Source organism: Streptomyces albofaciens JCM 4342, from assembly GCF_008634025.1.
Classification (GTDB): domain Bacteria; phylum Actinomycetota; class Actinomycetes; order Streptomycetales; family Streptomycetaceae; genus Streptomyces; species Streptomyces albofaciens.
This window is the reverse complement of the sequence record NZ_PDCM01000001.1, coordinates 456254-513924: the sequence shown is the minus strand read 5'-3', so window position 1 is coordinate 513924 and position 57671 is coordinate 456254. Positions and strand designations below refer to the sequence as shown.

Here is a 57671-nt window from a genome sequence, read left to right as displayed (position 1 = left end):
GTTCGAGCCAGAGCGTCGGAGCCCGCAGTGTGCGGGCACCGAGTGCGGTGCAGGACGGGGACGGGCTCCTGTGGCGCCTGCGGGGGACGGTCCCGATGAGTACGGAGGTGGCTACGGATCGGTGCCGTCCGGCACACCCCGGAGTGCTCCAGGAGCCCCAGGGTGCTCCGAGGTGATGGTGGCCCGGTCCCCAGGACACGCGCCGGTCCGGCACCGGGGCGCAGGCCGGTCCAGCGGTGGTCCAACGGTGATTCAGTTGTGAACCTGCTGACGGGATTCGGCGTCGGCGCACGGTGCCGCCTCTTGCGACGGCTGGGACGACCGCGCTCCGTTATCGGACTGTAATAGACTCCGCGGCCGGATACCAAGCGTTCGGGCGAATCCGAGGTCATTTTGTGGTGGCTTTGGCCCAGACTTACGCCTCACCAAGGCCCAAACCAGGGCAACTTGAAAAACGATCTTCAAACCTGAGATGCGTGATTGTGCGGCAGTCGTTATGCGCGAAGGCTCCCGGCGATGACGCTGCGTGCGGGCAGTAACGTCTGATCATGGTCGTCAACAGCGCGCGGGCACTGGCGGATCGATATGTGAACTTCGCCTGGTATGAGGCGCGCGGGCAGTCCGACGCCCATGAGGAGCTGGCCGCGCGGATCGGCCACGACCCCGAGTTCTGCGCCCACCTCGCGCGCTGCCTGCCCGCCGGCGAGAAGCAGCGGCCCGGCCTCCTGCTCGCCGCCGTCCGCTACCTCGACGGCCCGTACGCGGAGCACGGCCCGCGCGGCGACGCGGCGTACCGCGGCTGGCGCGAGTGGACCCTGCGCCACTGGGACGAGGTGAGCGCCGTCATCACGCGGCGCCGGACCCGGACCAACGAGCCGGCCCGCTGCGCGACCCTGCTCCCCCTTTTCGCCCGCCTCCCGCAGCCGCTCGCCCTCCTGGAGGTCGGCGCGTCGGCGGGCCTGTGCCTCTACCCGGACCGCTATCGCTACCGCTACGACGAGCGGCCGGAGTTCGGCCCGCCGGACAGCGCGGCGGTCCTCCCCTGCCGTACGGGCGCGGGCACCCCCGTACCCGACCGCGTCCCGGACATCGCCTGGCGCGCGGGCATCGACCTCAGCCCACTCGACCCGGCCGACCCCGACGACGTCCGCTGGCGGGAGGCCCTCGTCTGGCCGGACGCCACCGACGAGCGCGTACGGCGCCAGCGGGCCGCCGGAGAAGCGGTACGGTCCGCACCGCGCCCCCGTATGATGCGCGGCGACCTGATCGACGCGCTGCCCGCGCTGGCGGCCGAGGCGCCGCTCGGGGCGACGCTCGTCGTCTTCCACACCTCCGTGATGGCGTGCCTCCCTCCGGAGCGCCGCGAGGAGTTCGCCCGGCTCGTACCGTCCGTACTACGGGAGCGCAGCCGCCTGGGGCACGGCCCCGGGCACTGGGTCTCCAACGAGCACCACTCCGTCCTCCCGTGGATCACCACGCCCCGGCTCGCGCACCCCCTGCCGACGCCGACGACGGAACGGCTGCTGACCCTGGCCCTCGACGGGCGGCCGGTCGCCCTGACCGGCCGGTACGGTCAGAGCGTGCAATGGCTGTGATCCCGTTACGGCAGCCGCTGCGGCCACAAAACCACGCCGGTACACGGACGAACGCGAACCCTCACCCCCGCACCGGCCGCTGCACCGCCAGCAGCGCCATATCGTCCGCCGTCTCCCCGCCCGTGTGCGCGGCCACGTCCTCCACCAGCGCGTCCAGCAGCGCCTCCGGCCCGTGCCCGGACCAGACCCGGCCGCCCAGCCGCGCCGCCGGGTCGTAGAAGACGCCGTCGCGGTCGCGGGCCTCGGTCACGCCGTCCGTGAAGAGCAGCAGGATCGAGCCCGCCGGGAACGCCGTCTCGTCCGCCCGGTCCGGCCAGCCGGCCACCTCGCTCATGCCGAGCGGCAGCGCGGGCGACTTGGGCGTCAGCTCGCACAGCCCGCCGTCGGGCGCGAACAGCAGCGGTGCCGGGTGGCCGCGGTTGAGGACTCGTAGGGCGGCGTGTTCGTCCGAGGGCAGTTCCGCCAGTACGGCCGTGGTGAACCCCTCGAACTGGTCGAGGCCCTCCCGCCGACTGCCCTCGCGTTGCAGCGCGCGCTCCAGGCGCCCCGCCACCGCCTCCAGAGTGGCCTCCTGTTCGGCGGCTTCCCGGAAGGCCCCGATGACGATCACCGCGGCCTCCACGGCCTCCAGACCCTTGCCCCGTACGTCGCCGACGATCAGCCGTACGCCGTGCGGGGTGTCCTGGACCGCGTACAGGTCGCCGCCGATCCGGGCGTCCGCCTGCGCCGCCACGTAGCGCGCGGCGACCGCCAGCCCGCCGATCCGTTCGGCGGGTGTCGGCAGTACGGCCCGCTGGGCGGCCTCCGCGACGTCCCGTACGGAGGCCAGCCGGGCGTCGCTCATCCGTACGACCCGGTTGATGCCGAGCGCCAGGATGGCCACCACCAAAACGGTCAGGCCCTCGGTGAAGGACTGGTTCGTGTCCCGGCCCCCGTGGTACGTCACGACCCAGATCTCGGCGGCGACGGCCGCCGCCGCGGTCACGGCCGTGCTGCGCAGCGAGTACAGGGGCGCCGCCACCAGGGGCGCGGCGGAGAAGAACGGCGCGGCCGTATAGCGCTCGGGCGTGCCGCTGTCGAAGATCAACCCCGCCACCAGCAGGATCAGCGGCAGCCAGCAGACGATCCGCTGCCCGAACGGCGACATGCCGGAACGGCGCCGCCGCCGTTCCCGCTCGCCCGAACGGCCCCTGCCGCCTCGACGCACCCGCACCGGCCTGCCTCCCACTCCCGCGCGCACGTCCGCCCGTACGAACACCGTCGCCGTCCCAAGGCTTTCGGCTGCCGCGCCGGGCGGCGAATCAGATTGGGCCGTACGGGTCATACGGGCCGGGTCGCGGGGTCGGCGTCCCTCGGAGCGAGGGGGTTTCCGGCGCGCAGGGGCTTTCGGAGCACGGCGGTTTCCGAAGCGCGGCGGTTTTCGGCGCGCAGGTGCTTCCGGAGTACGGCGGTTTCCGGAGCGCGGCGGTTTTCGGCGCGCAGGTGCTTCCGGAGTACGGCGGTTTCCGGAGCACGACGGCTCCCGGGACACGACAGCGCCCCCGTCCGGCAGGTCCGGCGGGGGCGTCGTACGGCGGACCGGAGGGCTCGCCTCCGGTCCGTAGCTGGTGGGCCATCAGGGGCTCGAACCCTGAACCAATGGATTAAAAGTCCACTGCTCTGCCAATTGAGCTAATGGCCCGCACCGAGCAGCATAGCCCGCGTACCCGCCACAGCCCGAAGGCATTAGCCATCGGAGGGCCGGAGCGGATGCGTCCGCTTCGGGGCGGACGGGGCGGGCGGGCCCGGTGTGCGGCGTGGCGTACGGACAACAGGCGGGACGCGGGCCGCAGTTGAGACGCGGGGCCCGCGCCGGCTCCCGTGACGATGTACGGAAGTTCGGTGCGGGCCCCGCGGTGTCAGAGGTTTGTGTCAGCCGTTGCGCTTCCAGCGCGGCTTGTCCTCACGGCGGCCGAAGGAGCCGGCGCCGTGGCCGCGGTGGTCGTCGCGGCGGCCGTACGGACGGTCGCCGCCGCCCGAGCGGTAGCCGCCGCCCGAGGGGCGGTCGTCGCGGCGGTCGCGGTTGTACGGACGGTCGCCGCCACCGGAGCGGTAGCCGCCGCCCGAGCGGCCGCCGGAGCGGTCGTCACGGTTGAAGGAACGGTTCGGGCGGTCACCGCGGTCCCGGTTGAAACCACCGCGGTCGTCGCGGCGGTCACGGCCGAAGCCGCCGCCGGAGCGGTCGTCCCGGCGGTCCCGGCCGCCGAAGCCACCACGGTCGCCTCGGTCGCCGCGGTCGTCCCGGCGGAAGCCGCCACGGTCGCCGCGGTCACCGCGGTCGTCGCGACGGTCACGGTTGAAGCCACCGGAACGGTCGTCCCGGCGGAAACCGCCGCCCGAGCGGTCGTCCCGGCGGTCCCGGCCGCCGAAGCCGCCACGGTCACCGCGGTCGTCGCGACGGTCACGGTTGAAGCCACCGGAGCGGTCGTCGCGGCGGAAGCCGCCACGGTCGCCGCGGTCGCCACGGTCGTCGCGACGGTCGTTGTCCCGGCGGTCCCGGCGCTCGTAGTTGCCCCGCTCGTCACGGTACGTGGAGCGGCGCGGCGCCTCCTCGGCCTCGGGCTCGGCCTGGGCCGGCACGACGGCCGCCGCGGCCTCCTCCACCGCCGCCTCGGCGGCGGCCAGCGCCTCCGCCGGGTCCTCGCCCCGCTCCCGAGCGGCGCGCGCGGTCAGCCGGTTGGCCTCCTCGCGCAGCTCCGCCGCCCGGCGCTGGACGCGCTCCAGCTCGCGCGACAGCTCCTGGGCCTCGCGCTCGGCCTGCTTGGCGGAGTTGGTCGCGGAGTCGGCCTGCACCTCGGTGAGCGAGCGCGCGCCGGTGATGCGGGCCACGTCCTCGTCGAAGGCGCCTGCGCCGCCGACGATGTGGCGCGAGGCGTCCACGCCCGCGTCCTCCATGAGGCGGAAGATCTGGCGGCGCTGGTGCGGCAGGGCCAGCGAGACGACCGTGCCGGACTGGCCGGCGCGGGCGGTACGGCCGGAACGGTGCAGGTAGTCCTTGTGGTCGCCGGCCGGGTCCACGTTCAGGACCAGGTCGATGCCGTCCACGTGGATACCGCGGGCGGCGACGTCGGTGGCGACGAGGACGTTGACGTAGCCGTCCTTGAAGTCGGCCAGCGTGCGGGTCCGGGCGCCCTGCGTCATGCCGCCGTGCAGCGCGTCGGCGCGCACCCCGGCGTCGCAGAGCTGCTCGGCGACGCGGTCGGCGCCGAGCTGGGTGCGCACGAAGATGATGGTGCGGCCCTTGCGGGCGGCGATGGCGGCGGTGACCGGCGCCTTGTCCTTCGGCTTCACGACCAGCACGTGGTGGGTCATGGTGGTGACCGCGCCCTGGGCCGCGTCGACCTCGTGGGTCGCCGGGTCGGTCAGGTAGCGCTTGACCAGGGTGCCGATCTCGTTCTCCATCGTGGCGGAGAACAGCATGCGCTGGCCGCCGGACGGGATCAGGTCGAGCAGCTCGGTGACCTCGGGCAGGAAGCCCAGGTCGGCCATCTGGTCGGCCTCGTCCAGGACGGCGACCTCGACGTCGTCCAGCGAGCAGGCGCCGCGGTTGATGATGTCGCGCAGCCGGCCCGGGGTGGCGACGAGGACGTCGACGCCGCGCTCCAGGGCGTAGATCTGGTTGCCCATGGACGTTCCGCCGCAGACGACCTTGAGCTTGAGGCCCAGGACGTCGCCGTACGGCTGGAGCGCGTCGCTGACCTGCATGGCCAGCTCACGGGTGGGGGTGAGGATGACGCCGCGCGGGCGCTTCTTCGCGGTGTGGCCGCCGGCCAGGCGGGTCAGCAGCGGCAGACCGAAGGAGAGGGTCTTGCCGGAGCCGGTGCGGCCGCGGCCGAGGATGTCGCGTCCGGCGATGGCGTCCGGGATGGTCGCGGCCTGGATGGGGAACGGGGTGGTGACGCCGTTCTGGGCCAGCTTGCGGACGATCTTCTCGTCGAGACCGAGGTCGGCGAAGGTGATCTGCGGGGCGGCGTCCTCGGAGGACTCGGACGACTCGGACGACTCGGAGGCGTCGGCCTCGGGGGCCTCGGCCTGGGCGGACTCCGAGGCTTCGGGGGCCTCGGTCCGGACGGCCGCCTCGGCCGCCTCGGTCACCGTCTCGGCGACGGCCTGGTCCTGCGGCTGGTCCTGCTGGACCTGCTGGAGGGCCTGCTCGTCGACCGTGGGCAGGACGGACTGATCAGTGGAAACAGACATGCGAAATGCGAAACCTTCCGGAGTCTCGGCACAGGCACGCGCCCAAACTCCGTGAGACTTCGAAAACGACCGCCTCAATGCGGTCAGCCACGGCAAGGGAGAGAACGCGCCACACGGCGCTGCTTCACGCGCCGGGCAAATGGGATCAAACGATCTACCACCATACTCACCCCGGAGCCCGAAAGGCAAATGCCCTCCGAACCACCGTTCGCCACCCGCGCCCCCGGCCCCTCACTCACCCCCGTGCGCCCGGCTTGCCCACCGGTCCCGCGCCGCTCCCGCCACTCTCCGTGAGCCCCGGTTACGGCCTCGCGCTCGTATGCGATCCAGCCCCGTCCGTACGCCGCCGCCTCGCCCCGCCCCGTCAGCCCGAGCTCTCCGGCTGCGAGGGGCCGGGTGGTCCGGACGTCGGGGCCGGCGCGGGGGAACTCGGCTCCGGGTCCGGGCTCGCGCTCGGTGTCGGCTTCACGGTCGGAGTCGTACGGGGCGGCTGGGAGGGCGTCGAGGGACGGCTGCCGCCGGGCCGTGCCGGTGGTGCTCCCGCGGGGCGGGAACGCGACGGGCCCGCCTGCGAAGGCCCGGGGACGTCACCCGACGCGGGCTCGGGCTGCGGCTCCGCCGAGCGCTGTGACGGCGTGCGCTCCTGCGCGGGCGCCCCCGCGTGCCCCTCCGTGCCGTGCTTGCCGTCCGTGCGCCCCGTGATACGCCGGGGGCTGTCCGTACGGCTGTCCACCGCACCGCCGTCCGGCGCGGGTCCGCCGTCATGCCGGGCGGCCGAACCCGAGGGCTTGGGCGGTTCCGCGTCGCGCACGCTCATGCAGCCGCTCAGCGACGCGGCCAGGGCGGAAGCGGCGGCCACGGCGGCGGCGAGCCGGGTCAAGGCCGGGCCGGTAAGGGGGGAAGCGATCGGGCGCACGGATGGGACCTCCGGATCCGGGGGCGCGGAGACTGCGGAGATGAACGCCCTGCCCAACTCCCGCCGACGGCCCGAGGACACGCGCCGTACGCACCGGATCCGGCGCGTTTTCCCCTGATCACCGCCCTGGGCGGCGCCTGTGGCACCCCGAACGCCACGAAAGCCACGAACCGCCGTTCAGCCGGCCCGGCCGACCGCCACGGGACCGGCCCGCCACCGGCCGTCCGCCCCCGCACCCGCCCCGGCGCGCCCCCTCACCCGTACCCCAACGCGTGCAGCCGCTCGTCATCGATCCCGAAGTGGTGTGCGATCTCGTGGACGACGGTCACCTCCGTCTCCGCCACCACGTCCTCGCGCGTCTCGCACATCCGCAGGGTCGGGTTGCGGTAGACGGTGATCCGGTCGGGCAGCACGCCCGCGTACCACTCGCCGCGGTCGGTCAGCGGTGTGCCCTCGTACAGCCCCAGGAGATCGGGGTCCTCGGCCGGTGGTTCGTCCTCGACGAACACCGCCACGTTGTCCATCAGCCGTGTCAGCTCCGGTGGGATCCGGTCCAGCGCCTCGGCGACCAGTTCCTCGAACTCCTCGCGCGTCATCTCCAGCACACTCCCCATTGTCCGCCACACCACCGCACGGCAGCGGTGCCGCGCGGCGCCCCGGGGAGGGCCCGCGCCGGGGGCCGCTTTCCGGGCATGACGGGCGCGCCACCCGGGAATACGCGCCCAATGGCCCGCGTCGCGCCGCCCGGGGGCTCCTCCCCGGGCTCCTCCGGCTCCTCCGTGTTCCGGCTGCTCCGTGCCTCGCTCGCCCGGGTACGGGGCTTCCCCGCCGCCGTCCTCCGCGACTACCGCTCCCATCACTCCGCTCCCACCAGCGCCCTCACCCACACCCCCCACCCGTACGCCCGCGCCCTCGGGCTGATCGCCGTCACCCTGCTCGGCGCCTGGCTGGGGCTGCTGATCGTCGGCAGCATCCACGCGCCGGTCGGGCCGGTGGACACGAACATGACACTGCGCCCGTCGTTCACCGGCGGCACGAAGATCAACGTCTCGCCGCTGGGCGCCCTGGAACTGCGCAGCCACTACGCGCCGATCCGGCTCGATGTCGACGTCGACCGGCTGGATCCCGTACGGTCCCAGGCCCTGGTCGACCACCCGGAACGGTTCGCCGGGCTCCAGGAGCAGGTGACCCGCGACGTCATCAGCGGCACCGGCACCCTGGCCTTCCGCTCCTGCGTCGCGGTCGTCTCCGGCGCCACCGCGCTGGGCCTGGCGGTCTACCGCAGGCCGCGCCGCGCGCTGGCGGCCGGCGGGCTGGCGCTCGCCCTGCTGGCCTCGTCCGGCGCCGCCGCGTACGCCACCTGGAACCCCAAGTCCGTCCTGGAGCCGAAGTTCTCCGGGCTGTTGACCTCGGCGCCCTCGGTGGTCGGCAACGCCCGCAACATCGTCAGCGAATTCGACGTGTACCAGAAGGAATTGGCGCGCCTGGTGACGAACGTGACCAAGCTGTACGAGGCGACCTCCACGCTGCCCGCGTACGCCCCCGACCCCACCACCATCCGGGTGCTGCACGTCTCCGACATCCATCTGAACCCGGCGGCCTGGCAGATCATCAAGTCGCTGGTGAAGCAGTACAAGATCGACGTGATCATCGACACCGGCGACACCATGGACCACGGCTCGGCCGCCGAGAACGCGTTCCTGGACTCGGTCGCCACGCTCGGCGCGCCGTACGTCTGGGTGCGCGGCAACCACGACTCCGCCACCACGCAGAAGTACCTGGGGACCCGCAAGAACGCCACGGTCCTCGACGACGGCCGGGCCGTCAGCGTGGGCGGGCTGCGCATCGCGGGCGTCGGCGACCCGCAGTTCACACCGGACCGCTCGGTCGTCGCGGAAGGCGACTTCGCCGAGCGCACGGCGGGCGGCAGGCTGGCCGACTCGCTCCGTACGCAGCGGCTGGCCGGCACCCCTGTGGACATCGCGCTGGCGCACAACCCGGTCGCGGCGGCCGAAGCGGACGGCCTGGCCCCGCTGGCCCTGGCCGGCCACATCCACCACCGGGAGAACAGCGTGCTCCCCCGGGGCACCCGGCTGATGATCGAGGGCTCCACGGGTGGCGGCGGGCTGCGTGCGGTGCAGGGCAAGAAGCCCGCGCCCGTACAGGCGTCCGTCCTCTACCTGGACCGCCGGACCCGGCACCTCCAGGCGTGGGACGAGATCACGCTCGGCGGGCTCGGCCTGTCGAAGGCCGAGGTCAGCCGCCATCTGCCGCAGGAGAACCGGCCGGGCGCCTCGCCGTCGCCGAGCCCCGGGTCCTCCGGCACCCGCTCCCCGGGCGCCTCGGCCACCCCGTCCGGCACACCGTCCCCCGGCTCCTCTTAGGCCACCCGGCCCGGTCGGGACACAGCTCACGGACCGGTGGGGGTACGGCCCCACGGGTCGGCCGGACCACCCGTCCGGCCGACCCGCCGCGGCCCCCGCCACCGGGTTCGAACAAACCGTTTTGGCGAACGGTCCCTGCATCCCATATGCTTCTCACGTCCCCGACGGCGCCCCACAAGGCACCAAGGCGGGCCATCAGCCCTCATCGTCTAGTGGCCCAGGACGCCGCCCTTTCAAGGCGGTAGCACGGGTTCGAATCCCGTTGGGGGCACGCATTACCGTGTGCGAGACTTGTTCTCGCACAGTGCAAGGTCCTGTGGAGCAGTTTGGAGTGCTCGCCACCCTGTCAAGGTGGAGGCCGCGGGTTCAAATCCCGTCAGGACCGCTGTGGCTGGGTAGCTCAGTTGGTACGAGCGATCGCCTGAAAAGCGATAGGTCGCCGGTTCGACCCCGGCCCCAGCCACCAGCAGTGGGACAAGGCCCCGATCTTCGGATCGGGGCCTTTTTCCTGCCCCGGGCCGGGTCACCGGGCCGGGGCACCGGGGCGGCCGCCGCGGTCGCGGCCACCCCGTGTCCGTACCGGCGCCCTGTACCCGCGCCGGCAATCCGTACCCGTATCAGCATTCCGTACCTGTACCGGCGGTCTCGCGCCCGTACCGGCACCCCGTACCCGTACCGGCGCCGCCCGTCAGGCCCCCGGCGCGCCCGCCCGGTGCACGCCCGAAGCCAGGGCCCCCACCTCGCGCCCGCCCGGGTGCCGGTGCCGCCAGGTCCAGAAGACCGCGCACGAGACCAGCGCCCAGCCCGCCAGCACCAGGAACGGGAAGGCGTGCTGCGAGGCGCCGAAGTAGACGGCCGTGTGCTGCGCGTTGACCGAGGCGCCCGGCGGCAGCCAGCGGCCGATGTGCCCGAGGACGGACGGCAGCAGCGGCCAGGAGACCGCGCCGCCCGAGGACGGGTTGCCCAGCAGCACCATCAGGCCCCACGTCGGGATCATCGCCCAGCGCCCGATCAGCGTGTTGAACATCGTGAAGACCATGCCGGACGTGAACATCGTCAGCGCCAGGATCAGCCAGGACTCCACGAAGGGCAGGTCGAGCGCGCCCAGCAGCCAGTCCACGACCGCGGCGATCGCGAAGGCGCCCAGCAGCGCGTACAGCGCGGTGAACGCGATCCGCTCCAGCGGATTGAGTCCGCGCGCGTGCACGCTCAGCTGGATCGCGCCGACGAACCCGATGATCACCGCGGCGAGCGAGATGTAGAAGAGGGCGAGCCCGCGCGGGTCGCCCTCCTGCAGCGGCTTGAGGTCCTTGACCTCGACCGGCACGCCGACCTCCTTGCCCACTTCGGGCCCCGCCTGTTCGAGCACCTGCGCCACCTGGGCTCCCGCCGCCCCGGCCACGTCCAGTTCCACGCTCCGCTCCCGCACCCGCAGGATCGCGAAGACCTCCTGCTCCTCGATGCCCTTCTCGGCCGCGGCGTACGAGTCGTACTCGTGCAGTTGGAGGGAAGCGTTCAGGGCCTTCTCCATGCCGCCGGCGAACGCCTTGCCGTGCGGGGTGTCCGGCGGGCCGACCACGGCGGTCGGGATGTGCCGCGGGGTCGGGTTGGCCATGGTGTACGTGTACGAGCCCGCGAAGAGGCCGGCGGCGACGGCGAGGATGAAGACCAGCACGGTGGCGGGCAGGAACGGCGACCTCTTGAACGCGGCCCATCTCTCGGCCTTGGTGGGAGGCCGTCCGTGGGCACCGTGCGGTTGGGGGAGGTCACCGTGCTGATCATCCATAAGGCCACGCTAAAACACCTATCCCGGACATTCCCCTGGTGGTCGGCCCACTGTGTGGGCCCCGGGAGGGGGCCGGGCATACGGGTGCCGAGGCGCCGGACGTACGGCCGCCCGCCTGGAGCGCGCCCCCGGGCGCCCGACGCGCGCCTGCCGCCGCCCTCCCCCGCGTCCGTCCCACCGGCAATTCGTTCGCCACCGTATTCGCGGAGGTGAGATCCTGGGACGCGTATGTCCAGTCAGCCTGCCTCCGCCCGGCCCGACGGTGCCGCCCCCACCCTGTCCGCTCTCCTGGAGCGGCTGCCCGAGCTGATGCTGCGCGACCAGCAGCGGCTGGGGCGCCGGCTCGACGGCGCGCGCCGGATCCGCAAGCCCGAGGCCCGCGCGGCCGTGCTCGCCGAGATCGCCGACGGGATCGAGGAGGCGGAGCTGCGCGTCGAGCAGCGCCGCGCCGCGGTGCCCGCGATCACGTATCCGGAGCAGCTGCCGGTCAGCCAGAAGAAGGACGAGATCCTCGAAGCGATCCGCGGTCACCAGGTCGTGATCGTCGCGGGCGAGACCGGCTCCGGCAAGACCACCCAGATCCCCAAGATCTGTCTGGAGCTGGGCCGCGGGGTGCGGGGCCTGATCGGGCACACCCAGCCGCGCCGGATCGCCGCCCGCACGGTCGCCGAGCGGGTCGCCGAGGAACTGAGGACGCCGCTGGGCGAGGCGGTCGGCTGGAAGGTCCGCTTCACCGACCAGGTCGGCTCCGACACCCTCGTGAAGCTGATGACCGACGGCATCCTGCTCGCGGAGATCCAGACCGACCGCGAGCTGCGCCAGTACGACACGATCATCATCGACGAGGCCCACGAGCGCAGCCTCAACATCGACTTCATCCTCGGCTATCTGGCGCAGCTGCTGCCCCGGCGGCCGGACCTGAAGGTCGTCATCACCTCCGCGACCATCGACCCGGAGCGCTTCGCCCGGCACTTCGGCTCCTTCGCGGCCGTGCCGGCGCAGGGCGGGCGGAAGCCGGACGAGCGGGCGCAGGGCGGGAAGGCCCAGGAGGACGCCCCGGACGCCGCCCCCAGCGCGCCGATCATCGAGGTCTCCGGCCGTACGTACCCGGTCGAGGTCCGCTACCGCCCGCTCCTGGAGGAGGGCGGCACCGACAGCGACCGCGACCAGATCACCGCGATCTGCGACGCGGTGGACGAGCTGCGGGCCGAGGGACCCGGCGACATCCTGGTCTTCCTCTCCGGCGAGCGCGAGATCCGCGACACCGCCGACGCGCTCAACAAGAAGAGCCTGCCGCAGACCGAGGTGCTGCCGCTGTACGCGCGCCTGTCGCACGCCGAGCAGCACCGCGTCTTCCAGCGCCACACCGGCCGCAGGATCGTTCTCGCGACCAACGTCGCGGAGACCTCGCTGACCGTGCCGGGCATCCGGTACGTCATCGACCCCGGCATGGCCCGGATCTCCCGCTACAGCTACCGCACCAAGGTCCAGCGGCTGCCGATCGAGCCGATCTCGCAGGCGAGCGCCAATCAGCGCAAGGGCCGCTGCGGCCGGACCAGCGACGGCATCTGCATCCGGCTGTATTCGGAGGACGACTTCCTCACCCGCCCGGAGTTCACCGACGCGGAGATCCTGCGGACGAACCTGGCCTCCGTCATCCTCCAGATGACCGCGGCCGGCCTCGGCGACATCGAGAAGTTCCCGTTCATCGACCCGCCGGACCGCCGCAACATCAAGGACGGCGTCGACCTGCTGCACGAGCTGGGCGCGCTCGACCCGAAGCAGAAGGACCCCAAGAAGCGGCTCACCCAGCTGGGGCGCAAGCTCTCCCAGCTGCCGGTGGACCCGCGGCTGGCCCGGATGGTGCTGGAGGCCGACCGCAACGGGTGCGTACGCGAAGTCATGGTGATCGCGGCGGCGCTGTCCATCCAGGACCCGCGCGAGCGGCCCGCGGACAAACAGCAGCAGGCCGACCAGCAGCACGCCCGCTTCAAGGACGAGACCAGCGACTTCCTGGCCTACCTGAACCTGTGGCGGTACGTCCGCGAACAGCAGAAGGCGCTGTCGTCCTCGGCGTTCCGCCGGATGTGCCGCAACGAGTACCTGAATTATCTGCGCATACGCGAGTGGCAGGACATCTACTCGCAGCTGCGTACGGTCGCCAAGACGATGGGCGTCCACCTCAGCGAGCAGGACGCGGCGCCCGACCCCATTCACACCTCTCTTCTGTCCGGTTTGCTTTCGCACATCGGATTGAAGGACACGGACGCCAAGAACGAATACCTCGGCGCCCGCAGCGCGAAATTCGCGGTCTTCCCCGGCTCGGCGCTCTTCAAGAAGCCGCCGCGCTGGATCATGTCGGCGGAGCTGGTCGAAACGTCCCGCCTGTGGGCGCGGGTGAACGCGAGGATCGAGCCCGAGTGGATCGAGCCGCTGGCCCAGCACCTGGTGAAGCGGACGTACAGCGAGCCGCACTGGGAACAGAAGATGGCCGCGGTGATGGCGTACGAGCGGGTCACGCTGTACGGCGTACCGATCGTCGCCCAGCGCAAGGTGAACTACGGGCGGATCGACCCGGAGACCTCCCGGGACCTGTTCATCCGCAACGCCCTGGTCGAGGGCGACTGGCGCACCCACCACCGGTTCTTCCACGACAACCGCAAGCTGCTCGGCGAGGTCGAGGAGCTGGAGCACCGGGCGCGCCGGCGCGACATCCTCGTGGACGACGAGACGCTCTTCGACTTCTACGACCAGCGGCTGCCCGAACACGTCGTATCGGGTGCGCACTTCGACGCGTGGTGGAAGAAGAAGCGTCACGAGGAACCGGAGCTGCTCAACTTCGAGCACTCCATGCTCATCAACGAGTCCGCCGAAGCCGTCACCAAGGACGACTACCCGGACTCCTGGCGGCAGGGGAAGCTCAAGTTCCGCGTCACGTACCAGTTCGAGCCGGGCGCGGACGCGGACGGCGTGACCGTGCACATCCCCCTCCAGGTGCTCAACCAGGTCTCTTCCGAAGGCTTCGACTGGCAGATCCCGGGCCTGCGTGAGCAGTTGGTGACCGAACTGATCCGTTCGCTGCCCAAACCGATCCGCCGCAACTACGTGCCGGCGCCGAACTTCGCCGCCCGCTTCCTGGATTCGGCGGTGCCCCTCCAGGGCTCGCTGACCACCGCCCTGGCGGCCGGGCTCCAGCGGATGGTCGGCGTGCCGGTCGACCCGGCCGACTTCGACCTGGCCAAGATCCCCGACCATCTGAAGATCACGTTCCGGGTGGTGGACGAGCGGCGCCGCAAGCTGGCCGAGGCCAAGGACCTCGAAGCACTGCGGCTGAAGCTCAAGCCGAAGACGCAGGCAGCCCTCACCAAGGCGTTCGCGCAGGCCGCCGAGCGGCCCGCCGGGGAGGGCAAGGGCGCCGGGGCCGGGACGCCCGCCGCCCTTGAGCAGCGCACCGGCCTGACGTCCTGGACGCTCGGCACGCTGCCGCGCACCTTCGAGACCCGGCGCGGCGGGCAGCCCCTGAAGGCGTACCCGGCGCTGGTGGACGAGGGTACGAGCGTGGCCGTACGCCTCTTCGACACCGAGGCGGAGCAGCAGGCCGCGATGTGGGCCGGCACCCGTCGTCTGATTTTGCTGAATATTCCGAGCAACCCAGCCAAGTTCGCGCAGGGAAAGCTCACCAACCAACAGAAGCTCGCACTGTCGGCCAACCCCCATGGCTCCATACAGGCCCTTTTCGAGGACTGTGTGACGGCCGCCACGGACCGGCTGATCGCCGCCCACGGCGGTCCGGCCTGGGACGAGGAGTCCTTCCGCAAGCTCTTCGACGCGGTGCGCGCCGACCTGGTGGACGCGACGATGCGGACGGTCCAGCAGACCCGGGAGGTGCTGGCGGCCTGGCAGGCGTGTGAGCGCCGTCTCAAAGCCACCACCTTCCCCTCGCTGCTCCCTTCCCTCACCGACATCAAGGAGCAGCTGGCCGCCCTGATCAAGCCCGGATTCGTGACCGCGCACGGCACGAAGCGGCTGCCGGATCTCATGCGCTACCTGGTCGCCGTCGACCGCCGGCTCCAGCAGCTCCCGAACAACGCCGAGCGGGACCGCTCCCGTATGGCGAAGGTCAAGGAGATGCAGGACGAGTACGCCTGGCTGCTGGAGCAGTTCCCGCCGGGGCGGCCGGTGCCCGCCGAGGCCCGGGAGATCCGCTGGATGATCGAGGAGCTGCGGGTGAGCTACTTCGCGCACGCGCTCGGCACCGCCTACCCGGTCTCCGACAAGCGGATCGTGAAGGCCGTGGACGCGGCGGTGCCCAAGTCCTGACCGGTCCCGGGGCCCCTTCCGGGCGGGCCGCCGGGGCCGAGTTCGACCGCACCCCCTGACCTGCTGTAGAGTCTTGCTTCGCAGCACCGCGCAAGCGGAAGCCGCACCAAGGTCCTGTGGAGCAGTTTGGAGTGCTCGCCACCCTGTCAAGGTGGAGGCCGCGGGTTCAAATCCCGTCAGGACCGCAGCAGAACGGCCCGCATCCCCTGGGATGCGGGCCGTTTGCGTTGCCCCCGGGCCGGGGAGTGTGGACGGAAGTGCCGTCTTCTCATCGACGGGGGCGCCTTCTCCTCGCGGCCCGAAGGCCGGGGGCGTACAGGCCGGGACCTTTCCGCGTATTGACTGCGGCGCGCACCGCCGGTAGTCACGATGCAGAGTGCGGGGCCGGGAGGAGTGTGCGATGTCGACAGCCGCCAGGCACGAGATCAGAGCGCTGCTGCGGGCCCATCTGTCGGCCGCCACGGGCTATCGCCATCTGACCCGCCACTGCCCCGTGTGCGCCCGCCTCCTGCGGCTCGCCATGGAGCCTCGTGGCGGCGCCGCCGGTACCACTGCCGCCGACTCCGCCGCCCGGCCGCCCGCGAGGCCCGCCACGGGCCCCTCCACGGCCCCTGAGGGCTCACCGCGCACGGACCCGGCGTCCCCCGGGACGAAGGCGTCGGCGCTCCGCGCGCCGCTGGCCGCGCCCGCCGGGGACGAAAGTCCCTCCGCCAGGTGACCAACGGCGCCTTTCCCACCGGCCCCCCGGTGGGAGGCTGTTGAAGAGAGGCCCGCGCACCGGCCTTTTATCGCAGTGGCGTTGACACCACAAGCGTCCGGCCCTGTGACGGGTGTCACCGGACGACTTTCGGGAACCGGGAAGCTTACGGCCGCCCTACACCCGGTCAATTTAATATGTGCAATTGCACCGCCCGCCCGGCAGTCCGCGGACTGGACCGGAGTACGGCGGGGCCCGTTCCCGGCGGCCCCCGCGGGCGGTGCCCAGCCGGCCGGGCCGGCCACGGGCGGGGTCCGGCGCGCGCAAAGAAAATCGCGCTGGACCCGGCGGAGTCCAGCGCGATCGATGACGTACCCAGATGGTGCGGGTGTGGCGCCTGTTGGGGCAGACGCCGCGTCATATGGAGCTTTGTGGTGCTAGATGGTGCTGAGCGGAGCCGGTTGCGGCTCCATGGGCCGGGATCGGGTTGGGGGGCCCGAAAACAGCCCGGTCATGCGGTTGTTCAGGATTCGCTGCGCTGCTGCGGAATGCCCGCCAGCAGTGCGCGAACCTCGGCCTCGCGGTAGCGCCGGTGTCCTCCGAGCGTGCGGATGGACGTGAGCTTGCCTGCCTTGGCCCAGCGGGTCACCGTCTTCGGGTCCACGCGGAACATCGTGGCGACCTCGGCGGGGGTAAGCAGCGGCTCGGCGTCAGGGGTGCGAGCGGTCATGAGCGGCCTCCTCGGGAGAACCGAACCATCACGGTTCTTTCCTCTAAATTCTGCACCTTGACCCGCGTTGCCCGAAATGGCGGACGCGGGCCGAGTCGGTTATAGGACGAACGGCTTGTCCTCGGCACTACAACTACACCATCTGTCCAGCCACGTCGGCCAAACCGATGGAATTGCCCTCTCAGGTGTTCAACCTCGGCGGAAGCCGATGGACCATGCCATAGCGGACAGTCACCCCACCGTGACGATCAGTCACACGGCGACCACCCGCCATCAGACCCACCAAGGAGCGCAATAGCGAACTATCCGCCCTTACTAGGGCGGAAGGAACCCTTGTCGGGCTCCTTGTCCTATTTTGGCACGAGGGTATGGCTTGGCCGCAAGGCCCGAAGTCAGTGCTTTAGGTCACGCTTGAGGTAATCGTCCGGATCGGGACCTACGTCCCACACCTTCGTCTCAGTAGTGTGCACGAACCTCGCCGGCCGGTGATCAGTTTGTCGTTCCGGAGGAACGGCGAGGGCCGACCGGAGCCCGTACGGACCGCGCCGGGACACCCTACGAACCGCATCGCAAGACCGTACGCAGCACAGCGGCCCCGCGCACCCCTCCCGCACCCGCCGTCTCAGCTGGCGAACTGCCGCTCGCGCACCTCACGCCACCGGTCCGACAACTTCTCGTACGCCTCGCCGGCCCGGTCGCTGTCGCCCTCGCGCAGCGCCGCCAGCCCCTCCGCCACCTCGGCGGCCGACCGGTCCTCGGCGAGCTGCCCCTCGGGCACCGCGTGCACCAGCCCCCCGTAGTCCAGCTCCACCAGCGCCCGCGGGTGGAACTCCTCCAGCCAGCGGCCCACGTCCACCAGGCCGTCGATCAGCGGGCCCTCCTCCAGGGAGTCGCGCAGCGTCCGCAGCCCCCGGGCCACCCGGCGCCGCGCCTGCACCATGGGCGTGCGGTAGCGCAGCACCGGGCCCTGCTCACTCTTGGTGTACTCCCGCTCGTCGTCGCCGAACAGCGCGAACCAGCGCACCGGTACGTGCCAGGTGGCGGTACGGATCCACGGCCGGGCGTCCGGATTGCGCTCCAGCCACTCCTCGTAGTCCGCGGCCGCCTGGCGCCGTACCACCGGCGGCAGCGCCGCGTCCAGCACCGGCGCCGGCAGCAGTTCGGACAGCTCCTCCAGGGCCTGCCAGCCGCGCAGCCGCGTCCGCCAGGGACAGACGCACGTCACGCCGTCCACGGCCGTGATGAAAGCGTCGCGGCTTTCATGAACCGGCACCGGAACGGGCGGAGTGGGCAGCAAATCGGCCAGAGACCGCCGAAGTTCGTCCTGAACCGTAGGGGTCTCGGCGCGCCGGGCGTAGCGCGCCCAGTAGGAGCGCTCCGGTTCTGGGAACGCTGCCAGCGGCTCGTAGACCCGTAGATATGCCGCGTACGGGACCATCACCGACGACGCCAGGGCCACGCCCGCTCCTTCGATTCCTTCACGATGCCGCCCACCGAAACAACAGCAAAGAATGGCAAAGAGGTGCAAAGTGCCGGGAGTTGGCTCACGCCGCCCGGCCCGAGGTACGGCAAATCGTCCCACGCCCGTCCCCCAGGAGAGGGTGATCCTCCGCACTGCACCGATCAGCTCCCCCTCCAGGTCTTACTCTCTTCCCGACCGGCCCTCCCGCCCTCCCCCTGCCACAAGCACTACGGAGCCACCGGAGGGCGTCCACCGCGACTATGGGAGTCACCACCGTGACCGACGTACGTCCCTCCCCCGAGCACCCGGTGCAGGGGGGAGCCTCAGCCGTCAGCGCCGACGGCGGCGTCCTGCACACCCTGTTCCGTTCCGAGCAGGGTGGCCACGAGCAAGTCGTCCTGTGCCAGGACCGCGCCAGCGGTCTGCGGGCCGTCATCGCCATCCACGACACCGCCCTGGGCCCGGCCCTCGGCGGCACCCGCTTCCACGCGTACGCCTCCGAGGACGAGGCCGTGCTGGACGCCCTGAACCTCTCCCGCGGCATGTCGTACAAGAACGCCCTCGCCGGTCTCGACCACGGCGGCGGCAAGGCCGTGATCATCGGCGACCCTGAGCTGATCAAGACTGAGGAACTCCTGCTCGCCTACGGCCGGTTCGTGGCGTCCCTCGGGGGCCGCTACGTGACCGCGTGCGACGTCGGCACCTACGTCGCGGACATGGACGTCGTCGCCCGTACGAACAAGTGGACCACCGGCCGCTCCCCCGAGAACGGCGGCGCCGGCGACTCCTCGGTCCTGACCGCCTTCGGTGTCTTCCAGGGAATGCGCGCCTCCGCGCAGCACCTGTGGGGCGACCCGACGCTGCGCGGCCGCAAAGTCGGCGTCGCGGGCGTCGGCAAGGTGGGCCACCACCTCGTCGAACACCTCCTCCAGGACGGCGCGGAGGTCGTGATCACCGATGTGCGCGCCGAGTCGATCGAGCGCGTCCGCTCCCGGCACCCGCAGGTCACCGTGGCCGCGGACACCGGTGCGCTGATCCGTACGGAGGGCCTGGACCTGTACGCGCCGTGCGCCCTCGGCGGCGCCCTGAACGACGAGACGGTGCCCGTGCTGACCGCGAAGGTGGTGTGCGGCGCGGCCAACAACCAGCTGGCGCACCCGGGCGTCGAGAAGGACCTCGCCGACCGTGGCATCCTCTACGCGCCGGACTACGTGGTGAACGCCGGCGGCGTGATCCAGGTCGCCGATGAGCTGCACGGTTTCGATTTCGACCGGTGCAAGACCAAGGCGGCAAAGATCTTCGACACCACGCTGGCGATATTCGCTCGTGCGAAGGAGGACGGCATTCCGCCGGCCGCCGCGGCGGACCGGCTGGCCGAGCAGCGCATGGCGGACGCCCGCCGGTCCTGACCCCGGCACCGGGCCGGCGGACGGCAGCGCCCGTCGGCCCGGACCGACGAGTTCAGGCCATTTTTTCGGCCGGTCGAGTGAGCGATGACGACCGATTCTGACCGCCAATGCCCACCAATGCTCGGGTCCGACCGAAGCCAATCGCGATCCGATCATGCTGTCGGGCGGTCCCGGGACGGCTCCCATGCCCCCGCGAACGCTGCACCGGTCACGGACCGTGCCGGGCAGCGTCACGGAGGGTGGAGGAAGCGGAGCCGGGGCGTTCGCGTAACGATCTCTGAGCGCTGCGTAAGGGATCACGGGTGGTGAAGGAGACATCCCTCACCACCCGTCGGCGGGTCGCCGGAGCGAACAGGTTAAAATCGCAGCTGACCAGCGGGGACGGGGCGTCCCGCCGGTCGTGCCGAGCGGTCGGTGGTGCGGGCGACGTACCGTATGGCCGCGGAAGCAGGTACCGTTAAAGCCCTACGGGCCGGTCTCTCCGTCGAGAGTCCGCTCTGAATCATGAACGCGTGTCAAGACTCTGGGGCCGTCGAGCCCCGTCGTTGAGGGGGTCGAGCCATGGGGCGCGGCCGGGCCAAGGCCAAGCAGACGAAGGTCGCCCGCCAGCTGAAGTACAACAGCGGTGGGACTGATCTCTCACGCCTGGCCGAAGAGCTGGGTGCATCGCCGCAACAGCCGGCACAGCAGCAGCCGCCGAACGGCGAGCCGTTCGAGGATGACGAGGACGACGACCCGTACGCGCGGTACGCCGACCTTTACAACCGAGACGACGATGACGAGGACGAGGGCAACTCGTCCCAGCAGCGTCGTCGCGCCTGACGTACGACGTCTCCTGAGTCGTGCGTGCACGGTGTGCACAGCATTTCCACGGACCCGGTCCGGGGCGGTGACCTCGGACCGGGTTCTGTGCTGCCCTGACGGCCGGCTCAGGCAGGGTGGTCACCGGTCAGGGTCACGGCGTCGGTGTGCGCGCCGCGCTCGACGATCTCACCGCTGACCCAGGCGTCCACACCGCGGTCCGCGAGGGTGGTCAGCGCCACGTCCACCGACTCCTGCGGCACGACGGCGATCATGCCGACGCCCATGTTCAGGGTCTTCTCCAGCTCCAGCCGCTCCACCTCGCCGGCCTTGCCGACCAGGTCGAAGACCGCGCCCGGCGTCCAGGTGGACCGGTCGACCGTGGCGTGCAGGTGGTCCGGGATGACGCGGGCCAGGTTGTTGGCCAGGCCGCCGCCGGTGATGTGCGAGAAGGCGTGCACCTCGGTGGTGCGGGTCAGCGCCAGGCAGTCCAGCGAGTAGATCTTCGTGGGCTCCAGCAGCTCCTCGCCGACGGTGCGGCCGAGCTCCTCGACCCGCTGGTCCAGGGACATCCCGGCCCGGTCGAACAGCACGTGGCGAACGAGTGAGTACCCGTTCGAGTGAAGCCCGGAGGACGCCATCGCGAGGACGACGTCACCCGTACGGATACGATCCGCGCCCAGCACCCGGTCCGCCTCGACGACGCCCGTACCGGCACCCGCCACATCGAAGTCGTCCGCCCCGAGCAGCCCCGGGTGCTCTGCGGTCTCCCCGCCGACCAGCGCGCAGCCGGCCAGGACGCAGCCCTCGGCGATGCCCTTGACGATCGCCGCGACCCGCTCCGGGTAGACCTTGCCGACGCAGATGTAGTCGGTCATGAACAGCGGCTCGGCACCGCAGACGACCAGGTCGTCGACGACCATGCCGACCAGGTCGTGGCCGATGGTGTCGTAGACGCCCATCCGGCGGGCGATGTCGACCTTGGTGCCGACGCCGTCGGTGGCCGAGGCGAGCAGCGGCCGCTCGTACCTCTTGAGGGCGGAGGCGTCGAAGAGGCCGGCGAACCCGCCGAGGCCGCCGACGACCTCGGGCCGGGTGGCCTTCTTGACCCACTGCTTCATCAGGTCGACGGCGCGGTCGCCCGCTTCGATGTCCACGCCCGCTGCTGCGTAGCTGGCGCTGGTGCCCGCGTGCGGGGCACGCTCAAAAGACTCGGCAGACATGGCGTTGAGATCTTTCCTGTCGGTGGGTACGAGCTCTACGGGCGGCGCAGCGCGTCGGCGCCGCCGACCCCGGCCGTCAGCGTCTCGACGCCGTCCAGGTCCGGCTTGGACTGGCCCGCGGTCTCCGACTCCAGGAGGTGCTTGCCCAGCAGCTCCGGGTCGGGCAGCTCGATCGGGTACTGGCCGTCGAAGCAGGCGCGGCACAGGTTCGGCTTGGCGATCGTCGTCGACTCGATCATGCCGTCGATCGAGATGTACGCCAGGGAGTCGGCGCCCAGCGAGGTGCCGATCTCGTCCACGGTCAGCCCGTTGGCGATCAGCTCGGCGCGGGTGGCGAAGTCGATGCCGTAGAAGCACGGCCACTTGATCGGCGGCGAGGAGATCCGGATGTGGACCTCGGCGGCACCGGCCTCGCGGAGCATGCGGACCAGGGCGCGCTGGGTGTTGCCGCGGACGATCGAGTCGTCGACGACCACCAGGCGCTTGCCGCGGATGACTTCCTTGAGCGGGTTGAGCTTGAGGCGGATGCCGAGCTGGCGGATGGTCTGCGAGGGCTGGATGAAGGTCCGGCCGACGTAGGAGTTCTTGACCAGGCCGACGCCGTACGGGATGCCGCTGGCCTCCGCGTAGCCGACCGCGGCCGGGGTGCCGGACTCCGGCGTCGCTATGACGAGGTCGGCGTCGGCGGGGGCCTCGGCGGCCAGCTTGCGGCCCATCTCCACCCGGGAGAGGTACACGTTGCGGCCCGCGATGTCGGTGTCCGGGCGCGCCAGGTAGACGTACTCGAAGACACAGCCCTTGGGCTTGGCCTCGGCGAAGCGGGAGCTGCGCAGGCCGTTCTCGTCTATGGCGATCATCTCGCCGGGCTCGATCTCGCGGATGAAGCTGGCGCCGCAGATGTCCAGGGCGGCCGTCTCGGAGGCGACCACCCAGCCGCGCTCCAGGCGGCCGAGGACCAGCGGGCGGATGCCCTGCGGGTCGCGGGCCGCGTACAGCGTGTGCTCGTCCATGAAGCACAGCGAGAAGGCGCCCATGACCTTGGGCAGGACGCGCGGCGCGGCCTCCTCCACGGTCAGCGGCTTGCCGTCGTCGTCCACCTGGCCGGCCAGCAGGGCCGTGACCAGGTCGGTGTCGTTGGTCGCCGCCACCTGGGTCGCGCGGCCGTTCTCCCGGGGGAGCGCGGCGACCATCTCGGCCAGTTCGGCGGTGTTGACCAGGTTGCCGTTGTGCCCCAGGGCGATCGAGCCGTGCGCGGTGGCGCGGAAGGTCGGCTGGGCGTTCTCCCACACCGAGGCGCCGGTGGTGGAGTAGCGGGCGTGGCCCACGGCGATGTGGCCCTGGAGGGAGCCGAGGGAGGTTTCGTCGAAGACCTGGGAAACCAGGCCCATGTCCTTGAAGACCAGGATCTGGGAGCCGTTGCTCACTGCGATGCCCGCGGACTCCTGTCCGCGGTGTTGCAGGGCATACAGCCCGAAATAGGTGAGTTTGGCGACCTCTTCACCCGGAGCCCAGACACCGAAGACGCCGCATGCGTCCTGGGGGCCCTTCTCGCCGGGGAGCAGGTCGTGGCTGAGTCGTCCGTCACCACGTGGCACGACACCGAGTCTAGGGCAGGTCCGCGATTCATCCGAACCGGGGATCGAACCGGAGCGGGCGCCGGGAGCCCTGGTCCGGGCGGAGGATTGCCGGGCGTGAGCGTCCGCTCACGGGCCGGACCGCGCTTCGCGGAGGGCTCGTGGCCACGCTCTCCGTACCCGGGGCCCGGCCGTTTCGGGTCCGCCGCCAGCGTGCGCCACCTCCGCTCCGTCCGGTGCCGTATGTCCTTCCGCAAGGGCGCGAGGTGAGATGCGCCACTCGCGTTTGCGTGCATGACGTCCAGGTGAGCACTTCTGACGATTTCTGGACGTATCGGCCCGGCCTCGCAGCGCTCGCCCACCGCGCGGGAGGGCCGCCGACGGGCGCCGCGCCGCCCTCCCGGCCACCGGCCGCAATCAGCCCATAAGGGGCAAGTACGGTGCCAGGTCGGCCCGTTCGCCGCTGGCGCTCACCGCCGCTTCCCCGACCGCCGTCGGCCAGGTCGTACGGCCGGTGGCCAGGCGCAGCCAGGTGAGCGGGTCGGTTTCCACGACGTTCGGCGGTGTGCCCCTGGTGTGCCGGGGGCCCTCGACGCACTGGACGACGGCGAACGGCGGCACCCGGACCTCGACCGAGCCGCCCGGCGCCTTGGCCGCGAGGGCGTCGGCGAGCAGCCGGGTGGCGGTGGCCAGGGCCTGGCGGTCGTACGGGATCTCCAGACCGGTGGCGGCGGCCAGGTCGTCGGTGTGCACGACCAGTTCGACGCAGCGGACCACCAGGAAGTCGGCCAGCCGCATGGCGCCGATCCGGGCGGCCAGCAGCCGGTCGTCGGAGGCCATGGGGACGGCTTCGGCGTAGCGGGCCGCGGCGCGGTCCATGAGGTCCGCCGGTGCGGCCTCGGCCGCCGTCGCGCGGGCGATCTCGTCGACCTTCCCGGCCAGCGCGCGGGTCGCGGACGGCCAGGAGGCGAGGGTGACCTCCTGGGCGGGCGGCGCGGGCTTCGCCAGGGCTGCCGGGACCTGCTCGACGGCCATGGCCAGATGGGCGACCAGTTCGCGGACCGTCCAGTCGCCGAGGCGGGTGGGCAGCGCGAACTGCTCGGGGGTCAGCCGCTCCACGGCGACGCGTACATGACCGAACTGCGCGACGACCGCGGCGCGGGTCTTGGCGGAGTCGTAACTGCGGGCGCGGGACCGGCCGGAGGGCCTGCTGGCACTGGGCATGGCGTCGAGGCTACTCGGCGGAGCGCGCGGCGTAGTCCCCCAAACCGCGCCCCACCAGCTCGAAGGCGCGGTGCGCGGCGGCGACCGCGTCCGGATACACGGCGTCCGCGGACTCACCGGCCAGCAGCCTGCGGTGGTTCTCGTTGATGAGCGCGTTGCGGGCGGCCATCAACTGGCCCGCGGCGACCTGGGCGTCCACCCGGTCGCCGCCGGCCTCCTCCTCCAGCACCTCGGCGAGCTGCTGGAGGCCGTGCAGCCGGTTGGCGTACGCGCGAAGCAGCAGGGCGGGGGTCTCCACGATCAGCCGGCGGATGCTGAGCACCTCCGCCTGGTCGCACAGGCCGACGGACGGATCCCGCCGCTCCAGCATCTCGACGAACTGGCGGCAGACCGCCTCGACGGCGGACTCGCCCCGCCCGCGGTCGCGGACGGCCCGGGCCGCGTCCCCGGCGTGGTGCTCCATCGGCTTGAGGACCAGGTCCTCCTTGGAGCCGTAGTAGTTGAAGACGGTCATCTTGGAGACATCCGCGGCATCGGCGATCTGCTGCACGGAGACCTTCTCGAAGCCCCGCTCCAGGAACAGTTCGACGGCGGTCCGCCATACGCGCCGCTCGGTCTGCAGTTTCTTCCGCTCGCGCAGCCCCATCTCCTCGTCCATGGACCCTACTGTACCAGGGCAAAAAATAATACCGGGCTAAACATTGACTCGGTCCACGCTTCGCGGGCATGGTGCTGCCATGACCACTTCCACCACTTCTTCGCCAACTTCCTCGGGCGGCTCGGCTGCCGAGGGCGGTACGGCCCCAACTCGCGGGGCGGGCACGGCCGGTGCGGCCGGCAGAGCGGGACCGGCCGGTGCCGCGGGACGCGTGGCGGGAGCCGCGCCGGGCGGGCCGTCCTCCCCCGCCGTGCCCGGCGGTATGACACCGGCCCGGCTCCGCGTCGGCCTGGCCGTCTGCCTCGCGACGATGCTGCTCGCCGTCCTCGACACGAACATCGTCTCGGCCGCGACGGTCCCGATCGCCCGCGAGCTGGACCCGCTGCACGGCGTCGACCGCATCCCTTGGCTCATCAGCGCGTTCTCGCTGGCCGCCACCGCGGCGCTGCCCCTGTACGGAAAACTCTGCGACTCCCTGGGCGCCAAGAACGTCTTCCTCGGGGCCGTCGCCACCTTCCTGCTGGGCTCGGCGCTGTGCGGGGCCGCCCAGTCGATGGAGCAGCTCATCGCCTTCCGCGCGGTGCAGGGGCTGGGCGGCGGCGGGCTGATGAGCGTCACCATGGTCGTCATCGCCCAGCTCAAGGGGGCGGGCCGGAAGGGCGGGCGGAAGGGCGCCGGGGCAGGCGGGCTGGTCGCGGGGGCCGGCATGGCCCTGGGACCGGTGGTCGGCGGTCTGCTCGCCGACCACGCGGACTGGCGCTGGATCTTCTACGTCAACCTGCCGGTCGGCATCGCCGTGCTCATCACCTCCGCGCTCGTCCTCAGACTCCCGCACCACGGCGAGCGGCACCGCATCGACTTCCTCGGCGCGGCGCTGGCAGCGGCGTTCTCCACCGCACTGCTCCTGGTGACGGAGTGGGGCGGCCGGGACCACGGCTGGGGCTCACCGGTGATCCTCGGCCTGTCGGGCGGGGCCGTGGCGCTGCTCGCCCTGTTCCTGTGGCGGCAGGCCACCGCGGCCGAGCCGCTGCTCCCGCTGACGATGTTCCGCATCCCCGCCCTGCGTATCGGCTTCGCCGTACAGGGCCTGATCGGCGTGGCCATGATGGGCTCGCTGGTCTACGTGATGATCTATCTCCAGCTGGCCCGCGGCATCGCCCCCACCGCCGCGAGCCTCTTCATGATCCCGGTAGCGCTCGGCATAGCCGGCTCGGGCCTGCTGACGGGCAGGCTCGCCGCCCGCGGCCGGCCGGAGAAGGCGTCCGTGATCAGCGGTACGGCCTGCGCCGCCGTGGCCACCCTGCTGCTCTCGGCCAGTGACGCCGACACCGGGCTGTGGGCCGTACGGGCCGAACTCCTCCTGCTCGGCGCCGGGTTCGGCCAGACGCTGGGACAACTGATCGTGCTGGTGCAGCAGTCCGCGCCGCGCCACCAGCTCGGCGTGGCGACGACCGGCGTCCGCTTCTTCCAGACCCTCGGCAGCTCCCTGGGCACGGCCTTCTTCGGTACGGTGCTCGCCCGCGTCTACGCCGACCGCGGCCCCGGCGGCTCCACCAGCGCCATACCGACCCTGAAGGGCGAGGCCCACGCCCGGGCCGTGGACGCCTTCAGCGCGTCCACAGGAGTGGTCTTCCTCTGCTCGGCGGGGGTGCTGGCGCTGGCGCTGCTCCTGGCGCTGCGCATACGGGCTGAGGCGCCGGGGACTGACGCGCCGGGGGCAGATGCGCCGACAGGCGCCGAGCGGAAGCCCGTACGGCCGCCCGACGGCGCGGTGGCCCGCCCCCGGGAAGGGACGGACCACCACACGACCGGACCGGCCAGACCAGACCAGGCCCGACCGGAGCCGGCCGGACTCAGCCGAACAGCGCCGGGATCGCCGCCTCGTGAGCTTCCCTGAGGTCGCTCAGCGAGATGGTGAACTGGTCCTGGACGTCGAGTGCGTCGCCGTCGATGACGCCGATGCGGGTGGCCGGCAGGCCCCGCGCGCCGCACATGTCGGTGAACCGCAGCTCCTCGCTGCGCGGCACCGCGACGATGGCGCGGCCCGCCGACTCGGAGAACAGCAGGACGAAGGGGTCCTGCCCGTCCGGGACGACGATGCGGGCGCCCTTGCCGCCCTTGAGGCACGACTCGACCAGCGCCTGCACCAGACCGCCGTCGGACAGGTCGTGCGCGGCGTCGATCATGCCGTCGCGGGAGGCCGAGATCAGGATCTCGGCCAGCAGCTTCTCCCGCCCCAGGTCCACCTTCGGCGGCAGGCCGCCCAGGTGATCGTGGACGACCTGCGACCAGGCCGACCCGCCCAGCTCCTCCTCGGTGTCACCGAGGAGGTAGATGAGGTGGCCCTCGTCGGCGAACGCGACCGGGGTGCGGCGCCGCACGTCATCGATCACACCGAGGACCGCGACGACGGGAGTCGGGTGGATGGCGGCCTCGCCGGTCTGGTTGTACAGCGAGACGTTGCCGCCGGTGACCGGCGTGCCCAGCTCCAGGCACCCGTCGGCCAGGCCGCGGACGGCCTCGGCGAACTGCCACATCACCGCCGGGTCCTCCGGCGAGCCGAAGTTCAGGCAGTCGGAGACCGCCAGCGGCTTGGCACCGGTGGCCGCGACGTTGCGGTAGGACTCGGCCAGCGCCAGCTGCGCACCGTGGTACGGATCCAGCTTGGCGTACCGGCCGTTGCCGTCGGTGGCGATGGCCACGCCCAGGCCGGAGGCCGCGTCGATGCGGATCATGCCGGCGTCCTCCGGCTGCGCCAGCACCGTGTTGCCCTGCACGAAGTGGTCGTACTGGCTGGTGATCCAGGACTTGGACGCCTGGTTGGGCGAGCCGACCAGCTTGAGGACCTGCTCGCGCAGCTCCGCGCCGTTCGCCGGGCGCGCCAGCTTGTTCGCGTCGTCGGCCTGGAGCGCGTCCTGCCACGCGGGGCGGGCGTACGGCCGCTCGTAGACCGGGCCCTCGTGCGCGACCGTCTTCGGGTCGACGTCGACGATCTTCTCGCCGTGCCAGAAGATCTCCAGCCGGTCGCCGTCGGTGACCTCACCGATGACGGTGGCGGTGACGTCCCACTTCTCGCAGATCGCCAGGAACCGCTCGACCTTGTCCGGCTCCACGACGGCGCACATGCGCTCCTGCGACTCGCTCATGAGGATCTCCTCGGGCGAGAGCGTCGAGTCGCGCAGCGGTACGTCGTCCAGCTCCACGCGCATGCCGCCGGAGCCGTTGGACGCCAGCTCGCTGGTGGCGCAGGACAGGCCGGCCGCGCCGAGGTCCTGGATGCCGACGACCAGCTTCTCGGCGAACGCCTCCAGGGTGCACTCGATGAGCAGCTTCTCCTGGAAGGGGTCGCCGACCTGGACGGCGGGCCGCTTGCTCGGCTTTGCGTCGTCGAAGGTCTCCGAGGCCAGGATGGAGGCGCCGCCGATGCCGTCGCCGCCGGTCCGGGCCCCGTAGAGGATGACCTTGTTGCCCGCGCCGGAGGCCTTGGCCAGGTGGATGTCCTCGTGCCGCATCACGCCGATGGCACCGGCGTTGACCAGCGGGTTGCCCTGGTAGCAGGCGTCGAAGACGACCTCGCCGCCGATGTTGGGCAGGCCCAGGCAGTTGCCGTAGCCGCCGATGCCCGCGACCACGCCCGGCAGGACGCGCTTGGTGTCGGGGTGGTCGGCGGCGCCGAAGCGCAGCGGGTCCACCACCGCGACCGGGCGGGCGCCCATGGCGATGATGTCGCGCACGATCCCGCCGACGCCGGTGGCGGCGCCCTGGTACGGCTCGACGTAGGAGGGGTGGTTGTGCGACTCGACCTTGAAGGTGACCGCGAAGCCCTGGCCCACGTCCACGACACCGGCGTTCTCGCCGATGCCCACGAGCATCGCGTCGTTCTCGGGCACCTTCTGCCCGAACTGTCGCAGATGGACCTTGCTGCTCTTGTACGAGCAGTGCTCCGACCACATCACCGAGTACATCGCGAGTTCCGCACCGGTGGGACGGCGGCCCAGGATCTCGCGGACGCGCTCGTACTCGTCCTGCTTCAGGCCGAGTTCGGCCCACGGCTGGTCGGTGTCCGGCGTCTCGGCTGCGTGCTTGACCGTGTCGAGCGTCATGCGTTGACCAATTTCTTCAGGATCGAGGTGAAGAATCCGAGCCCGTCCGTCCGGCCGGTGCCGATCAGCGGCTCGACGGCGTGCTCGGGATGCGGCATGAGGCCGACGACGTTGCCCGCCTCGTTGGTGATGCCGGCGATGTCGCGCAGCGAGCCGTTGGGGTTGCCGTAGCCGTCGGCGGTGTCGCCCCCGGTCAGGTAGCGGAAGGCGACCCGGCCCTCGGCCTCCAGCATGTCGAGCGTGCGCTCGTCGGCGACGTACCGGCCGTCGATGTTCTTCAGCGGTACGGAGATCTCCTGGCCGGCCGTGTAGTCGGTGGTCCAGGCGGTGCCGGCGTTCTCCACCCGCAGCTTCTGGTCACGGCAGACGAAGTGGAGGCTCTCGTTGCGCAGCATGGCGCCGGGCAGCAGGTGGGTCTCGGTCAGGACCTGGAAGCCGTTGCAGATGCCCAGCACCGGCAGCCCGGCCCTGGCCTGTTCGATCACGGTCTCCATCACCGGCGAGAAGCGCGAGATGGCGCCCGCCCGCAGGTAGTCGCCGTAGGAGAAACCGCCGGGCAGCACCACGGCGTCGACCTGCTTCAGGTCCTTGTCACGGTGCCACAGCGGCACCGCCTCGGCCCCGGCGAGCCGGACGGCGCGCTGGGTGTCGCGGTCGTCGAGCGTGCCGGGGAAGGTGATGACCCCGATGCGAGTGTTACTGCGGCCCGAAGGGCCTCCGGCCGGGGTGGTGGCGGGCGACGGGTGGGTCATGATCCGGCCCGGTCTTCTACATGGACGGTGAAGTCTTCGATGACCGTGTTCGCGAGGAAGGTCTCGGCCATCTCGTGGATACGGGCGAGGGCGGCGTCGTCGACCGGGCCCTCCACCTCAAGTTCGAAACGCTTGCCCTGACGGACGTCGCGGATCCCCTCGAATCCCAGGCGTGGCAGTGCACGCTGCACCGCCTGGCCCTGCGGGTCGAGGATCTCCGGCTTGAGCATGACGTCGACTACGACGCGTGCCACTGGCACTCCCGATGGTGTGGTGCGTAAGGCGGTGCCCTCACAGTACCGTGTTCGAAAATCTACGCGCATAGATATCGTGACGGTGTGATCACGTTGCGGCATCGGCTCCGGTGAGCGGTGGGGAAAATCTCAGAAAAGACCCGGGGTCCGCATTGCGGAGGGACACGCTGAGGAAATTAAATGGGCTTCACCTTGCAATGCCTGTCGCTGTACAAATGAAAATGCATTGATCCCAATCAGCCGGATCTGCAGCATCCCCCCATGTCAGGACGGGATTGCTGCTCGAAAGGACCGATATCCGTGGCGCAGCGCGTAGTAGTCACGCTCTCCGATGACATCGAAGGCGGAGAAGCCGCAGAGACGGTCACCTTCGGTTTGGACGGTAAGTGGTACGAGATCGACCTCAATCCCGCCAATGCGAAGAAACTGCGCGGCGTCCTCGCCCCGTTCGTGGAGGCCGGCCGCAAGCGGTCGAAGTCCGGCAAGGCGTACCACCACACCTCCGTGACGCCGGACCCCGCCGCGGTGCGCGCCTGGGCCCGCTCCCACCAGATGGACGTGCCCCCGCGCGGCCGGATCCCGAAGAAGGTCTATGAGGCCTTCGACGCCGCCAACAGCTGACCCCCGGTCCGCCCGGCGCCCGGCCACGGGCCGACGGCCGGACGCCGGGCGGACGACGACGGGGCGGCGACCGGACGGCGGCGGAGTGGCGGCCGGACGGTGGTGGGGCGGCGTGGCGGCGGGCCGGTATCCACGGCCCGGCAGCCGAGTTGCGCGGCACCCCTGTTGATCAGCTAGAGTCTGGAGCACGCCGAGGGGCGAGGCCGAAAGGCCGAATCCCGAGGAGTCACGCGGGTGTAGCTCAGTAGTAGAGCGCCCTCTTTCCAAGAGGGAGGCGCAGTGTGCAATCCCTGTCACCCGCTCTGACAGCATCGACCGGATCTTCGGGCCCGGTGGATGGTGGTCATGCGGGTGTAGCTCAGTAGTAGAGCGCCCCCTTTCCAAGGGGGAGGCGCAGTGTGCGATCCCTGTCACCCGCTCTGACAGTACCGACCGGTCTTGTGGATCAGGTAGAGTAGCTGTCGCGCCGCCCGGTGAAAGCCGGTCGGATGCCTGCGGACGTAGCTCAGTTGGTAGAGCGCAACCTTGCCAAGGTTGAGGTCGCGAGTTCGAGCCTCGTCGTCCGCTCAGGGAAAAGACCCCGGTTATCGCGACCGGGGTCTTTCGCGTGCGTTCGCGCCACCTCCCGCCCCAAGGAGGGCCCCCTCCCCGCCCCCACCTGACATTTGTCATCTGGGCTGATGACAAGCCGCACTGCCCCGGGCCGGATCCGGGCGGGAGCCTTGACGCATGAACAACGGGAACTTCGGCGCGAACGTGATTGACGTCACGGGCCTGCGCAGGCGGTACGGGCCGTCCGAGGGCAGCCGCAAGAACAAGAAGGGCGGCGCGGGCTACGAGGCGGTGCGGGGCATAGATTTCTCCGTCGCCCGCGGCGAGCTGTTCGCCCTCCTCGGGACCAACGGGGCGGGCAAGACCTCCACCGTCGAGCTGCTCGAAGGACTGGCCGCGCCGACCGGCGGCAAGGTCCGCGTGCTGGGCCACGACCCGTATGCGGAGCGGGCCCGGATCCGGCCGCGGGTCGGCATGATGCTCCAGGAGGGCGGCTTCCCCTCGGACCTGACGGCGGCCGAGGCCGTACGGATGTGGGCGGGCACCACCAGCGGCGCCCGGCCGGTCGACGAGGCGCTGGAGATGGTCGGGCTGACCGGGCGCCGGGACGTCCGGATCAAGATGCTCTCCGGCGGTGAGCGGCGGCGGCTGGACCTGGCCATGGCGACGCTGGGGCGGCCCGAGGTGCTGTTCCTCGACGAGCCGACCACCGGCCTGGACACCGAAGCCCGCCACAGGACCTGGGAGTTGATACGGGAGCTGCGGGCGGAGGGCACGACCGTCGTGCTGACCACCCACTACCTGGAAGAGGCCGAGGGACTGGCCGACCGCCTCGCGATCATGCACCGGGGCCGGATAGCCACGACCGGAACCGTCGCGGAGGTGGTGGCCAGCCATCCCGCGCAGATCTCCTTCGAGCTGCCCGACGGCCTGCTGGCCGGCGATCTGCCGCCGTTCCCGGAACTGGGCGTCGACGGACACGAGACGGTGGGCCGCACGGTCCGGCTGTTCACCTCCGACCTGCAGCGGGCCGCGACCGGCGTGCTGCTGTGGGCACGGGACAAGGGCATCGCACTTCAAGGGCTGGACGCCCGCTCGGCGTCACTGGAGGAGGCGTTCCTCCGGATCGCCAAGGGTTTGGAGGACAAGTGAGCGCCACCGACATCGAGACGAGGCCCGCGGCGGCCGCCCGTACGGGCGCGCGCGACCGGCTGACGGCCCTGGCCCGTGCGGAACTGACCCTGCTGGGCCGTAACAAGACCACCTTGTTCATGGCCCTGCTGATGCCCCTGATCATGGCCTTCGCCATGCACCGGGCGGTCGCCGAGATGCCGCTGGAGAAGAGCGGCCTGTCGGTCGGCACGGCCCTGCTGCCGGGGACCATCGGCTTCGTGCTGATCTTCGCGGTGTACGGCACGGTCACCGGCGCGCTGGTCACGCGGCGCGAGGAACTGGTGCTCAAGCGGCTGCGCTGCGGCGAGCTGACGGACCGGGAGATCTTGGTGGGGACGGCCCTGCCGACGGTGCTCATCGGACTGGCGCAGTGCGTCCTGCTGGTGATCTGCGGCGGACTGGCCCTGAAGGTGGATCTGCCCCGGGCCCCGCACCTGTTGCTGCTGGGGGTGCTCCTCGGCATGGTGATCGTGGTCGCGATGGCCGCGGCCTCCACGGCCATCACCAAGAGCGCCGAGGCGGCCTCGCTGACCACGCTGCCGTTCGTCTTCGTCTCCATGGCCTGCTCCGGCATGGTCGCACCGCTGGAGATCTTCCCCGACCGGGTTGCCGCGGTCCTGGAACTGCTGCCCCTGTCGCCGGTGATGGGTCTGGTACGGGACGGCTGGCTCGGCGAGGGCGACCTCATCGATACGCTGAAGCGGCTGGTCATCGCGTTGGTCTGGGCCGGTATCGCGGTGTTTGCTGTACGTCGGTGGTTCCGCTGGGAGCCACGGCACTGACGGTGTACGGCACTGAGGACGACGGGGGTGTGGAACCGGTGTTCCACGAGCAGCTGCGCAGATTGCGGGGGCGGGGCAGGGTCGCGCAGGTGTTTCTGTGGGCACGGTGGACGCTGTATCTGATGCCGTGGCTGATGCTCATCGGCTGGCTGGTCGGGCCACTCGTCGCCACGACGTCCTCGGCACACGTTTCCGTGGTCCCGACGGTTCCGGTCATGGTGCTGGGGCTGGTGCAGTGCGGTGTCTACGTCCCCGGCGTGCGGCGCGGGCTCTCGCACTACGTGTACGGCACTCCCGCGCCGTGGCGGCTGATCGCCGCGTCGGCGGGCCTGGCGGCCGCGTCGGTGGCCTCGGTCACGGTCCTGGTCGCGACCGCGAAGCTGCCGGCGAACGCTCAGGTCTGGTCCACGCTGATGCTGTTCCCCAGCCTGCCGGTCAGCTGCCTGCTCTCCCTCGTGATCAAGAAGCGCTGGCAGGCGCTGGTGTACGTCGTCGTCACGGCGCTGACCATGACGGCGATGGGCCTCGCGGGCGTCCCGCTCGTGTTCTTGGCGGGACTGCCGATCACCCTCGCCTTCTCCGCTCTCTTCGCCGCGCTGTCGTGCCGCAGTTGGGGCTGGATCCTCGCCGCGATGCGGGAGCTGGACGAGGCCAAGGGCGCGCAGGCACGGCTCGCCGTCGCCGAGGAGCGGCTGCGGTTCGCGCGGGACATGCACGATGTCGTCGGCCGGAACCTCGCCGTGATCGCGCTCAAGAGCGAGCTGGCGGTGCGGCTGGCGCACAAGGGCCGGCCGGAGGCCGCCGACCAGATGGCGGAGGTGCAGCAGCTGGCCCAGGACTCCCAGCGGGAGGTGCGGGACGTGGTCCGCGCCTACCGGGAGGCGGACCTGGACGTGGAGCTGGCCGGGGCGCGGGCGGTGCTCCAGGCGGCCGGGGTGCAGTGCCTGATGGATCAGGAGGACAGTGCCGGGCTGCCGCAGCAGGTGCAGTCGGTCCTGGCCTGGGTCGTACGGGAAGGCACCACGAACGTGCTGCGCCACGCGAACGCGTCCACGTGCTGGCTGACGCTGCGGGTGACGTCCGACGGCGCGCCCGGCGGCGGCCGGACGCGCGGCGCGCAGCCGGTACGGGCGGCAGCCGGGGACCCGGCGGCCCGGCCCGCACCGGCGGTGGTCTTCACGATGGAGAACGACGGCGTCGTACCGGAAGCGGTCCGGCGGAGCGCCGGCAGCGGCATCGCCGGCCTGCGGGAACGCCTCGCCGCCCTGGACGGCACGTTGCTCGTCGGCCCCCGCCCCGACGGACGGTTCTGGCTACGGGCCCACGTCCCGCTGGAGGAGGATCAGGTGGTGGAGGGGGACGCGCCCGGGATCGCCGCGAGCGGACGGCCTGCTCGGGCGTAGGAGGCCGGACGGCCTGCTCGGGCCTAGGAGGCCGCGCAGGCCCTGTGGGGGCACCTGCCGGCGGCGGGTGATGCCGGGCGGGCCGCGACGGCCCGTATGGCGGCGGCCGGACGCCCGGCCGGCGGGACGAGAGCGACGTGGGAGAAGCGGAGATCATGGCGGAGGCGCAGCGGGCGGAGCAGCCGGGGCGGATGTCCGAACCGGTGTGGATGCCCCCATCGACGGCGGGGCCCGGTCAGCAGGCGGAGCCGACCGGGGCCGGGCCCGGCGGGCACCTTGAGGACGCAGCGCCGGGGGCCGACGGGCACCGCGAAGTCGCCGCACCGGGGGCCGGCGGGCACCGCGAGCAGAGCACGCCGGGGCTCGGCCGGCAATCCGAGCACGCCGCGTCAGCACCCGGCCACCGGCCGGCGGAGGCCCCGACGGCGGCTCCGCCGGAGTCCCCGGCCCCCCTGCGCGTCCTCCTCGCCGACGACGAGCACCTGATCCGGGGGGCGCTGGCCGCGCTCCTCGCCCTGGAAGACGATCTCCAGGTGGTGGCCGAGGCCGGGTCGGGGCCGGAGGCGCTGGCGATGGCGCTGGCCCACCGGCCCGACGTGGCCGTACTGGATCTTCAGATGCCGGGGGCGGACGGTGTGGCGGTGGCCACATCCCTGCGCAGTCGGCTGCCCGGCTGCCGGACCATGATCGTGACCAGTCACGGGCGGCCCGGCCATCTGAAGCGGGCCCTGGAGGCGGGGGTGCGGGGGTTCGTGCCGAAGACCGTCTCGGCACAGCGGCTGGCCGAGATCATCCGCTCGGTGCACGCCGGAAACCGTTACGTGGACCCGGAGTTGGCGGCCGACGCCATCAGCGCCGGGGACTCGCCGCTGACCGTACGGGAGGCGGAGGTACTGGAGTACGCGGAGAACGGCGCGCCCGTCGCGGAGATCGCGGAGCGGGCCGCGCTGTCGCCGGGGACGGTGCGCAACTACCTCTCCTCGGCCACCGCGAAGCTCTCCGCCGAGAACCGTCACGCGGCAGCGCGCATCGCCCGCGCGCGAGGTTGGCTATAGTGGAGCCCGCACCGCGCCGCTGAGCGCGGGGCAGGCGGACGTAGCTCAGTTGGTAGAGCGCAACCTTGCCAAGGTTGAGGTCGCGAGTTCGAGCCTCGTCGTCCGCTCAGGGAAAAGGCCCCGGTCCTCGTGACCGGGGCCTTCTTCGTGCGGGGCGCGGGAGGGGCCGGGCCCGCGCCCGTGGGGCCGGGACGCCCGGCCCCACACCGCTGCCGCCGGCCCCGCGGCGCCGCTACTCCCAGCTCGTCCCCGTGAGCCGCTCGTACGCCTCGATGTACTTGGCGCGCGTGCGGTCGACGGTTTCCCGGGGCAGGGGCGGGGGCGGCTGTTCGCTCTTCCGGTCCCAGCCGGAGGCCGGGGAGGTGAGCCAGTCGCGGACGTACTGCTTGTCGAAGGAGGGCTGGGCCCGGCCCGGCTCCCAGGTGTCCGCGGGCCAGAAGCGGGACGAGTCCGGGGTGAGGACCTCGTCCGCCAGCGTCAGCTGCCGCGCGCCGTCGAAGCCGAACTCGAACTTGGTGTCCGCCAGGACGATGCCGCGCTCGCGGGCGATGCCGCGGGCCCGCCCGTACACGGCGAGGGTGGCCTGCCGCAGCTGGGCGGCGGTCTCGGCGCCGATCTGGCGGGCGACCTCCTCGTACGCGACGTTCTCGTCGTGCTCGCCGACGGCGGCCTTGGTGGCGGGGGTGAAGATCGCGGCAGGCAGTTCCGAGCCGTCGGTCAGGCCCTCCGGCAGCGCCAGCCCGCAGACCGTACGGGTCTGCTGGTACTCGACGAGGCCGGAGCCCGTGAGATAGCCGCGGGCGACGCACTCCACCGGGATCATCGCCAGCGACTTGCAGACCGTCGTACGGCCTTCCCAGTCGGCCGGGGCGCCGGGCGGCAGCTCCGTGGACAGCACGTGGTTGGGGATGAGATCGGCCAGCTGGTCGAACCACCACAGCGAGAGCTGGGTGAGCACCCGCCCCTTGTCCGGGATCTCGGTGGGCAGCACCCAGTCGAAAGCCGAGATGCGGTCGCTCGCCACCATGACCAGGTCGCCGGCGGCGTTCTGGTAGAGGTCGCGCACCTTGCCGGTGTGGAGGTGGGTGAGCCCCGGGACCTCCACTGCCTCGGGCTTTTCTACGAAACCGGACACGCTGCCTCCGCGTAGGTTGATCCAGGCGTCGGTCCGATTCTCCCGTATGCGGGGACGGGACGGCGTCCCAGGGTCGCGGGAGGCCGCATGTGCGGGACCGGCGTCCGGTACGGCCCCCGGCCGGACACCACGGTCGGACTGGGCTTGATTCAGTCTGCCCCGGCCTGGCCCGGTCGGATCTGGTCGGATCCGCTCAGCCCCGGACGCGATGCGCCGCGCGGACGACCGCCCCAAGAGTGAGGACGGCCAGCAGCGCCGCGGCGGCGAGGATGACCTGCGGGGACCAGAGCGCGCCGAGCAGGGTGACGCCGTACGGGGCGAAGAAGCCCAGGTAGGCGAGGGTCCAGAAGCGGGCGGTGAGCCGGGCCAGCCGGTGCGGCGGCGCGAGCGCGGCGACCTCGGTCAGGCCGTACGCCACGCACAGCCCGTATCCGGCGCCGAGCAGCACCGCGGCCCCCAGGGCGACGGCGGGCTGTACGGCCGTGACGGCGACGGCGCCGGTCAGGAGACCGAGCGCGACGGCGGCCAGGCCGGTGACGGCGGTGGCCAGGCGGTGCCGGGCGGCGAGCCGGCGGGCGAGCGGCGCTACCAGCAGCCCGGCGCCGGGGGTCACGGCGGTGGCGACACCCGCGTACACCGTCTGCCAGCCGTCCAGGCGCGCGCCGACGAGCCCCGGAAGGGTCACGAAAGCGAGGGTCGGCGCGGCGAAGACCCAGGGGGCCACCGGGGCGACCAGGCGCCGGAAGGACGCTGCACCGGCCCCTTGCGCCGCGTGATCATGTACGACCGGGCGCGCCTCGTGGGCGGCCGGACGGTGCGCGGTCCCGGTCCGGACCGTCTCGGGCGCCCGGCCCGCGGCCACCGCCGCCACCGCCGACAGCACCAGGTGCGGCACATACGCCGTGATCATCGGGTACGGCGCCCACTGGGCGATCAGCGCGGCGGCCAGCCCGCCGGAGGCGAACCCGGCGGAGAGGAAGAGGCCGGAGCGGCGGGCCGCCGGGCCGGGGGCGGTGTCCGGGTCGTGCGGGGCGGACGACAGTTCCTTGATCCAGACGCTGCCCGCGGTGAGCAGGGCGCCCGCGCCGAGGCCGGTCAGGAAGCGGCCCGGCCACAGCAGCCAGGCGGCGGCCGGGCCCGCCATCAGGAGGCAGGTCGCCACGGCCGCCGTGGCGAGCGCGGTGAAGACCACGGGGCGCCGGCCGCGCCGGTCGGCCAGCGGGCCGCCCAGCAGCAGCCCCGGGATCAGTCCGAGCACGTACACCGCGAAGAGGGCGGTGGTGGTGGCCGTGGTCAGGCCCAGGTCGCCGCGGTAGGCGCCGAGCAGGGCGGAGAACTGGTTGGCGCTCCAGCCGGAGGCCGTCATCATCCAGCCCGCGCGCAGCCAGTGGCGGGGCCGGGCGGAACCACCGGCGGCGGGGCCGGGCGCACCGGGCGCGGTGCGCGGCGGTGCGGGGGCGGCCAGGGCGCCGGGTCCGTCCGCGCGGCGAGCGGCGGGGGCGGGGGCGGGGGCGGCGGCAGTGGTGCGGCGATCGGCGGACGACGTGCTCATGGAGGCCGTTGTACGAGGCCGGAGGGCGTCGGCGCCGCCTCCGTTCAGGAATCGTGAACGGCCCCCGGAACCGGACCCGCGTGCGATTTATCGTGGCACGTATGGACCTGCGACGGCTGTCTTCCTTCCTGGCGGTGGTCGAGGAAGCACATTTCGGGCGGGCCGCGTCCCGGCTCTTCCTGTCGCCGGCCGCGGTCACCCAGCACGTGCAGCAGCTGGAGCGCGAGCTCGGCGCCCGGCTGCTGGACCGCGGCAACGGCCCCGTACGGCCGACCGCCGCCGGGCAGCGGCTGGCCTCCCACGCCCGTACGCTGCTGGCCGCCGCGAACGCCGCCGTGGAGGACGTGACCGAGGCCGCGGAGCGCGCGTCGGCGGCCTCGTCCCGGGCGGCGCGCGGGCTGCGGGTCGGGGTGATGGGGCACGGTTCGGCCGAGGTGACACCGGCGGCCGTGAACGCCTTCCGCCGGGCCCGCCCGGAGGTCCCGCTGAAGCTGGTCCAGCTCACCTTCACGGAGCACTGCAGCGCGCTGCGCGAGGACCGGGTGGACGTCGCGTTCGTACGGCCCGCGATCCGGGGCGAGGGCATCGAGGTGGACATCCTGACCACCGAGCAGCGGATCGTCGCGGTCCCGGCGGCCTCGCCGCTCGCGGACGCCGCGGCGACGGGTGTACGGGTCGCGGACGTCATCGACCTGCCGTACCTGCGGCTGCCCCGGCACACGCCGCGGCCGTTCACCGACTACCTGTACTTCGACGCGGGCGAGCGCCGCGCCCCGGACTGCGCGCTGACCCCGCACGACGTGCTGACCAGCGTCGCGGCGGGCCGCGGCGCGGGCTCCGGGCTGAAGTCCTTCGCCCGCTACTACCCGTGGCCCGGGACGGTGTACGTGCCGGTGCTGGACGCGCCGTACGCGCACAGCGTGCTCGCGACGCGGACCGGCGACCCGAACCCGGAGGTACGGATCTTCCGGGCGCTGACGGTGGCGCTGGCGCGGGAACTCGGACCGATGGCGGGGCGCTAGCCCTCCCCCGGTGCCTCAGTCCCGCTTGCAGATGCGGTCGAGCAGGTTGGCCGTGGCGCGCTGGATGCGCTCGTCCACATGGCCGGGGCGGTCCAGGGCCGGGGACCAGGCGAAGGTGCCGGAGGCGAACACCAGGGCCCCGCTGAGGGCGCGGTAGAGCGAGGTCTCCTGATGGCGGCGGGCGCCCTCGCTGTCCTCGTACGGGGAGTGCGCCAGCAGGATGCGGTGGCTGTGCTCCGGCAGGGCCGTACGGGGGAAGTACCGGTCGGCCTCACCGGCGACCAGGCCGGGCAGCTCGTCGCCCTCGTGGGCGCCGGTGGCCTCCCACATCCAGTGGTCGGCGTTGCGGACGACCAGGGGCGCGGGCTCCGGCACCCGGCCGGCGTACTGGATGCCCATCAGCAGCTGCTCCGGGTCGCCGGCCTCGCGCCACAGGGCGGGCTTGCCGGGACCCTGGCGTTTGCGGCAGCTGAGCAGGGAGTCCGGGCCGGCGGGCGAGGGGGCCAGTTCGACCTGCCAGTACATGGTGTTGGCGGACAGGAAGACGAGCGAGGTGCCGCTGTCGCGGGCCAGCTCGGCGGTCCGGCGCATGGGCTGGGACCAGTACTCGTCGTGGCCGGGGAAGACCAGGCCGCGGTAGCGGGACGGGTCGACCAGACCGGCGTGCAGATCGCGGGCGTCGGCGTACGCGAGGTCGTAGCCGTAGCGCTCGGCCCAGCGGATGAAGTCGTAGGCGTGGCCCACGTGGAGCGGCAGGCCCGCGCCCGCGTACGGGCGGTCGAAGGAGACGGTGGTGGCGGCGTCGGGCTCGCCGAGCAGCGAACCGTCCGCGTCCCAGGCGTGGTACAGGCTGGCGCCGGTGCGCCCGTCCTCCGGGTAGAGGTTGTACGCCTGCCAGGTGATGTCGGGCAGGAGCAGCAGGAGGTCGGCGGGGTGGGTGTCGCGGACCGTGAAGGGGACGTGGCTGCGGTGGCCGTCGGCGGTGGTCAGGACGGCCACGTAGGCGCCCAGTTTCCAGTACGCGGGGACCTGGAGGCGCCAGGACAGCCACCAGTGGTGGCAGGAGACCGTGCGGTCGGCGGCGAGCGGCGCGGGCTGCACGATGCCGGCCAGCCGCGGACTCGTGGTGATCTTGGCGGCGCCGGTGCCCGCGTAGTGGCCGATGCGGTAGATGTCGATGCTGAAGGGCTGGGGCGGGTCGACCGAGACCCGGAAGTCGATGGCCTCGCCGGGGGCCACCGCGCCGGTGCTGACGAAGCCCTTGATCTGCTGGCGCACGTCGTCGGCGGTACGGGGGCCGGCACTGGAGCGGGGCGAGGGCAGGCGCTTCTCGCCGGGGGCGACCGCCGGGTCCACGTACCAGGGGACCACCTGACCGGAGTCGAAGTAGTTCTCGCTGCCGCGCAGCCAGGGCAGCGGGCCCTGGCCGAACGGATCCGTGACCGCGTGCGCAAGCGCTCCCGACTCCCAGCGCCGGATCTGCTCCGTCCCCACTTCGACTCCCCTCCCTGCGTCCCCCCGCCGACTGAGCAGGCCGCCGCGGCACTCAGATTTCGTGCTCGATTGAACGACCGGGGCCGCTTCCAGCACATCACATTACGCACTTGCTCCGTCACCCTTCGTCGTGAATTCGCGAGGGTTCCGGCCATGAACGACGCACGGGAGGGGAACGTTCAGCCCGGTCGTGCGGGTGATACGGAGCGGACGCACACAACAGGCGCACTCGGCTTCTTCATGCCCCCGAATGCGCCCCCGTACGCCCCGCGCGCGCCGTCGGCGCCCCTCATACGAGCCGGACCGGCTTCTCGGGCCGTACCCCGACCTCGCCGAGCCAGTCGACGAGCGGTCCGGCGTCACCGTCGTCGACGAGCCGGAGCACCGGGTGGCCCAGGTCCGAGCGGCGTACGCCGTCGACGAGCAGGATCGGGCCGTCCAGCCAGTCCAGGCCGGGGGCGGCTCCGGCGGTGTCCACGGCGGCGCAGCAGACCATCGCGGTCACATGGTCGGCGAGCAGTTCGCGGCCCGTGCGCGGGGGCTGCATCGGGAACAGCGGCAGCCCGTCCGCGAGCCCGTCGCCCCAGGCCACCCCGGCGTCCGGGCCGTCGGCCACCGGCTCGCGGGCGGCCTGGCGCGCCGCCTCCGCGCGCTCCTCGCGCGCCTGCTCGGCACCGAGCCGCGCGGCGACGAGATCGCCCGCCCGCTCGTCGGACACCAGGCGCTCGATGACCCGTACCAGCGTGGGCCCGGAGCTCTCCGGGCCGGGCGAGGGCTCACCGGCGACCGGCCCCTCCGGGACCGCCGGACCGTACGCGACGGCCGGGCCCTCCGGGTCCGCCGCACCGCCCGCCGTGACCAGCCCCTCCGCGGCCCCCGCAGCGCCCGGCCCCGCCGAGCCGCCGGGCTCCTCGCGCCCGGGGCCGCCGCCGCCCGCAATCGGCGGGAGAGCGTCCAGGACGCGGTGGAGTCGTGCCGCCTCCAAACGCCATTTGCGGTCCACGACCTCCTCCGGATACTGCTGCCAGCCGACCGGGGACCAGTCCGGCCCCGGCTCGGCCGGGCCGCCGTGGAAGAGGCGGGCGGCGAGGAGGGAGGCGGCGCGGTCCACGGCGCCGGGCTCCTCCAGGAGGTCGCACGCGGGGCGCTCGCCCAGGCGCGAGGTGAAACCTTCGGCCAGACGGTCGCGCCGGGACAGTTCGGTGAGCGCGGACACCACGCCGGCGTCCAGCCGGGAGGGCCAGCGGCCCAGGCGCCAGGCGGGCAGCGCGACCCGGGTCAGCAGCCGGTCCCAGCCCGCGTACGCCAGGCCGACCTGCTCCTGGGCGACGATCCGCAGGCCGTAGTCCACGTTCTGCGCGCGCTCGGAGGCGGCGGCGGCGACACAGCGCTCCATCTCCATGGCGTGCTCACGACAGGCCCGGAGCAGCAGGCGCGCGACCCAGCCGACGAACGCGGACGCCGGCGCGCCCAAGGGGTTCTTGGCGCGCGCGGAGACCGCCACCGCGGCGTCCAGGCCGCGGACGAAGCGGCGGGCCGCGGCTATGTCCGGATTGGCGGACGGGCCGGTCCCGGCCACGACGGGCGCCAGCAGCGCCCGCAGTTCGGCGACCCGCATCCACCACATGAACGGCGAGCCGATCACCAGGACCGGCGCCTGCACGGCGCGCGCGCCCCCACGCGCTCCGGCGCGCCCGCCGCCCGCCGCCTTGCCGCGCGGCGGACCGTGCGCGCGGTGCGTACGGTCCTCCAGCCAGCTGTCGCAGTCCGGCGTCAGGGCTATCGCGGACGGGGCGGGCACCTCCAGGCGGTCGGCCAGGTCCCGCACCAGGCGGTACAGGTCGGGGGCGGACTCCTCCGCTATGGGGACGGACGGGCTCAGCGCGGGCCGGGCCCGCACGACGACGGTCGTCACCAGCGCCGCCAGCAGCAGGACGACCAGCGCGAGGGCGGTGACCACCCAGCGCGCCGTGTCCCAGCCGGTGGAGCTCGTGACGGGATCGGCGCGGCCGATGCGGCCGGTCAGTCCGCCGACGAGCAGCACCACGGCCACCGCCGCGGGCACCAGGGCCACGCCCAGCGCCGCGCCGCGGATCCGCAGCACCGCGAGCGCGCGGGCGCGCGCCGCCTCTGCTCCTGCTTCCGGACCTGCCACCAGCCTGTACACCCCCTGCTGCCCTGATCAACGGGACGAAGAGAACACGGGACGACAAGAGCGGGGCAACGGTGCCGGGGTCGCGGACGGCTCCGACGGCGTTGCTCACTCTCCACCACTGTGGCACCGGCCACTGACACCGCAATGCCGGTGAGCCACTTGCCGGACGCCGCCGCGACGGCCGTGCCGACGGGCGGCACGGGCGCCACACGACGCATGCGGGGAACCCTAGTTGGGGCATCCCGCCCCGTCAGCCGGATGGCGGCGCGGTCACTCGATGGAATGGCTTTGGGTAAAGCCGGGAGCCCCATCCCGGCCAAAATCCTCCGGGGCGGCCGGGACCGGGGCGCAACGGGCGGGACGGGCGCGGCCACGGGCGCCCCGGGAACCGCCGGAGGGCGCCGGGTCACCGGGCCGGGACGCTCCGGCGCAGGCCAGGGACGCGCGGCGCACGCCCTCAGGGCACGGACCAACGGTGCGCGACGGGCGCCTTCGGGCCGGCCCCGGGACACATCGGACACGCGTCAGGGCCGCGCCACCCCCAGGCCAGCGCCTCTCAGCTCTCCCCCGCCGCCCGGGCCGCGATGTCCGTACGGTGGTGCGAGCCGTCCAGCGTGAGCCGGCCGACCGCACGGTAGGCGCGCTCCCGGGCCGCCTTCAGGTCACCGCCGACGGCCGTCACGGACAGCACCCGGCCGCCCGCGCTGACGACCTCGCCGGTGGCGGCGTCCCTCTTCGTCCCCGCGTGCAGGACGTACGCGCCGGGGGCGTCCTTCTCCGCGACCTCGGTCAGACCGCCGATCGGGTCGCCGGTACGCGGCGTACCCGGGTAGTTGTGCGCGGCGACGACGACCGTCACCGCCGCGTCGTCGCTCCAGCGCAGCGGCGGCAGCGACGCGAGCGTGCCCGTGGCGGCGGCGCGCAGCAGCGCGGACAGCGGCGTACGCAGGCGGGCCAGCACGACCTGGGTCTCCGGGTCGCCGAAGCGCGCGTTGAACTCGATGACGCGCACGCCGCGCGAGGTGATCGCCAGCCCCGCGTACAGCAGCCCGGAGAACGGCGTGCCACGGCGGCGCAGCTCGTCGACGGTCGGCTGGAGCACGGTCCGCATGACCTCGTCGACCAGCTTGGGGTCGGCCCACGGCAGCGGGCTGTACGCGCCCATGCCGCCGGTGTTCGGGCCCTGGTCGGCGTCGTGGGCGCGCTTGAAGTCCTGGGCGGGCTGGAGCGGCACGACGGTCTCGCCGTCGGTGACCGCGAACAGGGAGACCTCCGGGCCGTCGAGGAACTCCTCGATCACCACGCGGTCACAGGCCAGCGCGTGCGCGCGGGCCGCCTCGACGTCCTCGGTGACGACGACGCCCTTGCCGGCCGCCAGGCCGTCGTCCTTGACCACGTACGGGGCGCCGAACGCGTCCAGCGCCTCGTCGATCTCCTCGGGGGTGGTGCACAGGTAGCTGCGGGCGGTGGGCACCCCGGCGGCGGCCATCACGTCCTTGGCGAACGCCTTGGAGCCCTCCAGTTCGGCCGCCCGCGCGGACGGCCCGAAAACCGGGATGCCCTGCTCGCGGACGGCGTCGGCGACTCCGGCGACCAGGGGCGCTTCGGGGCCGACCACCACCAGGTCCGCTTCCAGGCGCCGCGCCAGGCCGGCCACGGCGGCGCCGTCGAGGGCGTCGACGGTGTGCAGCTCGGCCACCTCCGCGATGCCGGCGTTGCCGGGGGCGCAGTGCAGCGCGGTGACGTCGGGGTCGAGGGACAGTGAGCGGCACAGGGCGTGTTCGCGGGCGCCGCCGCCGATGACGAGGACCTTCACATGGGCAGCCTAGTCGCCGCGGGCGCGGGCCAGGTCCGGCGCCCCCGCGGCCCCGGTACGGGCCCGGACCGACGGCGCGGACAGGGGCGGCGGCCGGGCCGGGGCGGGCGGGGGACGAGACGGACGGAAGCCGTGGAAACCGGTCGAGGCCGGGCAGTGGCAACTCTTTCGAGTGAGAGGGGGCATGACCCTATACCTGACGCAGCACCACTTCCGGGCGGAAATAAAGCGATCTTGGGGGCGAGGCCAACCGTTCGGCGGTAGGAAGGAGGGTGCGCACCGGCCGTTTCGTACGTACCGCGCGCATCGCACGTATCTGCTTGAGGGAGTGCACGGGTGAGTCAGCCGGAGATGCAGCCCGAGGGGCCCCCTCGGGAGGAGCGCGGGCCGGGCGGCGACGGTCGCCGCGATCTGGGAGGCCGCGCCTTCCCGCTCGGGGACTGGGGCGAACCGGCTGAGCGCCTCGACGAGCTGTACCACTGGGTCGAGGCGGGCGCCCTCCAGGCCGCGTCCTGGTATCTGCGCGACCGGGTGGCCAAGCGGCGCGGCGCGCGGGCGCTGCGGCTGGGCGCCGCCGCCGGTGTCGCGGTCGGCGGCCTGCTGCCGCTGCTGGATCTCACCGGGGTGGCCCCCGGCGGCGCGAAGTGGGGGTACCTGGCACTGCTGGTGGCGGCGGTGTGCGTCGGCAGCGACCGGTTCTTCGGGGTGACGGCCGGCTGGATGCGGGACGTGGCGACCGCGCAGGCGGTGCAACGGCGCCTGGATACGCTCCAGTTCGACTGGGCGTCGGAGAACGTACGCGAGGTCCTCGGCCCGACCGAGGGCACCGCCGGCGAGGCGGCCGAGCGCTGTCTGGGCGTGCTGCGCCGCTTCAACGAGGACATCGCGGAGCTGGTGCGCGCCGAGACCGCCGACTGGATGTCGCAGTTCCGGCCGGGCCCGCTGCCGCCCGCCGCCCGCGCGACGGCGCAGTGGGGGCAGCGGCCGGACCCCGGCGGCCCACCGCCCGGCCGGATCACTCTCCCGCCGGGCACCCGCCCGAACATGCCACGGCAGCGGCCCCCCGAGCCGCCGCGCTGAGGGGCGCGCCCGGACGCGCACCCCTCGTACGCCCACACGCGCGTCCACCCGCGCCTCTCGCACGCCCGCTCGCGCGCCCGCTCGGCGCGGTCCCGCGCGCCCCGCCGGGCGCGTCCCCCGCCGCCCGCGACCACCGCCAGGCGCGTCCCCCGCCGAGCGCGTCTCCGTCAGGCGCGTCCGGCCGCCCTCAGCTGAAGACGATCATCGACCCCTGGCCCAGGCTGCGCGTGGCCGCCGCGTGCAGCCCCAGCCACACGTGCCGCTCCCGCGCGAACGGACTGTCGTCCAGGAGCGCCCCGCTCACCCGCTCCTCCAGGGAGGTGGGCCGGGACGGCGCTTCGGGCGCGGCCGGCGGATTGGCCGGATCGATACCGATGGACGGCGCGACGAGTTCGAGATCGCGCAGCAGGCCGTGGGCGGAGCCCAGCGGCCCCCCGCCCTCCAGGAGTTCTTCGGTGGCCAGCGGGTGCGGGAAGTCGACCGGCACGTACGCCCCGGCGTGGTCGTAGTGCCACACCAGGTGCGACTCCTGGGCCGTGGTCTCGAACATCTCCAGCAACTGCTCGTAGTCCCCGCCCAGTTCGTCCACCGGCGTCACTTCCAGCCCGCAGATCCGCAGCAGGTAGGCGCGCCGCAGGAAGTGCAGCGCGTCGTAGTCGAAGCCCGCGACCGGGGCGACGTCCCCGGACAGGCCGGGCATGTAGCTGAAGACGGGGACGGGCGGCAGTCCCGCTTCCGTGAGGGCCTTGTCGTAGGCGGCGATCTCTTCGGAGAAGGGGTTGTCGGGGCTGTGGCACAGCACATCGACAAGGGGGACCAGCCACAGGTCACATGCCACGTATGAGCTCGCTTCCGGTCGGGTGGGGGGCGGACGGACAGGGTAGTGCTAGCAGGCGCCGTCGACGAGGGCGAGGGAGTGCTCGTTGTATTCGCGCACCAACCGCTGCGCCTCGGCCAGATCGTGCCGGACGACGGCGCTGACCAGGTCCCGGTGGCCGTGCCACAGCCGGCCGCGCAGATCCGTGGCGCGGCGCAGCAGCGGCACCGCGAAGACCCAGCTCTGCACCCGTACCCGGTCCAGGAAGTCACTGATGTACGGGTTACCCACCAGGCTGCCCAGCTCACGCCAGAAGCGCAGGTCGTACCCGATCAGTACGTCCAAGTCACCCGCCCGGGCAGCCCGTTCCGCCTCTTCGGCGCGACGCCTGACGGACATCAGCACGGCGGGGGGCATGGTGCTCAGCGCGCGCTCGGCGCGGGTGCGGAAGATGCCCTCGACGATCAGGGTCCGGGCCTCGACCATGGCCCGGTAGTCGGTGGCCGTGAAGGCGTGCACCCTGAAGCCGCGGTGCTGCTCGACGTCCAGGAGGCCCTGGGCGCACAGGTCGAGCAGGGCTTCGCGCACGGGTGTGGCGGACACCCCGTACTGTTCGGCGATCTCCTTGACCGTGAACTGGTGTCCGCAGGGCAGCCGCCCGGCCAGCACCTCGTCGCGCAGCGCGTCGGCGATCTGCTGGCGCAGGGTGTTGCGCCGTATGACTCCGCTGCCTGGGCCGGCGGGCATCGTGTCCGTCTCCTTCGGCGGCCTCGTGGGCCGGCTGGTGCGTATGACCGCGTGCGAGGAGAGCGGCCCTGGCCTTCACGATAGGCGAGGGGGACGGGCGGGGCGACGGTGGCGCCTGTGTACGGGGCCGGTCGCGGCCCCGTACACAGGGCCCGGGTACGGGCTCCGGCTCAGGCGGTGTGCGCGTCCGCCACCGCCAGCGCCGCGTCCAGGGCGGCCAGGCCCTCCTTGACCTCGGCCTCGGTGACGGTGCAGGGCGGGACGACGTGGGTGCGGTTCATGTTCACGAAGGGCCACAGGCCGCCGCGCTTGCAGGCCGCCGCGAACTCCGCCATCGGGGCGTTGGCGGCGCCCGACGCGTTGTACGGGACCAGCGGCTCGCGCGTCTCCTTGTCCTTGACCAGCTCCAGCGCCCAGAAGACGCCCAGTCCGCGCACCTCGCCGACCGACGGGTGCCGCTCCGCGAGGGCGCGCAGCCCCGGGCCGATGACCTTCTCGCCGATCTCCGCGGCGTTCTCCACGATCTTCTCCTCGGCCATCGCGTTGATCGTGGCGACGGCGGAGGCGCAGGCCAGCGGGTGCCCGGAGTAGGTCAGACCGCCCGGGTAGGGGCGCTGGTCGAAGGTGGCGGCGATCTCGGCGGAGATGGCGACACCGCCCAGCGGTACATAGCCGGAGTTCACGCCCTTGGCGAAGGTCAGCAGGTCCGGCGTGACGCCGAAGTGGTCGGCGGCGAACCAGTGCCCCGTACGGCCGAAGCCCGCCATGACCTCGTCCAGGATGAGGACGATGCCGTACCGGTCGCAGATCTCCCGGACGCCGGCCAGGTAGCCGGGCGGGGGCACCATGATCCCGGCGGTGCCGGGGACGGTCTCCAGGATGATCGCGGCGATGGACTGCGGGCCCTCGAAGGCGATCGTGTCCTCCAGGTGCGCGAGGGCGCGCTCGCACTCCTGGGCCTCGTTCTCCGCGTGGAAGGGCGAGCGGTACGGGAACGGGCCCCAGAAATGCACGACACCGGCCGAGGCGGTGTCGGAGGGCCAGCGGCGCGGGTCGCCGGTCAGGTTGATCGCGGCGGCGGTGGCGCCGTGGTACGAGCGGTAGGCGGAGAGCACCTTGGCGCGGCCGGTGTGCAGCCGGGCCATGCGGACCGCGTTCTCCACGGCCTCCGCGCCGCCGTTGGTGAAGAAGATCTTGTCGAGGTCGCCCGGGGTGCGCTCGGCGATCAGCCGGGCGGCCTCGGCGCGCACGTCCACGGCGAAGCCCGGCGCGAGCGTGCACAGCTTTCCGGCCTGCTCCTGGATCGCGGCGACGACCTTCGGGTGCTGGTGGCCGATGTTGGTGTTGACCAGCTGGGACGAGAAGTCCAGGTAGCGGTTGCCCGCGTAGTCCCAGAAGTACGAGCCCTCGGCGCCGGCGACCGGCAGCGGGTCGATCAGGCCCTGCGCGGACCAGGAGTGGAAGACGTGCGCGCGGTCGGCGGCGTGCACCGCCGCGCCGGCTGCCGGGTCGGGTTGCGTCGTGGTCACGGTCACTACCTCGGATCGCTCGGGCCCGCCCGGGGACACGGTACGGCGGACGCCCTCAGCCTAGGGATCGGCGTGCCGCCGCAGGGACCGACACTGTGTATGGCGCTCACCACGGGCGCGGACAGTGTGTCGGTGGGGCTGTGGGAAGCTCCAGGGCGAGCCGTGGTTCAGGGCGGGCCCCGCGGTGGCTCGAAGCGGCCCCGGTGGCTCAGGACGAGGCCCCGGTGGCTCAGGACGAGGCCGCGGTGACTCAAGACGGGACCCCGGGTGGGTTGAGACGGGACCCCGGTGGCTCAAGAGGAGGACTCAGTCGTCGTCATCGTCTTCCGGAGCCGGTGCGGCCTGCGGGCGGCCGTCCGCCGCGCAGCGCAGCGTGTACGCGTGGTCGTTCCCGGCGTGGTCGTCGAGCGGCTCGAACTCGATCGCGGCGGTGGCGGCCGGTCCGCGCCGCACGTCGTCCGCGCGGTAGCCGGTGGCCGGGCTCCAGACCGTCAGGTAGATCCGGCCGTCCGCCCGGCACTCGGCGGTGGCGCTGCCGCCGGCCAGGCGGACCGTGCCGCCGGCCACGGGCCGGGCCGGAGAGCCGGGCGACGGGGAACCGGACGACGGACCGGTCGCGGCCGGGCCGGAGGGCTTACCGGAGGCGCCCGAAGGCGCGCCCGAGGGGGAACCTGAAGGCGTACCCGAGGAGGGCTCCGAAGTCGGTGCGGCGGCACGGGCCGCGGCCAGCTTGTCCCGTACGGCACCGTCGTCCAGCGGCACCGCCCGGTCGTTGCGCCCACCGGTGTCCGCGCTCGCCAGCGACCAGGCGCCGAGGGCGCCCGCCCCGGCCACCACACACACCCAGGCCGCCGTCACCGCCACACTGCGCCACGCCATCGCGCGTCCCTCCTGCCATCATGCCGCGCGCCCCGGAGGTCCCCACGGCCTGCGGCCATCGTCCCGGCCACCCTCCCGCACCCATTCCTAACGTCCGGTTAAGGCCCGGACAAACCCCTGGCCCGGTCGCCACAGACGCCCCGCATCGTCTCCCGCGGCGGCGCCGGGGCTGGTTACGGTGACGGGTATGTCCCACCTCCTCGTCGTCGAGGACGACCCCCAACTGCGTGGTGCGCTGCTGCGCGCCCTGCGCGACCGCGGCCACGCCGTGGCCACCGCGGCGACCGGCATGTCCGGCCTGGACGCCGCCGTGACCGACCGTCCGGACCTCGTCGTCCTGGACCTCGGACTGCCGGACGTGGACGGCGCACAGGTGCTGCGGATGCTGCGGGCGGTCAGCGACGTACCGGTGATCGTGGCCACCGCGCGCGACGAGGAGCCGGACATGGTCGCGGCCCTGGGGGACGGCGCCGACGACTACATCGTCAAGCCGTTCGGGGCCGCCCAGCTGGACGCGCGTATCAAGGCGGTGCTGCGCCGCCTCGGCACCGCCGAACCGGAACCCGCGCTGCGCGTCGGCGGCCTACGCGTGGACACGGCCGCGCGCGAGGTGTCCCTCGACGGCGCGCCGCTGGACCTCACGCCCCGGGAGTTCGACCTGCTGGCGTACCTGGCGCAGCGGGCCGGACAGGTGATCTCCCGGCGGGAACTGCTGGCGGAGGTGTGGCAGCAGCCGCTGGGCGGCGCGGACAAGACGGTGGACGTCCACCTGTCGTGGCTGCGCCGCAAGCTCGGCGAGACGGCACAGCACCCGCGCTACCTGCACACGATCCGCACGGTGGGGGTGAAGCTGGCGGCACCGGAACCGGAGGACGGGCCGGAACCGGAGGACAGGCCGGAACCGGAGGAGACGACGGGCACGGCGGACGGAGCAGGTACGGCGGACGGAGCAGGTACGGCGGACGAACCGAACCTGCCGGGTGCACCGGGCGTCCCAGGCCCGGCCGGGCCGTAACCATGCGCCGCAGCCTGCTCCTCCTGACGGCCGCGACCACCGCGCTCGTGCTCGCGGCCCTGCTGGTGCCGCTGGCGCTGCTCACCCGTAGCCACGCCGCCGACCGGGCCACCGCCGACGCCACCTCGCGCGCCCACTCGCTGGCCACCGGCGTCGGCCAGGCGCTGGCCGGTGCGCAGGGCGGTGCCCGTGGCGGAGACCGGAGCGGTGTCCAAGGCGCCGGTCCCGGCGAGACCTCGGACGCACGCCGGGTCGCCGCGGGCATCGTCGACTCCGCCAACGGCCCGGGCCTGCCCCGTACGTCCGTCGTGCTCGCCGACGGTGCCGTGCTGGGGCCCGCCACGCCCGTCACCGACGCGGTCCGGCTGGCCCGCTACGGCCGGGCCTTCACGTACGAGCCGCCGGGCGGGGGCCGGACCGTACTGGTGCCGGTCCAGGGCGTGGCGGGCGGCACCGCGGTCGCCCTCGTCGCCCTCACGGAGAGCCAGCTCCACGCGGGCACGCTGGCCTCCTCACTGGAGATCGCCGGGATCGGCGCCGCGCTGGTGCTGCTCGGGCTGCTGGTCGCCGACCGGCTCGGCGCCCGCCTGGTCGGCTCCGCCCGCCGCCTGTCCCAGGTCGCCGACCGGCTGGCCGCGGGCGACCTGACGGCCCGCGCCGAGCCCTCCGGGCCGCCCGAGCTCCGTGCGGTGGCGCGCGAGGTGAACCACCTCGCCGACCGCATCGACGCCTTCCTGACCGCCGAACGGGAGAACGCGGCCGACCTCGCGCACCGGCTGCGCACCCCCGTCGCCGCGCTGCGCCTGGACGCCGAGGGGCTGCGCGACCCGGCGGAGGCGGAGCGGATCGCGGCGGACGTGGCGGCGCTGGAGCGCAGCGTCGACGAGGTGATCCGTACGGCGCGCAAGCCGCTGCGCGAGGCCGGGCGCGCGGTGGCGACCGTACGTACGGGCCAGGGCCCGGACCCCGCCGCGCGGCGGGGCGCCTGCGCGGACCTGGCCGCCGTCGCCCGTGAACGCGCCGACTTCTGGCGCCCGCTGGCGGAGGACCAGGGCCGGGAGCTGGCCTTCGCGGCCCCCGGCGGCCCGGTCCCCGTACGGGCCGACCCGGCCGGTCTCGCCGCCGCCGTCGACGCCCTGATCGGCAATGTCTTCGACCACACCCCGGACGGCGCCGGTCTGCGCGTCACCGTCGCCCACGAGGACACCGCCATGGGCACGGGCACGGAATCCGGCACCGGCGCGAGATCCGGCACCGCCCGTCTCACCGTCGAGGACGACGGCCCCGGCTTCCCCGTGGGGCACGTCCCGGAGCGCGGGCACAGCGGCGGCGGCTCGACGGGCCTGGGCCTGGACATCGTGCGCCGGGCCGCGGAGGAGTCGGGCGGCTCGCTGGAGTGCGGCACGGCGGCCGGCGGCGGCGCCCGCGTCACGGCCCGCTTCGGCACGGCGGAGGTGGCACAGCAGGACGGGTGAGCCGGACGGACGCGCCTGGGCGACCGTCGACAGCTGAGCGGTCGGCAGCCGAAAGCCGGCCACCGAGCGGCCGGCAGCCGAGCGGCCGGCGCCCGGCCCGCCCACAACCGACCAGACGGCGCGGTCAGCCGCACCTCAGTCCGCGGACCCCCGCACCCCCGCGACGGCCCCGCCGCTCCCCACCCCCGGAAACGCCATCCGCACCGCCCGCCGCCACTGATTGGCGGTCAGCCCCGAGCGCAGCGCGGCCAGCGCCCCGCAGTACTTGGTGAACTCGGCGGCGCGCAGCCCATAGGTGTGCAGCAGCCGGTCCGTCTCCGTCAGGTGGCCGGTGACCGGGGACTTGGTCTCGACCAGGACCAGCCCGCCGTCGGCCCGTACGCTGCGCCCGGTGCCCGCGTCCCGGCAGACCAGGGCGGCGTCGCAGGTGATGCGCTGGTCGTCGGCGACGAACGTGGCGCGCCGGTAGTCGGTCACCAGCGAGGGCACCAGGTCCTCGGGCGCGGCGATGCCGTACATGCCGTGCAGGACGGAGGCGAGGAAGCCGCGCGGGCCGCGCCCCAGCGTCGCCTCGCCGGGCAGCAGCGGCCGCCGCCGCTTGACCGTCTCGCCGCGCCGCCCTTTGAGCTTGATCTCGAACTGCCGCTCACCGGAGTCCTCGTACAGCCGCTCGCGGATCTTGTAGCGGTACCGCCGTCCCTGCCGGTGGTCGTGGAAGGCCCGCAGGTCGGGCGTGTCGTAGTAGACGGAGTGGTAGCCGAACCAGCGGCGGCCGTTGATGCACAGCGCCTGGAACGGGCCGCCGGGCCGGTGCGGGTCGGTGAGCCGGGCCGCGAAGTCCGCGAAGATCTCGACCGGTACCAGGTAGCTGTGGTCGATGCGGTCCATCAGCTCCGCGCGAGCCTGGAGTTCGGACAGGGTTATCGGACGTGCGGCCATGGCGGCGCGGGCGATGGCCCGTACGGCGGGAATCACACGGTCTCCTCGGACAGGGGACGGGGCTGCGGTTGCGCGGGGGAACGGGTGATCGTGCGGGGCCGGCTGCGGTGACCGCGCTGTGAGGTGGTACGAGCGGGCCTGCCGAAAGGTTCCGGCAGACGGAAGCGGACGTCCACCACCATCAGGTCCCGGACATAGTCGACTTCCTTGACCGACCAGTTGAGGGGCTCGCCGAGCCGACGCACCAGTTCCTCGTGGAGGGAGCGGTTGTCGGTGTGCACGGCGTCGAGGGTGACGACGGTGCGGCAGGTGCGCGACAGCAGGCGCGGGTGGTCGGCGCCGTACATGACCAGGAGGAGCAGGACGGCGAACGACGCGGCGATGCCGAAGTCCAGGTGCGGCAGGCCGCACAGCAGGCCGAGGACCAGGGTCGTGAAGTAGTAGGCGACCTCTTCGTGCTGGATCGAGTCGGAGCGCAGCCGGATGATCGACAGCACGCCGAACAGGCCGAAGCCGAGGGCCGTGCCGCCCTCGCCGACCTGCGCGAGGGCAGAGACGACCGCGAACAGCGCCACGTTCAGCGCCAGGTAGGCGGGCACCAGATCGCGGCGCCTGTGGCGCGGGTAGTAGATGGCGAACGTCAGCACGCTCACCGCGGCGAGGTCGAGCACGAGGTGGGCGGTCAACTGCCCCAGCGTCTCCATGGTGCATCTCCTGTCGGTCGCTGATCGGTACGCGTCAGACGCTAGGAACGGACGGGTTAACTCCACCCCACTCCGCGGGTTAACGCACCCGGCCCACCCGGACGGCGGACGCCCGGACACCCCATTGACAGTCTTCTGTCATTAGGACAGCATGCTGTCATCGGGCTTCGCGGCGCACCGAGCGACCCGGCCCGCTCTCCAGGGGGAGTCACCATGACCCGTACGACCGCACGGCCCCGCACCACCGTCCACCTCGCCGTCTACGACACCCTCGCCGACTGGGAGTACGGCCCCGCCGTGGCCCACCTGCGCTCGGGCGACGCCTTCCGCCCCGGCCGGACCGGCTTCGGCATCGTGACCGTCGGTCTCGGGGGCGCGCGCCCGGTGACCACCATGGGCGGGCTGCGGATCACGCCCGACCTCGCGCTCGACGCCCTGGACCCCGAGGACAGCGCGCTGCTGGTCCTCCCCGGCGCCGGCCTGTGGGACGCGGGCGAGACCCTCGCCCCGTTCGCCCGCAAGGCCCGCGCGTTCCTGGACGCGGACGTACCGGTCGCCGCCATCTGCGGCGCCACCGCCGGGCTGGCCCGCGAGGGACTGCTCGACAGCCGTACGCACACCAGCGGCGCCCCCGACTACCTCGCCGCACAGGACGGCTACCGGGGCGGCGCGCACTACCGCGACGCGGACGCGGTGCGCGACCGCGGCCTGATCACCGCCGGACCGACCGAACCGGTCGCCTTCGCCCGGGAGATCCTCGCCGAACTGGACGTGATGGAACCGCACGTGCTCGACGCGTGGTTCCGCCTCTTCCGCCACTCGGACGCGAGCGCCTTCCCCGTGCTGATGGCCGCGGGGCAGACGGCGGAGGAGCAGGCGACGGGGAGTCAGGCGGCGGAAGGCCGGGCGGCGGAGGGCCAGGCGACGGTCAGTCAGGCAACAGGAGACCGGGCGGCAGAGGGCCGGGCGACGGTCAGTCAGGCAACAGGAGACCGGGCGGCAGAGGGCCAGGCGACGGACAGTCAGGCGACGGAGGGAGCGGCATGACCGGGCCGGAGCCGGACACCGGCGCGGCCCCGGACACCCGCCCGGAGCCGGACACCGGCGCGGGCCCGGACACCGGCGCGGGCCCCGCCCCCACCCCCGGCCCCGCCCCCGACCTCCTCAGCGCCACCGCCCTCGGCGTCTTCCGTCTCAACGGCCAGTTCCTCGCCGTGTCGGAGAAGCTGGCCCGCCCGGCCGGGCTGACCACCGCCCGGTGGCAGGTGCTCGGCGCCGTGACGGGCGGGCCGCTGCCGGTCGCCGGGATCGCGCGGGCGATGGGCATCACCCGGCAGAGCGTGCAGCGGGTCGCGGACCTGGTGGTGGCCGAGGGGCTGGCCGAGTACCGGCCCAACCCCGCCCACCGGCGCGCCAAGTTGCTCGCGCTCACGGACGACGGGCTGTCCGCTTTGCAGCGGATCACCCCGGATCACGGCGAGTTCGCCGCCGAACTGTCCGAACAGCTGGGCGGACCCGAGCAGTTCCGTACGGTCATGGAGGCGGTGGAGAGGCTCTCCCGGGCGCTCGATAACCTCGGTTACTGAGGTCCCGTCCCGCGTCCTGCCCGCCGTCCCGAAGTCCGCACCCGGCCCGCCCGGCCGCCCGACCCCTTCCGCCACGCACCACGCGCCACTCCGCCCGACCACGGCCGGTACGGACGCCGGGGAACCGAACCGAAACCGGCGGCGTCGTCCAGAACGTTCGCGTCTGCGGCACCGTCCCCGCAGGGAACGTCCGGGAGCACAGGGCGAACAAGGTGAAAGGGCAAGCGGAACGTGAATGAGCGCGCAGAGCGCGGCCGCCTCGGGCAGCTCGGCCCCCAGGACCCGCCGCGCATCGGGGCGTACCGGCTGCTGGGGCGGCTGGGCGAGGGCGGCATGGGCCGGGTCTACCTCGCCCGCTCCGACCGCGGCCGGACGGTCGCCGTCAAGCTGGTCAAGACCGAACTGTCGGGCCAGGACGACTTCCGGGCCCGGTTCCGGCACGAGGTGCAGGCCGCGCGGCGGGTCGGCGGCGAGTGGACGGCGCCGGTGCTGGACGCCGACACCGAGGCCGAGACGCCGTGGGTCGCCACCGGGTACATCGCGGGCCCCTCGCTCCGGCAGGTGATCACCGAGGGCCGTACGCCGCTGCCCGAGCGCTCCGTGCGCATCCTCGCCGGCGGTCTGGCGGGCGCGCTGCGCAGCATCCACGCCGCCGGCATCGTGCACCGTGACCTCAAGCCGTCCAACATCCTGCTCACCATCGACGGCCCGAAGGTCATCGACTTCGGTATCGCGCGGGCGCTGGAGGCGGTGACCGTCGGCGGCGGCCTCACCCGTACGAACCAGGCCGTCGGCTCGCCCGGCTTCATGTCGCCCGAGCAGGTGCGCGGCCGGCCGGTCACCCCGGCCACCGACGTCTTCTGCCTCGGCTCGGTGCTGATGTTCGCGGCGACCGGGCGGCTGCCGTTCGGCGGGTCGGACAGCGGTGTGCACGCGCTGATGTACCGCATCGCCCAGGAGGAGCCCGACCTGACCGGGCTGCCGTACGGGCTGCACAGCCTGGTCGCGGCCTGTCTGGCCAAGGACCCGGCGCAGCGCCCGACGCCGGACCAGCTCATCGCGTACACCAGATCCGACGACGACGCGCACGAGCCCTGGCTGCCGGGCGCGCTGATAGCCGAGCTGGGACGGCACGCGGTCGAACTGCTCGACGCGGAGAACCCCAACGGGGCGTACGAGGACCCCGACGGAGGCAGCGGGAGCCACCAGGCTTCCGGTGGGGCGTACGAGGCCACCGGCCGCCCCTGGGAGAACGGCGGCGGATCCTGGAGCCCCCACGACGCGGACCGGGAGCAGACCCCCACCCCCGCCCCCGCGCCCGCCGCGGCTCTCGCGTCGGCCCCCACCACCGTCCAGGCGGCCCGGTCCGCGTACCCGCCGCCCCCCGCGCCCTCTTCGGCCGCCTCCGCCGCCGCCCCGCCCCCGCGCTCCGGCGGCGCTTCCCACGCCCACGCCCACCGCCGCAAGGGTCCCGCCGGCCGCGGCGGCACGGGCCGCGGCGGCTCCAGCCGCACCCGCCTCGTCGGCCTGGCCGCCGCCGTCGGCCTCGGCCTGGCCACCGCCGGCATCGGCATCGCCTACCTCCTGTTCAGCCCCGACGGCGAGGAGACGCCCGCGAAGGCCGACGGCGGCACCGTGACCGCCGCGGACGGCAAGGTCGGCAAGGCGGCCGGCAAGGAGCCCGGGAGCATCCCGCAGAAGTTCCTGGGCCAGTGGGAGTCCAAGAGCGTCAAGGGCAGCCCCACCTACCGCTTCACCCTCACCCAGGGCGAGACGGGCGACACCGTCATGGCCATGGAGGCAGACGGCGCCACCTTCCACTGCGAGTTCAAGGCCATCCTCATGAACGCCGGACCGCCGCTGCGCCTCGGCCCGACCACCGTGGTGGCGGGCCCGGCGACCGCCTGCCAGCCGGGCTCCCCCAGCACCCTGCGCATCCACTCCGACGGCAAGCTCCGCCGCGTCTTCGACAACGGCAAGGCGACGCTGGCGTACACGAAGAAGAGCTGATCCCAC

At 72.9% G+C, this 57671-nt stretch carries 42 protein-coding genes, 9 tRNA genes and 1 pseudogene; 27 read left to right on the top strand and 25 right to left on the bottom strand.

Features of this window, described 5'->3' with window-relative positions; translation table 11 throughout:
- Positions 1 to 548 precede the first annotated feature (548 nt).
- The gene (locus CP973_RS02455) at positions 549 to 1595 is read left to right on the top strand and encodes a DUF2332 domain-containing protein (RefSeq protein ID WP_150237148.1); all 1047 of its coding nucleotides are present in this window, start codon (positions 549 to 551) and stop codon (positions 1593 to 1595) included.
- A 61-nt stretch (positions 1596 to 1656) separates the two neighbouring features.
- Here CP973_RS02455 and CP973_RS02450 read toward each other — a convergent pair whose 3' ends face one another.
- From CP973_RS02450 to CP973_RS02435, 4 genes are all read right to left on the bottom strand, one after another.
- Positions 1657 to 2742 (bottom strand): PP2C family protein-serine/threonine phosphatase, encoded by a 1086-nt coding sequence (locus CP973_RS02450; protein WP_150243038.1) that lies wholly within the window; start codon positions 2740 to 2742, stop codon positions 1657 to 1659.
- Between the two features lie 458 nt (positions 2743 to 3200).
- Positions 3201 to 3276, bottom strand: a tRNA-Lys gene (locus CP973_RS02445).
- 230 nt (positions 3277 to 3506) lie between these two features.
- Positions 3507 to 5831, bottom strand: coding sequence for a DEAD/DEAH box helicase (locus CP973_RS02440; protein ID WP_150237146.1), 2325 nt, complete (start codon positions 5829 to 5831; stop codon positions 3507 to 3509).
- A 1170-nt stretch (positions 5832 to 7001) separates the two neighbouring features.
- On the bottom strand, positions 7002 to 7352 hold the full coding sequence (locus tag CP973_RS02435) for a metallopeptidase family protein (RefSeq protein ID WP_003980582.1): 351 nt from the start codon (positions 7350 to 7352) through the stop codon (positions 7002 to 7004).
- A gap of 120 nt (positions 7353 to 7472) precedes the next feature.
- On the opposite strand from CP973_RS02435, the gene CP973_RS02430 reads away from it, so the two are divergent.
- The 4 genes from CP973_RS02430 to CP973_RS02415 all read left to right on the top strand — a co-directional run bounded on the left by CP973_RS02430 (position 7473) and on the right by CP973_RS02415 (position 9597).
- Positions 7473 to 9131 carry a metallophosphoesterase family protein gene (locus tag CP973_RS02430; RefSeq protein WP_208853122.1) on the top strand — a complete coding sequence of 553 codons (1659 nt, stop codon included), beginning with the start codon at positions 7473 to 7475 and terminating at the stop codon, positions 9129 to 9131.
- Positions 9132 to 9329: 198 nt separating this feature from the next.
- Positions 9330 to 9402: transfer RNA gene (locus CP973_RS02425), tRNA-Glu, on the top strand.
- Positions 9403 to 9441: 39 nt separating this feature from the next.
- Positions 9442 to 9516: transfer RNA gene (locus CP973_RS02420), tRNA-Asp, on the top strand.
- Positions 9517 to 9520: 4 nt separating this feature from the next.
- Positions 9521 to 9597: transfer RNA gene (locus tag CP973_RS02415), tRNA-Phe, on the top strand.
- 222 nt (positions 9598 to 9819) lie between these two features.
- On the opposite strand, the gene CP973_RS02410 is transcribed toward CP973_RS02415, so the two are convergent.
- Positions 9820 to 10917, bottom strand: coding sequence for an ABC-2 transporter permease (locus CP973_RS02410; RefSeq protein ID WP_150237144.1), 1098 nt, complete (start codon positions 10915 to 10917; stop codon positions 9820 to 9822).
- A gap of 228 nt (positions 10918 to 11145) precedes the next feature.
- On the opposite strand from CP973_RS02410, the gene hrpA reads away from it, so the two are divergent.
- The 3 genes from hrpA to CP973_RS02395 all read left to right on the top strand — a co-directional run bounded on the left by hrpA (position 11146) and on the right by CP973_RS02395 (position 15955).
- Positions 11146 to 15237 (top strand): ATP-dependent RNA helicase HrpA, encoded by a 4092-nt coding sequence (gene hrpA / locus CP973_RS02405; protein ID WP_150237142.1) that lies wholly within the window; start codon positions 11146 to 11148, stop codon positions 15235 to 15237.
- Positions 15238 to 15347: 110 nt separating this feature from the next.
- Positions 15348 to 15422 (top strand) — tRNA-Asp (locus tag CP973_RS02400).
- Positions 15423 to 15637: 215 nt separating this feature from the next.
- Complete coding sequence (locus CP973_RS02395; protein ID WP_150237140.1) at positions 15638 to 15955, top strand: DUF6274 family protein; 318 nt, start codon at positions 15638 to 15640, stop codon at positions 15953 to 15955.
- 502 nt (positions 15956 to 16457) lie between these two features.
- Here CP973_RS02395 and bldC read toward each other — a convergent pair.
- Complete coding sequence (bldC, locus tag CP973_RS02390) at positions 16458 to 16664, bottom strand: developmental transcriptional regulator BldC (RefSeq protein ID WP_003980577.1); 207 nt, start codon at positions 16662 to 16664, stop codon at positions 16458 to 16460.
- Positions 16665 to 17286: 622 nt separating this feature from the next.
- Positions 17287 to 18123, bottom strand: a complete 837-nt coding sequence (locus CP973_RS02385; RefSeq protein WP_150237139.1) for a DUF8083 family protein — start codon at positions 18121 to 18123, stop codon at positions 17287 to 17289.
- 263 nt (positions 18124 to 18386) lie between these two features.
- On the opposite strand from CP973_RS02385, the gene CP973_RS02380 reads away from it, so the two are divergent.
- Positions 18387 to 19535: a Leu/Phe/Val dehydrogenase gene (locus CP973_RS02380; protein ID WP_244409247.1), complete on the top strand. Its 1149-nt coding sequence runs from the start codon at positions 18387 to 18389 to the stop codon at positions 19533 to 19535.
- A 561-nt stretch (positions 19536 to 20096) separates the two neighbouring features.
- The gene (locus tag CP973_RS02375; protein ID WP_030372983.1) at positions 20097 to 20357 is read left to right on the top strand and encodes a DUF3073 domain-containing protein; all 261 of its coding nucleotides are present in this window, start codon (positions 20097 to 20099) and stop codon (positions 20355 to 20357) included.
- A 107-nt stretch (positions 20358 to 20464) separates the two neighbouring features.
- On the opposite strand, the gene purM is transcribed toward CP973_RS02375, so the two are convergent.
- From purM to CP973_RS02355, 4 genes are all read right to left on the bottom strand, one after another.
- Positions 20465 to 21559, bottom strand: coding sequence for a phosphoribosylformylglycinamidine cyclo-ligase (gene purM, locus CP973_RS02370; RefSeq protein ID WP_150237137.1), 1095 nt, complete (start codon positions 21557 to 21559; stop codon positions 20465 to 20467).
- A gap of 35 nt (positions 21560 to 21594) precedes the next feature.
- The gene (purF, locus tag CP973_RS02365; RefSeq protein ID WP_150237135.1) at positions 21595 to 23154 is read right to left on the bottom strand and encodes an amidophosphoribosyltransferase; all 1560 of its coding nucleotides are present in this window, start codon (positions 23152 to 23154) and stop codon (positions 21595 to 21597) included.
- 396 nt (positions 23155 to 23550) lie between these two features.
- Complete coding sequence (locus CP973_RS02360; protein WP_150237133.1) at positions 23551 to 24357, bottom strand: maleylpyruvate isomerase family mycothiol-dependent enzyme; 807 nt, start codon at positions 24355 to 24357, stop codon at positions 23551 to 23553.
- Positions 24358 to 24367: 10 nt separating this feature from the next.
- Positions 24368 to 25015: a TetR/AcrR family transcriptional regulator gene (locus CP973_RS02355; protein ID WP_150237131.1), complete on the bottom strand. Its 648-nt coding sequence runs from the start codon at positions 25013 to 25015 to the stop codon at positions 24368 to 24370.
- Between the two features lie 262 nt (positions 25016 to 25277).
- Between CP973_RS02355 and CP973_RS02350 the strand changes: the two genes are divergently transcribed.
- A complete protein-coding gene (locus tag CP973_RS02350; protein WP_150243031.1) occupies positions 25278 to 26912 on the top strand; it encodes an MFS transporter in 1635 nt (544 codons plus the stop codon).
- On the opposite strand, the gene purL is transcribed toward CP973_RS02350, so the two are convergent.
- The 3 genes from purL to purS are packed head-to-tail and all read right to left on the bottom strand — an operon-like array spanning position 26869 to position 30124.
- Entirely contained in the window at positions 26869 to 29118 is a 2250-nt protein-coding gene (gene purL / locus CP973_RS02345) for a phosphoribosylformylglycinamidine synthase subunit PurL (RefSeq protein ID WP_150237129.1), read from the bottom strand. The genes CP973_RS02350 and purL overlap by 44 nt on opposite strands.
- Entirely contained in the window at positions 29115 to 29870 is a 756-nt protein-coding gene (gene purQ / locus CP973_RS02340) for a phosphoribosylformylglycinamidine synthase subunit PurQ (RefSeq protein ID WP_150237127.1), read from the bottom strand. The genes purL and purQ overlap by 4 nt, the downstream gene beginning before the upstream one ends.
- Positions 29867 to 30124: a phosphoribosylformylglycinamidine synthase subunit PurS gene (gene purS / locus CP973_RS02335; protein ID WP_150237125.1), complete on the bottom strand. Its 258-nt coding sequence runs from the start codon at positions 30122 to 30124 to the stop codon at positions 29867 to 29869. Before purS ends, purQ begins: the two co-directional genes overlap by 4 nt.
- Before the next feature lie 300 nt (positions 30125 to 30424).
- Between purS and CP973_RS02330 the strand changes: the two genes are divergently transcribed.
- From CP973_RS02330 to CP973_RS02290, 9 genes are all read left to right on the top strand, one after another.
- Positions 30425 to 30745 carry a histone-like nucleoid-structuring protein Lsr2 gene (locus tag CP973_RS02330; RefSeq protein ID WP_150237124.1) on the top strand — a complete coding sequence of 107 codons (321 nt, stop codon included), beginning with the start codon at positions 30425 to 30427 and terminating at the stop codon, positions 30743 to 30745.
- A gap of 230 nt (positions 30746 to 30975) precedes the next feature.
- Positions 30976 to 31047, top strand: a tRNA-Gly gene (locus tag CP973_RS02325).
- A gap of 45 nt (positions 31048 to 31092) precedes the next feature.
- A tRNA-Gly gene (locus tag CP973_RS02320) sits at positions 31093 to 31164 on the top strand.
- A 75-nt stretch (positions 31165 to 31239) separates the two neighbouring features.
- Positions 31240 to 31312, top strand: a tRNA-Gly gene (locus tag CP973_RS02315).
- A gap of 162 nt (positions 31313 to 31474) precedes the next feature.
- A complete protein-coding gene (locus CP973_RS02310) occupies positions 31475 to 32449 on the top strand; it encodes an ABC transporter ATP-binding protein (protein WP_244409246.1) in 975 nt (324 codons plus the stop codon).
- Positions 32446 to 33252: an ABC transporter permease gene (locus CP973_RS02305; protein WP_150237122.1), complete on the top strand. Its 807-nt coding sequence runs from the start codon at positions 32446 to 32448 to the stop codon at positions 33250 to 33252. Before CP973_RS02310 ends, CP973_RS02305 begins: the two co-directional genes overlap by 4 nt.
- Positions 33253 to 33281: 29 nt before the next feature.
- Positions 33282 to 34655 carry a sensor histidine kinase gene (locus CP973_RS41340; RefSeq protein WP_280118995.1) on the top strand — a complete coding sequence of 458 codons (1374 nt, stop codon included), beginning with the start codon at positions 33282 to 33284 and terminating at the stop codon, positions 34653 to 34655.
- A gap of 452 nt (positions 34656 to 35107) precedes the next feature.
- Positions 35108 to 35710, top strand: coding sequence for a response regulator transcription factor (locus CP973_RS02295; protein WP_150243025.1), 603 nt, complete (start codon positions 35108 to 35110; stop codon positions 35708 to 35710).
- A gap of 34 nt (positions 35711 to 35744) precedes the next feature.
- Positions 35745 to 35817: transfer RNA gene (locus CP973_RS02290), tRNA-Gly, on the top strand.
- 125 nt (positions 35818 to 35942) lie between these two features.
- On the opposite strand, the gene CP973_RS02285 is transcribed toward CP973_RS02290, so the two are convergent.
- Positions 35943 to 36845, bottom strand: coding sequence for a phosphoribosylaminoimidazolesuccinocarboxamide synthase (locus tag CP973_RS02285; protein ID WP_150237119.1), 903 nt, complete (start codon positions 36843 to 36845; stop codon positions 35943 to 35945).
- Positions 36846 to 37038: 193 nt separating this feature from the next.
- On the bottom strand, positions 37039 to 38397 hold the full coding sequence (locus CP973_RS02280) for an MFS transporter (RefSeq protein ID WP_244409245.1): 1359 nt from the start codon (positions 38395 to 38397) through the stop codon (positions 37039 to 37041).
- Between the two features lie 101 nt (positions 38398 to 38498).
- Between CP973_RS02280 and CP973_RS02275 the strand changes: the two genes are divergently transcribed.
- On the top strand, positions 38499 to 39419 hold the full coding sequence (locus CP973_RS02275) for a LysR family transcriptional regulator (RefSeq protein WP_150237118.1): 921 nt from the start codon (positions 38499 to 38501) through the stop codon (positions 39417 to 39419).
- 15 nt (positions 39420 to 39434) lie between these two features.
- Here CP973_RS02275 and CP973_RS02270 read toward each other — a convergent pair whose 3' ends face one another.
- The 3 genes from CP973_RS02270 to purD all read right to left on the bottom strand — a co-directional run bounded on the left by CP973_RS02270 (position 39435) and on the right by purD (position 44884).
- Entirely contained in the window at positions 39435 to 40913 is a 1479-nt protein-coding gene (locus tag CP973_RS02270) for a N,N-dimethylformamidase beta subunit family domain-containing protein (protein WP_150237116.1), read from the bottom strand.
- A 289-nt stretch (positions 40914 to 41202) separates the two neighbouring features.
- Entirely contained in the window at positions 41203 to 43071 is a 1869-nt protein-coding gene (locus CP973_RS02265; protein ID WP_167538410.1) for a hypothetical protein, read from the bottom strand.
- Positions 43072 to 43624: 553 nt separating this feature from the next.
- Positions 43625 to 44884: a phosphoribosylamine--glycine ligase gene (purD, locus tag CP973_RS02260; protein ID WP_150237115.1), complete on the bottom strand. Its 1260-nt coding sequence runs from the start codon at positions 44882 to 44884 to the stop codon at positions 43625 to 43627.
- A gap of 336 nt (positions 44885 to 45220) precedes the next feature.
- Here purD and CP973_RS02255 point away from each other — a divergent pair, with 336 nt between their 5' ends.
- Positions 45221 to 45964 (top strand): SLATT domain-containing protein, encoded by a 744-nt coding sequence (locus CP973_RS02255; RefSeq protein ID WP_150237113.1) that lies wholly within the window; start codon positions 45221 to 45223, stop codon positions 45962 to 45964.
- 187 nt (positions 45965 to 46151) lie between these two features.
- On the opposite strand, the gene CP973_RS02250 is transcribed toward CP973_RS02255, so the two are convergent.
- From CP973_RS02250 to CP973_RS02235, 4 genes are all read right to left on the bottom strand, one after another.
- The gene (locus CP973_RS02250) at positions 46152 to 46802 is read right to left on the bottom strand and encodes a hypothetical protein (protein ID WP_150237111.1); all 651 of its coding nucleotides are present in this window, start codon (positions 46800 to 46802) and stop codon (positions 46152 to 46154) included.
- Between the two features lie 48 nt (positions 46803 to 46850).
- Positions 46851 to 47528: a GntR family transcriptional regulator gene (locus CP973_RS02245; RefSeq protein ID WP_150237109.1), complete on the bottom strand. Its 678-nt coding sequence runs from the start codon at positions 47526 to 47528 to the stop codon at positions 46851 to 46853.
- Between the two features lie 170 nt (positions 47529 to 47698).
- Positions 47699 to 49057 carry an aspartate aminotransferase family protein gene (locus CP973_RS02240; RefSeq protein WP_150237107.1) on the bottom strand — a complete coding sequence of 453 codons (1359 nt, stop codon included), beginning with the start codon at positions 49055 to 49057 and terminating at the stop codon, positions 47699 to 47701.
- A 306-nt stretch (positions 49058 to 49363) separates the two neighbouring features.
- Positions 49364 to 49936 carry a hypothetical protein gene (locus CP973_RS02235; protein ID WP_150237105.1) on the bottom strand — a complete coding sequence of 191 codons (573 nt, stop codon included), beginning with the start codon at positions 49934 to 49936 and terminating at the stop codon, positions 49364 to 49366.
- A 187-nt stretch (positions 49937 to 50123) separates the two neighbouring features.
- On the opposite strand from CP973_RS02235, the gene CP973_RS02230 reads away from it, so the two are divergent.
- Both CP973_RS02230 and CP973_RS02225 read left to right on the top strand, forming a co-directional pair.
- A complete protein-coding gene (locus tag CP973_RS02230; protein ID WP_150237103.1) occupies positions 50124 to 50951 on the top strand; it encodes a response regulator transcription factor in 828 nt (275 codons plus the stop codon).
- Positions 50952 to 50953: 2 nt separating this feature from the next.
- Entirely contained in the window at positions 50954 to 52426 is a 1473-nt protein-coding gene (locus tag CP973_RS02225; RefSeq protein ID WP_150237101.1) for a sensor histidine kinase, read from the top strand.
- A 135-nt stretch (positions 52427 to 52561) separates the two neighbouring features.
- Here CP973_RS02225 and CP973_RS02220 read toward each other — a convergent pair whose 3' ends face one another.
- Positions 52562 to 53401, bottom strand: coding sequence for a polyphosphate polymerase domain-containing protein (locus CP973_RS02220; RefSeq protein WP_150237100.1), 840 nt, complete (start codon positions 53399 to 53401; stop codon positions 52562 to 52564).
- A complete protein-coding gene (locus CP973_RS02215; protein WP_150237098.1) occupies positions 53398 to 54069 on the bottom strand; it encodes a DUF4956 domain-containing protein in 672 nt (223 codons plus the stop codon). The genes CP973_RS02220 and CP973_RS02215 overlap by 4 nt, the downstream gene beginning before the upstream one ends.
- Before the next feature lie 213 nt (positions 54070 to 54282).
- Here CP973_RS02215 and CP973_RS02210 point away from each other — a divergent pair.
- The 3 genes and pseudogenes from CP973_RS02210 to CP973_RS02200 all read left to right on the top strand — a co-directional run.
- A pseudogene (locus CP973_RS02210) lies at positions 54283 to 54927 on the top strand (DJ-1/PfpI family protein); the annotation flags it as partial.
- A 185-nt stretch (positions 54928 to 55112) separates the two neighbouring features.
- Positions 55113 to 55655: a MarR family winged helix-turn-helix transcriptional regulator gene (locus CP973_RS02205; protein WP_150237095.1), complete on the top strand. Its 543-nt coding sequence runs from the start codon at positions 55113 to 55115 to the stop codon at positions 55653 to 55655.
- Between the two features lie 231 nt (positions 55656 to 55886).
- A complete protein-coding gene (locus CP973_RS02200; protein ID WP_244409244.1) occupies positions 55887 to 57665 on the top strand; it encodes a serine/threonine-protein kinase in 1779 nt (592 codons plus the stop codon).
- The last annotated feature ends 6 nt before the right edge of the window (positions 57666 to 57671 follow it).

Bases quoted from the DNA above. Each gene is read 5' to 3' on its own strand.
- CP973_RS02455 (WP_150237148.1), top strand. From the start codon at position 549: ATGGTCGTCAACAGCGCGCGGGCACTGGCGGATCGATATGTGAACTTC.
- CP973_RS02450 (WP_150243038.1), bottom strand. From the start codon at position 2,742: ATGTCGCCGTTCGGGCAGCGGATCGTCTGCTGGCTGCCGCTGATCCTG.
- CP973_RS02440 (WP_150237146.1), bottom strand. From the start codon at position 5,831: ATGTCTGTTTCCACTGATCAGTCCGTCCTGCCCACGGTCGACGAGCAG.
- CP973_RS02430 (WP_208853122.1), top strand. From the start codon at position 7,473: ATGGCCCGCGTCGCGCCGCCCGGGGGCTCCTCCCCGGGCTCCTCCGGC.
- CP973_RS02410 (WP_150237144.1), bottom strand. From the start codon at position 10,917: ATGGATGATCAGCACGGTGACCTCCCCCAACCGCACGGTGCCCACGGA.
- hrpA (WP_150237142.1), top strand. From the start codon at position 11,146: ATGTCCAGTCAGCCTGCCTCCGCCCGGCCCGACGGTGCCGCCCCCACC.
- CP973_RS02395 (WP_150237140.1), top strand. From the start codon at position 15,638: ATGTCGACAGCCGCCAGGCACGAGATCAGAGCGCTGCTGCGGGCCCAT.
- bldC (WP_003980577.1), bottom strand. From the start codon at position 16,664: ATGACCGCTCGCACCCCTGACGCCGAGCCGCTGCTTACCCCCGCCGAG.
- CP973_RS02380 (WP_244409247.1), top strand. From the start codon at position 18,387: ATGGGAGTCACCACCGTGACCGACGTACGTCCCTCCCCCGAGCACCCG.
- CP973_RS02375 (WP_030372983.1), top strand. From the start codon at position 20,097: ATGGGGCGCGGCCGGGCCAAGGCCAAGCAGACGAAGGTCGCCCGCCAG.
- purM (WP_150237137.1), bottom strand. From the start codon at position 21,559: ATGTCTGCCGAGTCTTTTGAGCGTGCCCCGCACGCGGGCACCAGCGCC.
- CP973_RS02360 (WP_150237133.1), bottom strand. From the start codon at position 24,357: ATGCCCAGTGCCAGCAGGCCCTCCGGCCGGTCCCGCGCCCGCAGTTAC.
- CP973_RS02355 (WP_150237131.1), bottom strand. From the start codon at position 25,015: ATGGACGAGGAGATGGGGCTGCGCGAGCGGAAGAAACTGCAGACCGAG.
- CP973_RS02350 (WP_150243031.1), top strand. From the start codon at position 25,278: ATGACACCGGCCCGGCTCCGCGTCGGCCTGGCCGTCTGCCTCGCGACG.
- purL (WP_150237129.1), bottom strand. From the start codon at position 29,118: ATGACGCTCGACACGGTCAAGCACGCAGCCGAGACGCCGGACACCGAC.
- purQ (WP_150237127.1), bottom strand. From the start codon at position 29,870: ATGACCCACCCGTCGCCCGCCACCACCCCGGCCGGAGGCCCTTCGGGC.
- CP973_RS02310 (WP_244409246.1), top strand. From the start codon at position 31,475: ATGAACAACGGGAACTTCGGCGCGAACGTGATTGACGTCACGGGCCTG.
- CP973_RS02280 (WP_244409245.1), bottom strand. From the start codon at position 38,397: ATGAGCACGTCGTCCGCCGATCGCCGCACCACTGCCGCCGCCCCCGCC.
- CP973_RS02275 (WP_150237118.1), top strand. From the start codon at position 38,499: ATGGACCTGCGACGGCTGTCTTCCTTCCTGGCGGTGGTCGAGGAAGCA.
- CP973_RS02245 (WP_150237109.1), bottom strand. From the start codon at position 47,528: ATGCCCGCCGGCCCAGGCAGCGGAGTCATACGGCGCAACACCCTGCGC.
- CP973_RS02235 (WP_150237105.1), bottom strand. From the start codon at position 49,936: ATGGCGTGGCGCAGTGTGGCGGTGACGGCGGCCTGGGTGTGTGTGGTG.
- CP973_RS02230 (WP_150237103.1), top strand. From the start codon at position 50,124: ATGTCCCACCTCCTCGTCGTCGAGGACGACCCCCAACTGCGTGGTGCG.
- CP973_RS02225 (WP_150237101.1), top strand. From the start codon at position 50,954: ATGCGCCGCAGCCTGCTCCTCCTGACGGCCGCGACCACCGCGCTCGTG.
- CP973_RS02215 (WP_150237098.1), bottom strand. From the start codon at position 54,069: ATGGAGACGCTGGGGCAGTTGACCGCCCACCTCGTGCTCGACCTCGCC.
- CP973_RS02205 (WP_150237095.1), top strand. From the start codon at position 55,113: ATGACCGGGCCGGAGCCGGACACCGGCGCGGCCCCGGACACCCGCCCG.